We start from the raw sequence: 56,561 nt of genomic DNA on the forward strand, positions 1-56,561 counted from the left end.
AAAGCAGGTATGCCTGAAAGCGTGCGTATTGCCTGAAAACACAACCCGCTACGGGGGAGACTTACCCGAAATCTGATTTATTCAACAAAGCCGATGCGCTGCTGAAGCATATCGCCAGCAGGCTAAAACTTACCGGGGATCTCTGGCCTGCTTACCTTTCCGGCAGGGATACCACCCGGCGCGAGCATTTAACCGAACTGTACCGCTATCTTGGCGTAAAAGCGTTCACCGGCAAAATACAGCAGGACTGTATTACACACCTGCTGCCGATGGCGACGCGCACCGATAAAGGTATTCTCCTGGCCGAAGAACTGCTGGTCTGGCTCCGGAAGAACAACGTGATAATCCCCGCGATTGATGTCGTGGAGCGTACCTGTGCGGAGGCCATGGCTGGCGGCGATAAAATCGTATTTCAGACCCTGAATGCCCCGTTAACTCCGGCTCACAGGGATGCCCTTGATCGTTTACTTGAGTCCTCAGATAATCAGTTTTCCAGACTGACATGGCTTCTGCAACCGCCAGGTAAAATCAATGGTAAGAACGTGCTACAACACCTTGATCGGCTCAGTAGCATTGAATCGCTGGCGTTACCGGAAGGTATAGATCGTACCATTCACCAGAACCGGTTGCTGAAACTGGCGCGGGAAGGCCGGAAGATGAGTAGCCGGGATTTGACCCGATTTTCAGCAGCCCGGCGTCATGCGATCTTGGTGTGCGTGCTGGAAGAAGCCCGAGCCACACTGACAGATGAAGTGATTGAGCTGCATGAACGCATGCTGAACAGCCTGTTCAGCAAAGCCAAAAGAACACAGGCTGAGCGCCTTCAGCAGACCGGAAAGCTGATCCAGTCAAAACTGAGGCAGTACATCGATGTCGGCCAGGCACTGTCTGAAGCCCGTGATTCCGGTGGCGATCCATGGCTCGCAATAGAAAACATACTGCCATGGCCTGAATTTGTCGCCAGTCTGGAGGAAACACGCCATCTCGCCAGGAAAAATAATTTTGATCCGCTGCATATTATTACTGAGAAATACAGCACATTACGGAAATATGCCCCGCGCATGTTATCCGCTTTACAGTTAGTCGCCACCCCGGCAGCGCAACCTCTGGCTGATGCGCTGGTTGTGATCAAGGATATGTACCGGAAGCAGTCACGTAAAGTTCCGGCGACAGCGCCGCTTGAGTTTGTCCCTGAAAGCTGGCGCAAGGTGGTGATTACACCTGCGGGTGTTGACCGGCAGTACTATGAATTTTGTGCGCTCAGCGAGCTTAAGGGGGCATTGCGCTCCGGGGACATCTGGGTTAAAGGCTCACGCCGCTACAAAAACTTTGATGATTACCTCATTCCCGAAAAGGACTTTGACAAACTCACACCGGCGCTACCCCTGCCCGTATCTGCTGATTATCATGAGTACATTACCAGCCGTATGACCCTGCTTCAGTCCAGACTTGAAGAGGTCAATGCCATGGCTGCCCTTGGTGAGCTGCCCGATGTGGAAATATCTGACAGGGGAGTAAAAGTATCTCCGCTGGATAATTGCGTCCCGGTGCAGGTTTCACCGCTGGCAGAGCTGGTTTACAGCATGCTACCGCGTCCTAAAATCACGGAAATTCTCGATGAGGTAAACAGCTGGACGACGTTTACCCGACATTTTTCGCATATAAAAAATGACATTACCCGTCCCGATACCCGCCTGCTCCTCACCACCATCCTTGCGGATGGCATCAATCTTGGTCTGACCAAAATGGCGGAAGCCTGCCCCGGAAGCACCAAATCATCACTGGAAGATATCCAGGCATGGTAGGGGTCTGACGCTCAGTGGAACGAAAACTCACGTTAAGGGATTTTGGTCATGAGATTATCAAAAAGGATCTTCACCTAGATCCTTTTAAATTAAAAATGAAGTTTTAAATCAATCTAAAGTATATATGAGTAAACTTGGTCTGACAGTTACCAATGCTTAATCAGTGAGGCACCTATCTCAGCGATCTGTCTATTTCGTTCATCCATAGTTGCCTGACTCCCCGTCGTGTAGATAACTACGATACGGGAGGGCTTACCATCTGGCCCCAGTGCTGCAATGATACCGCGAGACCCACGCTCACCGGCTCCAGATTTATCAGCAATAAACCAGCCAGCCGGAAGGGCCGAGCGCAGAAGTGGTCCTGCAACTTTATCCGCCTCCATCCAGTCTATTAATTGTTGCCGGGAAGCTAGAGTAAGTAGTTCGCCAGTTAATAGTTTGCGCAACGTTGTTGCCATTGCTGCAGGCATCGTGGTGTCACGCTCGTCGTTTGGTATGGCTTCATTCAGCTCCGGTTCCCAACGATCAAGGCGAGTTACATGATCCCCCATGTTGTGCAAAAAAGCGGTTAGCTCCTTCGGTCCTCCGATCGTTGTCAGAAGTAAGTTGGCAGCAGTGTTATCACTCATGGTTATGGCAGCACTGCATAATTCTCTTACTGTCATGCCATCCGTAAGATGCTTTTCTGTGACTGGTGAGTACTCAACCAAGTCATTCTGAGAATAGTGTATGCGGCGACCGAGTTGCTCTTGCCCGGCGTCAACACGGGATAATACCGCACCACATAGCAGAACTTTAAAAGTGCTCATCATTGGAAAACGTTCTTCGGGGCGAAAACTCTCAAGGATCTTACCGCTGTTGAGATCCAGTTCGATGTAACCCACTCGTGCACCCAACTGATCTTCAGCATCTTTTACTTTCACCAGCGTTTCTGGGTGAGCAAAAACAGGAAGGCAAAATGCCGCAAAAAAGGGAATAAGGGCGACACGAAAATGTTGAATACTCATACTCTTCCTTTTTCAATATTATTGAAGCATTTACCAGGGTTATTGTATCATGAGCGGATACATATTTGAATGTATTTAGAAAAATAAACAAATAGGGGTTCCGCGCACATTTCCCCGAAAAGTGCCACCTGACGTCTAAGAAACCATTATTATCATGACATTAACCTATAAAAATAGGCGTATCACGAGGCCCTTTCGTCTTCAAGAATTTTATAAACCGTGGAGCGGGCAATACTGAGCTGATGAGCAATTTCCGTTGCACCAGTGCCCTTCTGATGAAGCGTCAGCACGACGTTCCTGTCCACGGTACGCCTGCGGCCAAATTTGATTCCTTTCAGCTTTGCTTCCTGTCGGCCCTCATTCGTGCGTTCTAGGATCCTCCGGCGTTCAGCCTGTGCCACAGCCGACAGGATGGTGACCACCATTTGCCCCATATCACCGTCGGTACTGATCCCGTCATCAATGAACCGGACTGCCACGCCCTGAGCGTCAAATTCCTTTATCAGTTGGATCATATCGGCAGTGTCGCGGCCAAGACGGTCGAGCTTCTTAACCAGAATGACATCACCTTCCTCCACCTTCATCCTCAGCAAATCCAGCCCTTCCCGGTCTGTTGAACTGCCGGATGCCTTATCGGTAAATATACGGTTTGCTTTCACACCTGCGTCTTTGAGTGCTCTGACCTGAAGATCAAGAGACTGCTGACTGGTTGAGACCCGAGCGTAACCAAAAAGTCGCATAAAAATGTACCTTAAATCGAATATCGGACAACTCATGTCTATTATTACAAATTTACGATTTAATAGACATATTAATGTAACAGTTTTACGATGTCCGATAATTTATAACATTTCGTACGGTTGGAAAAATGTTACTAAATGCCCGTCAGGCAGGGAGGCCGATATGCCCGTTGACTTTCTGACCACTGAGCAGACTGAAAGCTATGGCAGATTCACCGGTGAACCGGATGAGCTTCAGCTGGCACGATATTTTCACCTTGATGAAGCAGACAAGGAATTTATCGGAAAAAGCAGAGGTGATCACAACCGTCTGGGCATTGCCCTGCAAATTGGATGTGTCCGTTTTCTGGGCACCTTCCTCACCGATATGAATCATATTCCTTCCGGCGTCCGGCATTTTACCGCCAGACAGCTCGGGATTCGTGATATCACCGTTCTTGCAGAATACGGTCAGAGGGAAAATACCCGCCGTGAGCATGCAGCGCTGATACGTCAGCACTATCAGTATCGTGAATTTGCCTGGCCCTGGACATTTCGCCTTACCCGTCTTTTATATACCCGGAGCTGGATAAGCAACGAACGTCCTGGCCTGCTTTTCGATCTGGCGACAGGGTGGCTTATGCAACATCGTATTATTCTCCCCGGAGCCACTACGCTGACCCGGTTGATTTCAGAGGTAAGGGAAAAGGCGACGTTGCGCCTGTGGAACAAACTGGCACTGATACCGTCAGCCGAACAGCGTTCACAGCTGGAGATGCTGCTGGGGCCAACTGATTGCAGCCGCCTGTCTTTACTGGAATCACTGAAAAAGGGCCCTGTGACCATCAGTGGTCCGGCGTTTAATGAAGCAATTGAACGCTGGAAAACTCTGAACGATTTTGGCCTGCATGCTGAAAACCTGAGTACACTCCCGGCTGTGCGCCTGAAAAATCTCGCACGTTATGCTGGTATGACTTCGGTGTTCAATATTGCCAGGATGTCACCGCAGAAAAGGATGGCGGTTCTGGTTGCCTTTGTCCTTGCATGGGAAACGCTGGCGCTGGATGATGCATTGGACGTTCTGGACGCCATGCTGGCCGTTATCATCCGTGACGCCAGAAAGATTGGGCAGAAAAAACGGCTCCGCTCGCTGAAGGATCTGGATAAATCTGCATTGGCGCTCGCCAGCGCATGTTCGTACCTGCTGAAAGAAGAAACACCGGACGAATCGATTCGTGCTGAGGTGTTCAGCTACATCCCAAGGCAAAAGCTGGCTGAAATCATCACGCTTGTCCGTGAAATTGCCCGGCCCTCAGACGATAATTTTCATGAAGAAATGGTGGAGCAGTACGGGCGCGTTCGTCGTTTCCTGCCCCATCTGCTGAATACCGTTAAATTTTCATCCGCACCTGCCGGGGTTACCACTCTGAATGCCTGTGACTACCTCAGCCGGGAGTTCAGCTCACGGCGGCAGTTTTTTGACGACGCACCAACGGAAATTATCAGTCGGTCATGGAAACGGCTGGTGATTAACAAGGAAAAACATATCACCCGCAGGGGATACACGCTCTGCTTTCTCAGTAAACTGCAGGATAGTCTGAGGCGGAGGGATGTCTACGTTACCGGCAGTAACCGGTGGGGAGATCCTCGTGCAAGATTACTACAGGGTGCTGACTGGCAGGCAAACCGGATTAAGGTTTATCGTTCTTTGGGGCACCCGACAGACCCGCAGGAAGCAATAAAATCTCTGGGTCATCAGCTTGATAGTCGTTACAGACAGGTTGCTGCACGTCTTTGCGAAAATGAGGCTGTCGAACTCGATGTTTCTGGCCCGAAGCCCCGGTTGACAATTTCTCCCCTCGCCAGTCTTGATGAGCCGGACAGTCTGAAACGACTGAGCAAAATGATCAGTGATCTACTCCCTCCGGTGGATTTAACGGAGTTGCTGCTCGAAATTAACGCCCATACCGGATTTGCTGATGAGTTTTTCCATGCTAGTGAAGCCAGTGCCAGAGTTGATGATCTGCCCGTCAGCATCAGCGCCGTGCTGATGGCTGAAGCCTGCAATATCGGTCTGGAACCACTGATCAGATCAAATGTTCCTGCACTGACCCGACACCGGCTGAACTGGACAAAAGCGAACTATCTGCGGGCTGAAACTATCACCAGCGCTAATGCCAGACTGGTTGATTTTCAGGCAACGCTGCCACTGGCACAGATATGGGGTGGAGGAGAAGTGGCATCTGCAGATGGAATGCGCTTTGTTACGCCAGTCAGAACAATCAATGCCGGACCGAACCGCAAATACTTTGGTAATAACAGAGGGATCACCTGGTACAACTTTGTGTCCGATCAGTATTCCGGCTTTCATGGCATCGTTATACCGGGGACGCTGAGGGACTCTATCTTTGTGCTGGAAGGTCTTCTGGAACAGGAGACCGGGCTGAATCCAACCGAAATTATGACCGATACAGCAGGTGCCAGCGAACTTGTCTTTGGCCTTTTCTGGCTGCTGGGATACCAGTTTTCTCCACGCCTGGCTGATGCCGGTGCTTCGGTTTTCTGGCGAATGGACCATGATGCCGACTATGGCGTGCTGAATGATATTGCCAGAGGGCAATCAGATCCCCGAAAAATAGTCCTTCAGTGGGACGAAATGATCCGGACCGCTGGCTCCCTGAAGCTGGGCAAAGTACAGGTTTCAGTGCTGGTCCGTTCATTGCTGAAAAGTGAACGTCCTTCCGGACTGACTCAGGCAATCATTGAAGTGGGGCGCATCAACAAAACGCTGTATCTGCTTAATTATATTGATGATGAAGATTACCGCCGGCGCATTCTGACCCAGCTTAATCGGGGAGAAAGTCGCCATGCCGTTGCCAGAGCCATCTGTCACGGTCAAAAAGGTGAGATAAGAAAACGATATACCGACGGTCAGGAAGATCAACTGGGCACACTGGGGCTGGTCACTAACGCCGTCGTGTTATGGAACACTATTTATATGCAGGCAGCCCTGGATCATCTCCGGGCGCAGGGTGAAACACTGAATGATGAAGATATCGCACGCCTCTCCCCGCTTTGCCACGGACATATCAATATGCTCGGCCATTATTCCTTCACGCTGGCAGAACTGGTGACCAAAGGACATCTGAGACCATTAAAAGAGGCGTCAGAGGCAGAAAACGTTGCTTAACGTGAGTTTTCGTTCCACTGAGCGTCAGACCCCTGGTACATCCGCGACGAAACCTATTCAGCCGCCCTTGCAGAGCTGGTAAACGCGCAGGGGAAAAGACCACTTGCGGCATTCTGGGGAGACGGGACAACGTCATCATCAGACGGACAAAATTTCAGAACAGGCAGCTCAGGCCGCTACGCAGGGCAGGTTAACCCGAAATACGGGCAGGAGCCCGGACGTCAGTTTTATACCCATATTTCGGATCAATACAGCCCGTTTTATACCTGCATAATCAGTCGAGTCAGGGATTCAACCCATGTTCTCGATGGCTTGCTGTACCACGAAAGCGACCTGGAAATCAGGGAGCATTACACCGATACAGCGGGTTTCACCGATCATGTCTTTGCCCTGATGCATCTGCTGGGATTTGCGTTCTGTCCGCGAATCAGGGATCTCCACGACAAGAAGCTGTTTATCCAAGGGAAAGCAGACCGGTACCCGGCGCTTCAGTCACTGATATCAACGACCAGCCTGAATCTGAAAGAGATCGAAATTCACTGGCGTGAAGTGCTGCGTCTGGCGACCTCGATAAAGCAGGGAACCGTGACAGCATCTCTGATGCTGAAAAAGCTGGCCAGCTACCCCAAGCAAAACGGACTTGCCAAAGCACTGAGAGAAATTGGCCGCATTGAGCGAACGCTGTTTATGCTCGACTGGTTCCGCGATCCTACACTGCGTCGGCGAGTACAGGCGGGGCTGAATAAAGGAGAAGCCCGTAACGCGCTGGCGCGGGCGGTATTCCTGCACCGGCTGGGTGAAATCAGGGACCGAAAACCGGAAAATCAGAGTTATCGCGCCAGTGGGCTTACGCTGCTGACGGCTGCTATCTCACTGTGGAATACCGTCTATATGGAAAGGGCGATCGATGCCCTGAAGCGTAAAGGGGTGAAGATCAACGAGCAACTGCTGTCACATTTGTCGCCGTTAGGCTGGGAGCACATTAATCTGACAGGGGATTATATCTGGAAAAGCAACAGGATACCGGCTTCCGGTAAGTTTCGTCGGTTGAGACCCGCTAAAGTCGAAAGGTCAAAAAATAGCCTTAACGAATGGAAGGGACTTCCCCTGGATATGCGCCTGATTAACTCTTGTGCAATCATGGGGTAAACATAGCCCCGGAGGGATTCGTTATGACCATCACGACTGTCGGTATCGATCTTGCTAAAAATGTGTTCGCTGTTCACTGCGTTGACCAACACGGTAAAACTGTTCTGGTTAAACCCAAAGTATCGCGTGCTGCCCTTCCTGAGCTGATTGCCAGTTTACCTCCCTGTGTTATCGGGATGGAGGCATGCTCCGGGGCTCACTACTGGGCAAGGTTGTTTCGGCAATATGGTCATGAACCACGGCTGATGGCTGCTAAATTTGTATCTCCTTACCGCATGGCCGGTAAATCAGGCAAAAATGATGCAGCTGATGCTCAGGCTATCTGTGAAGCAGTTCGTCGCCCGCATATGCGGTTTGTACCAGTGAAGGATGAGAGCCAGCAGGCGATGCAATGCCTACACCGTATCAGACAGGGTTTTATCGAAGAGAAAACAGCAACATATAACCGATTGAGAGGTTTGATATCGGAATTCGGTGTCATCGCCCCACAAAGTACAGATGCCCTGCGTCACATGGTTTCTGAGCAGAAGAGTTCTTTGCCACTTCAGGTTCAACAATGTGTTAATGACCTGCTGGAACACATTGATCGTATTGAAGATAATATTACTGAATATGACCGGATTTTGTCCCGCATGGCAAAAACAGATCACCGCAGCCAGCGATTGATGGAACTGAAAGGGATTGGTCCCACAACGGCCTGTGCGCTGGTCGCCAGTATCGGTAATGCACACGATTTTAAAAATGGGCGACAACTGGCAGCCTGGCTGGGACTAACGCCATCGCAGTACAGCAGTGGTGGGAAATCAAAGCTTGGCAGGATAACTAAAGCTGGCGATTCGTATCTGCGAACGCTACTGGTTCAGGGGGCTCGTTCGGTTCTGATTGGTGCCGAGAAAAGGACTGATTTATTCAGTCGTTGGGTCTGTTCACTGGTCGATCGCAGAGGATACTGGCGTGCCGTTGTAGCCATCGCCGCCAAAAACGCAAGGCTGTGCTGGGCATCATTGCATTACGGTGATGATTTCAGGCTGTACTCAGCCAGCTAAAGCACGAAACAAAATAACCATCTGACCTGCAATTCGTTGATGATAAAGGGTTAGACCCCGTGAGGCCTATCTGGCTATTGTACAGGATATACGTATCCGCTTAACGAACAAGAACCTCACGCGCGTCTTTCATCAGGGTCCGAATCGATGACGATTCATCATGGCCGTTTATAGTACCGCAGTCTCTCCCCTTTATTTTTACTGAAGAGCAGACAGAAACCATAAACACCGGCGTTGACACGCCGGGGAAGCCCTTATAGTACAATAATTTTCGATATCCAAACTGACCCCTGACTGGTATTAAACATAGTTCCAAGACTACCTCTTATTTTAAGAGAGTCGAAGTGTCTGGTGATCTATGGGGCCAGTCTAGCCCTCTTCCAAGTGTAGGGAGATATAGTCAAAGTTTGCTTCTCCGCCGATGAGTCCGCCCTGCGTCGGATAGTCCGATTTTTTACCGGCGAAGCACGGCTCTCCTAACCCTATCTAAAGCGAATAACTTTTTTCAACAGGGCCGCGTGCCAATGCAAGAGCGATAGGCGCTCTACGCGCCAATTTGACCACTTAAAACAGGTAAATTGAGGGGTTGTAATGTGTTGATGTAACAGGCTTTTATTTTAATGTCTTGGCATATGTATAATGGTAGTCTAGCCCTCCTTTCAACAAGGAGTACTCATGGAAACCTACAATCATACATATCGGCACCACAACTTTTCACATAAAGACTTAAGTGATCTCACCTTCACCGCTTGCACATTCATTCGCAGCGACTTTCGACGTGCTAACTTGCGTGATACGACATTCGTCAACTGCAAGTTCATTGAACAGGGTGATATCGAAGGCTGCCACTTTGATGTCGCAGATCTTCGTGATGCAAGTTTCCAACAATGCCAACTTGCGATGGCAAACTTCAGTAATGCCAATTGCTACGGTATAGAGTTCCGTGCGTGTGATTTAAAAGGTGCCAACTTTTCCCGAACAAACTTTGCCCATCAAGTGAGTAATCGTATGTACTTTTGCTCAGCATTTATTTCTGGATGTAATCTTTCCTATGCCAATATGGAGAGGGTTTGTTTAGAAAAATGTGAGTTGTTTGAAAATCGCTGGATAGGAACGAACCTAGCGGGTGCATCACTGAAAGAGTCAGACTTAAGTCGAGGTGTTTTTTCCGAAGATGTCTGGGGGCAATTTAGCCTACAGGGTGCCAATTTATGCCACGCCGAACTCGACGGTTTAGATCCCCGCAAAGTCGATACATCAGGTATCAAAATTGCAGCCTGGCAGCAAGAACTGATTCTCGAAGCACTGGGTATTGTTGTTTATCCTGACTAATTGCTTTGATGTGTGATTTTAAACGCTCAAATTTATAAAACGAATAATATTGTCAACCTTGCAATAATAGACATAGGGACAACCATGTATAAATTTTTACCCTCAGGCGTCTTCACAATAGAGCCATATAGCAGTGGGTCACTTAGTGGGCTTAATTTTTCCATTAAAGATAATATTAATATTGCTCAGTATAAAACATCATATGGTAGCCCATCTTGGCAAGTAAACATAAGGCTGCCATTTATAAGGCACTGTTGCAAAAATGTGGAGGTGATAGGGGTACTACGCCGGAACCCCAGATTTTTCCGTCCGTTCAAATTATCCACGGTTGAGCAGCTTGATCCCGTCCGCCCGCAGTTGACCAACAGGGGAAATATGCCTGTACAAAGTTTGCCGGGTTATCCCAAGTTCCTGGCATAGCGTACTGACCTTTGTTTCTGATTGTCCCATTGATGCCATTGCCAGTCGCAGTTTGACTGGCGTCATTTTATAAGGTCGGCCGCCGTTCCGCCCACGGGCTCTTGCTGATGCCAGACCTGCAGTCGTTCTTTCAGCAATCAGTTCGCGCTCAAACTCCGCCAGTGCGGCAAAGATACCGAAGACAAGCTTGCCAGCGGCCGTTGTTGTGTCGATAGTCGCCCCGTGACCGGTCAGCACTTTCAGACCGGTCCCCCTCGCGGTCAGGTCGTGCACTGTATTAATGAGATGACGAAGATCACGACCGAGGCGGTCCAGCTTCCATACGACCGAGAGCATAAAAAATATTGGGGCAGCGTGAGCTATGCTGCCATCGCTGGTCCCTTCCCGTCACTTTGAAAACCCGGATACCAGCAGACAAATTTATCCTGCAGTTCGTTATTCAAAACGGCGGTCCGGATCTGTAACAAATAATGAGCCCCTTTTCTGCTCCACTGCATCTGCTGCTTTTTGGCCATTCGTCTGGCGATCACTTCATTGATCGTGGATTCCACAAACGCGGTTGATACCGGCTCTCCGTACCGACGCATTTCGCCGTAGTTTGGGATCATCATCTTATTATTCCGGATGTAGGTATACATTTCATCCAGATGTTTTTGCAGGGATTTCAGGCTAGGATAGCTGAGTTCAGGGTCATCGCAATACATAACGCAATTATCAATATGTTCCAGCGCAGCGACAACATTGCCATGCCAGAGATATCGTTTAATGCTTTCCAGCAGTGCCAGAACTTTACTCCCCGCCTCTGGATCTGATACCAGCAGTCCCCGGGCATATTGCATGAGCACCTTCAGCCTCATGGTGATATGAAACCAGTCCAGCACATGCGTTGACTCAGGGTACATACCGAACTGGAGGTCCCTGAGATTATCCGCGCCGTCGGACAGAAAAAATATCTGCTGGTTGGCCTGCATTCCCTGCGCTGAAAGGTGGGTCATGAGCCTGCGTTCCGGATGACAGTCATCCTTCTGAACAAAACCGAAGCGGCGGGTGTCAGCAGGCGCACCAACGGAAAAAGACTTCCCGGCAATAATTTCAAAATTACGCTTTTTGTCATCCCGATCGCGAACATAACCACCATCTATACCCACCACAAGCGGTTTTCCTGGCCTGGGCAGGTTCCCCCAGTCGCGGGGGCAGCCGGAAAGAAAACCTGAATGAGCTTCAGCCTCAGCGTCAAGACGCTGCGCCACCTGGCATAAATGATTCCTCACCGTTGAGGCATTCAGGCTGTGGCCCACCGGCAGAATATCTTTCAGCAGACGAGTCGTCATTTCATAGGAGATCATCGAGGCCCAGCGGGTTTCAATATATTTCAGTGCCGGGTGAGAATAATCGCCGGCCCAGTCGCTGAGCAAACTGACTGTCTTTGTATCACTCTCTTCACAACGGCACCGGTACACCCGAAGCCCGGATACCGGAATAACGCCAAACAGCGTCCGGTACCGTATTTTCTGTTTGCCTTTGATTCTGCGCGCAGCAAGGCAGTGAGGGCACCGGATATGGTGTTGAGTATATTCGTCTGCCTGCAGCTGGACCACCGACTGCTGGACCGTATTCAGCAACAGCTTGGATTCTGACACCGATAATCCGATGTCGTTCCGGGTCTCCCCTGATTTCTGGATTGTCATCAGTTCCTCCGTTCGACTGGAGCCTGATTCATCGGTGATGACTATCTGGAGCGTCAGTTGCATCATTGCCTCCTGCTGTGGTGGATGACTATCTCCCGGCTACTGGTTGTTCATCTGGTGACGAAGCTTATAATATGTGGAAACGCCAAGGCCCGCATGGTCGCAGGCGATCCTGAGCCTGACCCCTCTGCTTCTGAGTGCGTCAATTTCCTGGATCTTTTTGATATCGGCGCCGGGGCGCCCTGTTTTTTCACCCCGTGCTTTTTTCGCGGCGATGCCGTCGGCCTGCCTTTCCTTCAGTAAGGCTCGTTCAAACTGGCTGAATGCCGACATCATGTGCAGCTGCAGTTCCTGCATCGGATTGTTTGTGCCGGCGCTGAACGTCAGCTGCTCTTTCAGAAAAATAAGGGTAACGCCCTGGTCACGAAGCCGGGTGGTGACAGCGCACATATCCGACATATTCCGGCAAAGGCGATCGATGGAATGAACCAGAAGCGTATCACCAGGGCGTAATTGCCCCAGGAGTTCCTGTAACCCCGGGCGGTTTGTGTCCTTCGCGCTGGCATGCTCAACACAAATTTTATCAGGCTGAAAACCCGCCTTTGACAATGCCTCTTCCTGACGGGCCGTATTCTGATCGGCCGAGCTTACCCTGATGTAGGCATATTGCACGCAAAACCTCCGGAAGGTCTTTAAACATCATAGAGATTTAAAGAATAATCCATAAACACTGATTTAGGGAGGTTTATAGACATTTTTTCGGGGATCTGAGAGGCATGCTGAAAACGTATACCTTTATAGACATCAGTCAGCGACGACGGCCCAGCCAGATAACTTCAGGCTCCAGTACCGGAGATGCAAGGTCGAGCCTGCTCAGTTGCCGGTTGATTTTGTGGCGGTTGAACCTGACAGCATCCAGGTCGTCAGCAAAAGGGCGGATCTCGCCGACCGTTGTTTCATCATCCGCATTAACGATAGCTTCAAGAAACGCCAGGGTTTTATCGAACTCATCCGCAGCTGTGGCTCCGGGCATACCATGGCCGCTTATACAAAACGGCGCTTTCAGCGTAGAGTTTTCATAAATGGCCTCAACACGAATGTCATGAAGCCAGTGCTCAAAGAAATTGTATTCATAGGTAAAGCGATCGCCAGCATCAAAAGCAAAATCATCAATCACGACCCGGAACGGATTATCGACAAAACCGATGCCTCCTTCGTAGGAGATACCGTAATCTTTGCCATAAATGTGAAATTGATGGAGATGGTCGTCCCCCCAGCCCTGCACTATCTGGAAAATGAAGTGAAGCGCGGCCAGTGACGTGTCGGCAGCAATTCTCAGCCGACGCCAGACCATCGGACTGACTCCATGAACTGCTATTTTGATGACGTAGATCTTCATAGTCAGCAGGTATTGTTATGAAATGATGGTGGTTATTTTAACCCCTGTAGATGGCATCATTCGATGGCTGCCCCGAGGTTTTTCATGCTCTCCCTGTACCGCGTTTTCCTGTTGAGACAACACCTACCCGGCGAAAACTAAAACCGGGTAGGATGTCATCAGTACAGGGCAATGACAGGTTTTTTGATGCCGCAGGCGTGAGCGTAGCGGGTCAGAGTGTCGATGCTGGCTTTGGTGATGTTGTTTTCCAGGCGGGAAATAACCGGAGGTGTAACCCCCATGCGTTCAGCAACCTGCGCTTTTGTCAGGTTGTCATGTTTACGCCATTCCGCAAGTAGCTCTCTGAGCTTCTCCTTGCGTTCTTCTTCCTGCCATGCAGCGCGATATTCGTCGTCCTGCATCCACTCGTTATGCAGTTCTTTATGGCTTACCAGTTTCATTAAGTACCTCCGCTAACCGCTTTTTGGCGAGATCGATTTCTTTCGCTGGCGTTTTCTGTGACTTCTTGATGAAAACCCGGAGCATGATGATGGTATTGCCTTTGTGGTATACCCAGATGCCCCTGGCTATGTCCGTCCCCATCGTGCGGATCTCAAAAAGTCCATCGCCCAGGGGCTTCGTGTCCGGCTCCCGCAGTAATCGGGCATCATACTCCAGTTTGCCGATGAGACGGTCAAACTTCACCCTGATTTTTACGGGTAATGCTGTGGCTTCTTCCCTGGCTTCCGGGTGATAAACAACGCTAAACATGTGACCTCCCATTTCCATTAATATTAACCTATAGGCTAATGTTAGGCAAGGTGAAAATTAACCTGTAAGCTAATTTTTAGGGAGGGGTATGCGACCAGCTATGACACGGACCCAGCATTGACAAAAGGCTCTAAAATTGTATTTTTTAACTTTTACGTTCCTTTTTACATCAGTGCCTTAACATTTTTTCTATGTACTGAACGAAGGGATAATTTTGAGACAAGGATACAATTATATGAAAGTGAATTATCTGGCACCGTTATTATGTATTGGCGTGTTGGCGCTGACCGGTTGTAACGATCCAAAGAAACCCTCCGAAAGTAATTTCAAAGAAGCCGCACAGCAGTATCTGGATACTGTATACCCGGCATGTTATATCAAAGCTAATTTCCCTTACAAAACAGATGGTTTCAACATTAACAACATGCCAGAAATATTGCATGCAATGGCAGAAAAAGGGTTGTTAACTGAAACAGAATTATCGCGTAAACATATTGATGCCACATGGGGGATTAAAGAACGAGATATAGTCGTTAACAGTTATGACCTGACGGAAGAAGGGAAAAAATACTACAAGCAAGATGCGGCTAAAAATATGCGAGGTGAGAATCTTGGTGGATTCTGCTTTGGAAAAGCAACAGTAACAGACGTCAGTAATTTCACTGAACCATCTGATGCAATGGGGCAGAAAATTTCCCGAGTGACTTTTACATATAAAGTTAGTGATATACCTGACTGGGCAAAATCACCTGAGATTCTGAATGCCGACCGTCAGATAAAAAAAGACGTAAACTCAGAACATGATGGTGTGAAAGTGACCAATGTTTTCCTCCTGACTAATAACGGATGGATACATCAAAAGTTATTTGGTAAATGATTAACCCTAAGTGATAGGGCGTGTTTTGAGATAGTTAGCGAAGATGAGGCACTTGCGGTTATCTGGCCGTGAGTGCCTGGACGGTACGTTCACCTCTGAAAAAACAGGCCTGCCGCTCTGACGAGGCCTGTTTTAATTCTCAGATATAAACTGTCCAGAAAATGGCGATGGCAGTAAAGAAAATCGCCATTTTAAACGATGCTCTGGTTTTCCTTTCCTCCGCAGAAATCATCGCGTGGAGTGCTTCTTTTTTATCATGTATGGTTAAACTGCCAGGCAGTTCAGGCCACCTTTTCTGTAACTGCATGGTTTCCAGTTTCTTCAGTGAGGACTGATTATAAACCCCGTACGCCCACAGCAGTAATGCCAGTCCCGGCGGCGTGAGCTTAATGAATAAATTAAAAATATCAGTTTCTTGGGTCATCTGATTTCCTTTGTCTTCGTCAGGCAGTACAGGACTCTATAATAGAGGGATTCTGACGACGGACAACCATCCTACCGTGGTGCATAACCCTCTTCCGCCAGTGCTTTCATGAGCTGATTGATACCATCCATCATCAGGTATGCCTCAATATCAGACGTTGCCAGCCGGCGGCAGTCACTGAATCCCTGCCGCTTGACCAGCTGTGCGAGCGCCTGTGCTTCCCTGTGCGTCAGCTGCAGATTCACCTCAACGGGTTTTTCATGGCGTATTTCATCATTCATCGTCAGACTCCTGTTCTGTCGTACCGGTGTGGGTGGCGAGCCTGTAACGGGAACGTTGTTCGTCCATCCCGAAAGAGTAGCGCGTCAGCATCTCCAGGTCGTCCTTATCCATCAGACGTTGCTTCTCCTTCAGGTGCGCCATGACCCTATTGATAATCTCCCGATCGTCCGGCCAGAAATACCCGCCGTTGCGTTCCGGATTGCGCTTACCCAGCATTTCTTCGTGCCAGATATCCTCCCACCAGATGTTTTCCCGGCCGCAGCGTTTTGTGATCAGCAGCGGGTGACAGTCGTTCTCTTCAAATTCATACTTCAGCCGTCCCCGGGCGATATCGTAACTTTTCACGAACACATCGTTAATGGTATAGAAAATATACAGCTGCTCGAGCATGGCGAAAAAATCGCACAGATCGTGAAAACCGGTATTGCCGACGTGTTCGCTCAGGTGGAGGTTAGTCCAGAAGATCTCCGCCTGCAGGCTGTTGCGGAACTCACGCAGGATGAGAATACTCCCCTCCGGGGAGTCTTCGCGGATGAGGCTGATCTTATAGACCGGATTGCCGGCGGCGTCTGGCGTCAGCAGGGCGCGCGCATCGTCATACGCGCTGCCGTGGCCGTTAAGGCGTCGCTGCGAACCGAACGCGAACGGGCGTCCCTCGCCGAATTTCAGCCAGCGTGCGGAACAGCCCAGGTAAGTGGCCAGACGGTCGGCCTGCTCAAAATCCGGGACGTCGTGGCCGGAAAACCAGTTCATCACCGCCAGTGGGTTGGCCTCACCGAGGCGCTCCGCCAGGGCGGCCGCGTCCATCGGCGGCTGGTAATTGGGGCCGGGGCGGGAGGCCGCTTCGTTGACCAGGGGTAACAGGTGCCTGAGGCGGGCGCTCAGCTCCCGGCGGTAACGATCGGCGCCGGTAAGAGCTGCTTCACGCTGCACGGACTGTGCGATCACAAAACGGGCGTGCGCCTCGGTGCTGCGCTCCTGGCGGGCGGCTTCCTGCTCAAACTGCCTGTAGATTTCATCTGGGATGTTGCGGACGTTCAGACGCTGCATGGCGTTCTCCTGGCTGACTGATTTTCAGTCACTATGCCTGTCAGAATGCAATGAGTCAATATGTGATCGTTTGGTGTTTTTTGGTGTCTTCATATGGTGATCATTTTGATGTCATCTTTATCAGGGAGTGTCGTTTTGCGGTCCGTTGCGGTTTAGCGGTATTCTCCGCAGCGCCGCCACTTATCCACCGTTTCTGTGGATAACGCTATATGTAGTGGCTCCGTCAGCTGAGAACGGCACAAGATATGGTGTCCGCGCCGGCAGCCGCGCGGCCGCTCCCCTGCCTTCCTTCCCCTGTTGATTTCGCTTTTCACGGTATTTACGTTTTTTCCGCAATTGTGGCACCGGCCAAAAGGTATTTTCCGGTGGTTGCGGGCGTAAAAGTCACAGGGTGAAAAAATAAGGGGGCAAATTATCAGCCGGCCTGATGTGTGAAGCCCGGCAGGGTTATACAGGGCAGGTGAAAAGGGACAGGGAGAAGCATCATGAAGACGCCAGGCATGCTGTTTGTGCTGCAGCTGTGCGCCGGGTTCCTGACGGGCCGTGATATCAGACAGGAAGTGCGCGTGAAAAAGACGACGAGTCCATTTTGCCCTTCAGTGCCTGTTTAACCGCCTCAAATGCTTCCTGATGTTTGATATCCATCGCGTCTCCTGTTGTGTTTACGGCGGATTTAGTGTTTTAATATGCATTAAAATGTTCAAATATGAACATTTTCAGACTGTAAACACAGGCGGAATATAACAAACTAATCCACCCGTACAGAGCATGGGAGTGCGGCGAATTGACCGGATTTGACTTGATCCTTTGGCGACGGGGCCTGAACTGGACCCAGGAACGCGCCGCGGCAGAGCTCGGCATCAGCCGTACCAGCCTGGTAAAATATGAGGACGGTGAGGCTGTGCCCCGGACGATACAACTTGCCACCGCTGCACTCACGCTGAAAGCGGAATGGCCAACAATGAAGACCATGAGCAAAGACAGGCTGCTGCGGCAGCTGAAGAACGAAGTGCTGAGGCTCAGTAATGAATGAGTCCATCCCTGTTATCGGCTCTTTTATCCCGTATCCGGGATCCCGGCTGCCGGCAGAAATGGTTCATCCTCAACAGGAGATTATATGAAACTAAAAGGATACGTCACCGCTCTGCCGGTGCTGCTGCTGACAGGGTGCGCTGTGCTACCCGGACAACCCACCGATTATGGGCGCTTCTGTAACGTATCAGGCATCGCCAGCCACGGTGAAACCTACCGTGTCAGTGACAGCCAGGATTTCTGGTTAACCCCGAACGGCCGCTATCTCAGCCAGGCTGAGTACAGCAGCCCGGCAGATACGCTTCAGAAACTGACGGGTGTGGTCAGTGGTGAAGATCCTGACCAGGCGCGGAAGAAGGCTGTCAGGGTACGGGTGTTCCGAGTCGAAAGTGAGAGCGCGAGTAAAGGTGCGTGCCTGCCCGTGCGTTATGACGACAACAACGCACGGCGGAAAATGGATTCGCTGACTAACGGCCGGCGTATGAAGGTGTACAGTGAAGATGCTGGTCAGTCCGGCCAGCAGATTTACGATAACAGTCGCGGTGCCGGCTTCAGTTACAGGTTACTATGAGCCGGTTTCGGCAAAAAACACTTTAAAATTCAGCCTCCTGCCGGCTGATTACCGGATTTTAAAAAATTGAACACTTTTCCCCTGCAAATTCCTCAGAATTCACGTAGCGACGCCATCGAGACCGGGCGCGTGGCATACGTCTACTTCGATTATGCCGATGCACTGGCGCTGCGGGAGATGGCCAGCCAGGCTGATTTACCCAAATACCTGCTGGCCCCGGAGGTGTCGTTATTTCTGCGATATGTGCCTGACCTGCGCCAGCAGGTCCTTTTCGACACCCTCTGGAACACGGGCGCACGCATTAATGAGGCGCTGGCGCTGACCGGCGCCAGCTTTCAGCTTGACGGTTCCCGGCCGTTTGTCCGGCTGAAGACGCTTAAACAGCGTCAGCGCGGGCGTGGGAGACCCGGGAAGGATGAGGCGGTGTTCCGTATTGTTCCTCTGACCGATCCTCAATATGTCAGAAAGGTGCGTGAGTTTCTGACCACCCTGCGTATTGGCAAACAGCAGCTGCTCTGGCCGGTGCAGAGTGATAACACGCCGCGTAACTGGATCAGGAAAGCGCTGGACCTCGCAAAACGTGACTCTGTCACTTTTAGTATCCCCGTCACCTGCCACACGTTCCGGCACAGCTTCTGTATGCACCTGATCCAGCATGGGGTTCCTCTGAAAGTTGTGCAGGCCTACGCCGGGCATTCCCGGCTGGAAACCACTGAAACCTACACGCGCGTGTTTGCGCTCGATGTCGGGCGTCAGTATGGCGTCCGATTCAGCCTTCCTGACAGTCATTTAACACTTCCGGAATAATCCTCATTCCATCCTTATATTTCCATATAAATCTAAATTAATCCTTAATGTTTCTTTATCAGGCCGTTTGCAGGACGGTCTGGCCCTCGTTTGTTGGTTTTTGTTCGTTATTTTTCTGTATTTTTCTACATTAGTGCGTCTTTTTGTCTTTACACGCAAACCCGGATACGTAATAATCCATTTGAATGTTGTATTTTTCCTGATGGATACGGTTTTTTTCTAAATAATGTGAGGTTTGAAATGCGTATTTTTGTTGACGACGGTTCCACCAATATCAAACTGGCATGGGTGGCAGACGGTGAAGTGAAAACGTTGATCAGTCCGAACAGCTTTAAACCAGAATGGTCCATGACGCTGCTGACTGATTCAACGGGGCCGGCTTCCGCCAACTATGAAATTGACGGGGAAAAGTACAGCTTTGACCAGCTGAGCCCTGATGCCGTGCGCACCACGGAAACCCGCTATCAGTACAGTGATGTGAATGTAGTCGCTATCCACCACGCGCTGATGCAGTCCGGCATTGAACCGCAACCGGTTGACATTGTTGTGACGCTGCCGCTGGGCGAGTATCTGGATGAGAACGATCAGCCTGATATGGCCAAAATCGAGCGGAAAAAAGCGAACGTGAAACGCGCGGTGACCGTTCAGGGGCATGAGAGCTTTACCGTGCGTAAAGTCAGTGTGCTGCCAGAGTCGGTCCCTGCAGGCTTCAGTGTGCTGAAGGATCTGGACGATCTGGACTCCCTGCTGATTGTCGATATCGGTGGAACGACGCTGGATATCGCGCACGTTCGCAGCAAAATGTCCGGGTTCACCAAGACGCATTGCGATCCTAAAACCGGCGTATCCATCATCACCGAGGCCGTAAAACACGCACTGGATACCAGCGTGAGTACCCGTACCAGTTCATATTTTGCCGACCGTCTGATCCAGGCGCGAAATGACGATAGTTTTCTTTCCCGTTATCTTCAGAACGCTGACCAGCGGGCCCAGGTAATGAAGGTGCTGCACGAGCGTGAAAAAGCCCTGACGCACCGCGTCACCGATTCAGTTGGCCGCTTTGCCGGCTTCACACACGTCATGGTTGTCGGGGGCGGCGCCAGCCTGGTCGCCAGCGCAGTGAAGCAGGCCACGGGGGTGAGTGACGATCGCTTCTTCGTCAGCGATAACCCGCAGTTCGATCTGGTATTGGGCATGGTGGCAATGAAGGGCTGAGTATGACTGATAACCGTAAGTGCTCGTTTTATATCTATCCGGATCGCAATGCGGCGGACCGGGTAGCCGACGGATTTCTTGAGAAACTGCCTCAGAAAGAGCGCGGCCGCGCGATGCGCGCCATGATGCTCTGTGGTGCCGCGCTGATGAAACAGGACGAACGCCTACCGTTCCTGATCGCTGAATTTCTGACGGAAGGCACCTCGATGCAGGATATTCAGCGGATCATCAGCAGTACGCTGCCGCAGCAGGATACAGGAGAGATGGCGCGTCTGTTTGAGGCGTTTCTGCAGGCCACCGGCGGCGCCAGTAATACGTTACCGCCGACAGGCGGATCAAGGCCGGAAAACAGCCCTGCCGTGACTCCCGAACCGGCGGCACCGGAGGATAAGAATCTGGAAGAAACCCGTAAGAACGTCCAGCATCTGTTCCCGGATGATGACTAAGGTGAACTTCCGCGCCATCGCTGACAGCTCTAATGTGGAAAATGTGGTGCTGATCAGCGGTGTGCCTGCAGCAGCGGCAGACACTCTGCCGCCGGCAATTTAACTTGATTATATGGCTCATTCGCCGTATTGTTAAGGCTCATTTTTCGGTAGCGCCCCGCCTGGCGAAGGAGTAAAACCATGCAATCATTCCCCCTGTTCGTTTCCCGTGCTGTACCGGTGATCATCAGTGACCATTGCCTGCGGCAGCAGCGCAGCTCCCTGCACCACACGTCATGCCAGATTAACCTGAGTTCAGGAAGTCACCTGCGCTCATGGCCTTTCTGCACGCTATCCAGGCGGGAAATAAGCGACCGGCAACCGGCTAAGCCCCGCGGTTACTGGTTCAGTCACTGTGGCCGGGATGTCATGTTTACGGGGCATATCGATGAGGCAGATCCTATGAAACAGGTCTACTACAACGAAGGCTGGAGCGGTTCGAGCAAGTATACGTTTGAAGTTTATCAGCTGGAGAACGGGAGTTACCGGGCGCTGGTCCGCAAATGGAATGGCAAAATCAATAAGGTGCAGCAGGAAACACAGTACCTGTCTGACACGCGAGAGGGACTGAAACTCCAGGACTATCCCCGCACGCGCCAGGTGAAAATATTTCTGAATTCTGACTTCTGGGAGAAGGGTGATGATTAAGATGGTTAGCGTCGTTCCGCAGCCGGAAACGGTGAAGATGCTCCGGGGAAAAATGGGCATGACTGAAACCGCATTAGGGGCCGTCATGGGGTATGAACTGCGCGCCTGGCAGCGTAAGGAAGCCATCAGCGACGACCTCAGTCAGTACAACAAGACCAGTCTTCGGCCGGGCGAATATAACATGCTGATGCTGATCGCCGGCGTGCATCCTGATTACCGCCTGAACAGGACATTCAGCCCGGATGATATGGTTAAAGAGCCTGCCACGGCCGAAGACGTTCGCCGCCTGCGTCTGGCGCTGGGGCTGAAACACGCAGAAATTGCAGCGCTGTTTGGCTATAAGCCGGCGTCATGGCAGACCAAAGAGAAGGCCGCACAGCGTGGCGTGAAGCTCAAGACCGGGGAATTCAACTTCCTGTTACTGCTGGCCGGTGAGCATCCGTCACTGCAGCTGGTTGAAAAAGTGAAACAAGATCAGCTGCCGACCTGATAAAAGCCCGTTAATTCTGGTTTTTTTATAAAATACTGTATTTACATATAGGACAAAATGTCCTAATATATATTTGTGGCCGGGCAAGGTGCTCAGGTCCCCTACCGAGGGAAATATATGAAATTTTCAGCAGAAGAACTCAACATTATCCGCCAGGCGGATGCCATTATTGCCAGCAAAATTACCACCACGGATTTTATTACCGGTGCAGACGCCGCGCGTTCCTTGCTGCGGTTTCGTCTTGCTGCAGAACCACGCGAATCATTCTGCGCGTTCTTTCTCAACAGTCAGAATGGCGTGATCGCCTTTGAAGAACTGTTTCAGGGAACTATCAACAGTGTCACCGTTCATCCGCGTATCGTCCTGCAACGCGCCCTGCATCATAATGCCGCCGCCGTGGTACTGGCGCATAACCATCCTTCCGCTTTCACTGAACCCAGTCAGGCTGACAAGCTGATCACCGAGCGTCTGGCGCAGGTGCTGGGGATGGTTGACGTCAAAGTCCTCGATCACCTGATTGTGGGCGGCTGCGATATTTTCTCTTTTGCTGAACATGGTCTGATTTGACAACCGCGGCCGCACAGTGGTGCGGCCGGCTCTGGAGGCTTGCTATGGGCAATAAATATACCGTGCCACTGAACGTGGGCGCAATCCGCGAAAGCTGTTTCCGTCCCGCTGACAAATGGACCCCGCCGACGGGGGATGAACTCCGCTATTTGCTGGAAAATGTGCTCAACCTGAGTCAGGAGGGGCTTGCGCGACATGTTGGCGTTAACGGCAGAACGGTGCGCCGCTGGGTGAACGGAGAAAGCGACATCGCGTATTCCGTCTGGTGCATCCTTTGCATCGATGCCGGCTTACCGCCGATCTGGAAATAGCAGCGCAAAACACCGGCGCGAAAATGTGCTTCCTGAAGAGAAGCTGAAGGGCTTGTGCAACTGCGAACCGCAGTACCGAACATCGGTACTGGAATCCAGTGAGGGGCTGAGCCGCTATCTGGCCGGGGCTGAAAACTGAGAAGGTGGCCGCCTCCTGCAGGGGCTGTACGGGCATTAAACCTGTATTGCTCTGAAACGCGCTGTACGCCTCTCTGAGTGCTTCTTTAAAAAAGCTGCAACCTTCTCGCATTAATCGCTTTGACGTGTCCAGGCGCGCATTCAGCCCCATTCTGATTTGATTTCGGCCTGGTATTTGCCAGTGAGCCTACTTTAGATATCCGCAGAGCGTTTCCTTCCTGTTCATTTCAGGTCAGTTGCCGTCATTCCCTGGTGGCTCCACCGTTCCCTCAGCGGGTTCAGGCTATCGCGGGTGTCTGATGCCTGGACCTCTGCACCATGCCGGCAAAGTGCCGCCATCTGGATCTAAAAGCAATATTTACAGGGACAGGCGTCAAGGGAAAAACAAAGAAAAGTAATCATATAATGCTTGCTTTATATGGCTCATTAGACGTATAATAATCACATCGAAAGGCAATGAGGCTTTTCGCGGTAGCGCCCCGACTGGCGCAGGAGTAAAAAATTATGAGTAAAGCACTGACCCCTTCCCAGCTTAAAGCTGAACTGGACACGCAGAAAGATGCGCTGCTGAAGGCGTGCCTGTATGCCCTCAACGAAATCCCTAACCGCCGTTTAAGTGGTCCATATTCATCCACGTATGCGCTGGCCGCGCAGGTCAGTAAACTGCTCCAGAGCTGCAAATAATCATTGAAGGGCTGGCATTACCAGCCCTGTTCAACCCTTACGGTAGCGCCCCGCATGGCGCAGGAGTCTGAAATGTCATCTAAAAATACTCTCCCGTCAGTCGATCTGATGTACTGCCAGCATGGCGGTGAAGTGATCCCGTCCATTGCTATTGAGCGCATCATCTCGTTGCGGGATGAAGGTATCCGCGTCTATCTCGACGGCATAGACAAGCTGCGAAAAGCGCGCGATCTGATGCAGCAGGCCGGAGGCTGCCAGTACCTCTATGACTACGACAAAGCCGTAGAGAGCGCCATCAAATGGAGCGACACCACGCCAGATCAGGCCGAAACGGCTATTTCCCGCGTTATCGACGGAAAAATCTGGGATCGGCTGATGACGGAAACCGGTATGTATACGCTGATGAGCAACAAGCAACGTCAGGAATGGGATCGGCAGGTGGCAGGCAAAGAAATGCCGCCGATAACGCTGGATAACGTTATGAGTACGTTCCGGCACCTGAACGCAAGCAAGGCTGATACCTTCACGCAAGGGCTGATTGATATCTTTAAATCCCTGTCGTGGGATTATAAAACCAATAACCCCTGCATGTTTGGCAAGCGTATCATCATCGCGCCGTTGCTCGATGTCTGGCGCAGTGGCTGGGTGCGCTTCAGCTCAGACGGGCACACCAAAATTGACGATCTGGCGCGGCCGTTCTACGTGCTGGACGGGCGTAACGTGCCTGATTACCGCGTTTCTGACGGTGCCAGACTGGATGCCTTTTTCAGTGAAAACCAGTTCAACGGTAAGGTGTTCGAGTGTGATTACTTCAGCGTGCGATATTACAAAAAGGGCAGCGCCCACATTACGTTTAAACGCCCGGAGCTGGTTGAGAAGATCAATAATCTGGTTGCCAGTCACTATCCCGGAATGTTACCCCCTCGCGTGTAATGCAGACGGCAGGCCGCATTTGCGGCCTGAAATATAAACAGGGAAAGGAAGTATTCCCCGGCCTGAGAAAATCATGCCGGGCATGTATTTATTGCTTGAATAATATGGCTCATTAGACGTATAATGATCACATCGAAAGGCAATGAGGCTTTTCGCGGTACCGCCCCGACTGGCGCAGGAGTAATAAACATGGCTATTCAATCCCTTCAGTTCCGTAACGGCTCCGTTTCTCTTGGTGATGTTTTTGTTTCCAGCTGGGGTTATGAGCAGACAAATACCTGTTTTTATCAGGTGATCGCCCTGCGCGGTAAGAAAACCGCTGTACTGCGCCGCATCGCTGCGCAGCAGGTGAAAGCAGACAGTGCAATGTCTGGCGAGTTAAAGCCGGTATTGAACGACTTTAAAGGCGAACCCGTGACCCGTCGCATCTGTGAAAACCATGAGCATCCGTCTGTCAGCATTGACGAGTACGAACAGGCTTATAAGACCGATCCTAACGAAAGCCATTTTTACAGCACCTGGGGCTGACCGCCTGCCACGCCCCGCAAGGGGCGTATAGTCGAAGACTTATTCAACCAAAACGTGAATACTATGCGAAATAACAAGGCGCTCAGGACGCAGATACATGGCGGAAACAGTTTATCAGGCGCGGAGGCGTTTTTACCTTCTCCGTTTTCGGCGCAGTCGTAACCCGGACACACTGGAAAAAATGTACGAATCCATGCGGGATCGTGGACAGGTGCCGGAGGAGGACACCGCGGCTTTTGAGGCTGCCGCCGACCATCGCCGCGCAGAGCTGGCATCGGGACGCATCTGGGATAAGATCCCGCCGCATGTCTGGCAGTATGTAAAATAATCACAGCGCCCCCACGAGGGGCGTTTTTTTGCTTGCGCATATGGCTCATTAGACGTACAATGTTTTTACTGATTCAAATCAGTACCTTCCTAAATAGCCTTACAGGTGCATTATGACCTCTTCTGAAATCCTCCATAACCTCCCTCAGATTATCACGGCCGTGGCCGCCCTCATTACTGCCATTACCGGGCTGATTAAAGTCATGAAGGATAAGGGTAAGGACTGAACCGCCGCAGGGGGCGACAGCCCCCTGCATCCCTAACCGGCAGCGCCCCGACTGGCGCAGGAGTAAAAAAAAGTGACAACGCTGCATATTCAAGACATTCCCACTGATGGCGCGCCGCCTGTTTGTGCAGGCCGCTCAATCTCAGATGATGACCTTTGCGCCTCATGCCAGCATCTCGACTATCGCCCTGGGCACCTCAGCGCCTGCCTGCTGTCAGGTTGCGGGCGTGACGACTGGCCTTCAGAACTGGATGCAAACGGCTACAGCGTTGCCTGTAGCGGCTATGAGCGTGAAAAATCGCTTGATTAACATGGCTCATTAGACGTACAATAATTACATCGAAAGGCATCCGGTCTTTCGCGGCAGCGCCCCGTCTGGCGCAGGAGTTTTACAATGCACGGTAACGTAAATGAAATTTGCGCAAGGCTTCTCGACAGTTTTGATCCACAGCAGCGGATCAGCCTGCTGATCTGGACTGCTGAAGATGTCCATGACTGCACCAGTGATATGAACCTCACTGACGATGAGGCCGAAGCCGTTCTGGCAGAAATCGCGGAATGCAGTTCACACAGCCGTTATGGCGTCGGAAAAGATACCGTCTGGAGCCTGGCAAAGCAGGTGCGCGAAGATGCCGCCCGCGATCGAAAAATAGAGGTCAATGCCGAGGCGCTGCAAAAAGTCGTGGCGCTGGCGGCGCAGTTTATCCGGCTGGAAGAAATCCAGTCTGGTGAAGGAGCTGCACGCCGACTTTATCCGCAGGAGTCTGAGGCGCTGGAGTGCATCACGAAGGTGATTAACGGCTAATTCACGCAGTAACGCAGCGAACTTTCACAGTAGCGCCCCGACTGGCGCAGGAGGAAAAAACATGTCCCAGAATGAAGCCTATTACGACACGCTGGCCCTGATTGAAAAGGGGCAATGGTGTTTCGGCAGTATGGACGAAGAAAACGAAGAGCGGGCAATCAAGGCCGCTAAGGCGCTGGCGCTGTTTGCGCGCCTGAATGAGCAGGACTGCGACGGACACCCGGTTTCCGAAATCATCGTTGATTTTATCGCTAACCTGATGCACCTGGGGGAAGCGATAAATTTTCGTGTGCTCGATGAGGAAAGCGCGGTGATCCCGTTGGTCAGGATCGCAGCCGTACACTTTAACGCTGAAACAACGTCATAGTAATCATGTGAATCAGAAGGGGGCAGGCGTGATCCTGCCCCCAAAAATGGACAGGGGAAAGAGTTCTCCCGCCTGAAAATATTCAGGCAGGCGGGAATATTTTGCTTGATTAATATGGCTCATTAGACGTATAATAATCACATCGAAAGGCAATGAGGCTTTTCGCGGTAGCGCCCCGACTGGCGCAGGAGTACAGAAAATGTCTACTGAACTGAATCAACCCGCCATCACTGCACGCATTATCCCCAATAACCGCCGCATGGCCTTTCTGCCACGCCTGTTCGGCGCCTGGTATCTCACAGGTGAGGCCGGTGTCTACAACCACGCACGTTCTCTCTGCGCCGATTATCAAGGCGGTTCCTGGGAATTCGCCGAACTGTCTTGCGGTAGCGGCTTCATGTACCCACTGAGCGCAGAGCGCTTCACGGTATCGGTTAGCGGTAACTGGTTCGAAGGGGAACTGTCCGCAGAAGCTACCGGTATCGTGCTGACCCTGTTCACCCTGAACCACATGATCTGGCACGCACATGATGCCGGCTATGAGCACATCTGCGACATGCTGATCACCCAGCAGGAAAAGCTCAAATTATATGCCGACCAGCACGCCGAAGCCGGTTTGATTTACCGCGCGATTGACTGAAGCGGCGGCCCCCGCGAGGGGGCCAATACTGACAGGGGGAAAAATGTTAACACTAACTGATATTCGCGCCAGCAATACGGTGCTGGTTACGGAATTTGACGGCGTGCGTGCTGTGCATTTCTGTCTGCATGAAAAATTAAGCGGTAGCGACAACGATCTGTGGTTTCCGCTTGCCAATGGGGCCGACCTGTTCGAGGCACTGGAAAGCATTATGTGCATCAATTTTGCCGCTGCTAACGTTGTCTCGCTGGAGTTCCTGCGGCAGAACGGGAAGTGCAAAGACTACCGGATCACCTACAACAAGGCCAAATTCAAGCCATTATGTTAGATATCTGACATCATTAAATGTTCATATTTGAACAAAATTAAATTAAAAAATACGTCTGATAAGTTGATAAAATGGCTCATTAGACGTATAATTATTACATCGAAAGGCAGTTGAGCCTTTCGCGGTAGCGCCCCGACTGGCGACGAGGTAAAAAAAATGGAACTCAATGATACTGCAAAATTACCTGACTCTGATGCACGGAAAATTAACGCCGTAGCGTCTCAGGCATACCCTCTTGGCCTCCTGCCTAATCTGAAAATTAACTTCTACTCTATTGACGCCATTCAACTTGAACTGCGTGACAACAGTGGTGATCTTATCTGGCGAGATTTCACGTTCTCCCGCGATTTTATCAACGGTTTTATGCCTTATATCAGACCAATAAATTAGCACTGAATATCGACGGGAGCGGGGGAGAAACTCCCCCGGAAGGAGATTAAGAAATGGTATTAACCGGTATTGAAACAGTAAAGGTAGCGGTGATCTGTACAGGCCACGTCAGCCATCAAGATTCAGAGATTATCCCTGAGTTTCTCTGGAACAACTGGAAAGAATCCGGAGAGTTCTGGATAAGCAGTACTGCTCACGGTTGGTTATTTCGGTTGTGTGCTCTGCCCGATGAATGGGAGGAGCGTCTGAAAAATTTTGGAGTAAGTGATGGCTGCATATCAAATCTTAGAGTGCTGGAATGTGAAGGATATGACTGGGTTCATTTCCAGGCTGATGCACCCATCGTGGAGGAGCTTCAGCACTGGGACTGGTAAAAATCTGGAACACTAAAGGGGGTTTAAAAAGCAGAGAAAAAAAGGGAGCCGGATTGCGAGAACAATCCGGCAGGTTGACAAAAGAAAATGTGAGGTTTGCTTATGTCATTATCCATTCTACAGCTTGCCGAGGATCTTGCAAAGGGTAAGCGAATGAGAGTACCACCGATGAACGGACCGGAGTGGCGACACTTCTGTTTCTGGCTTGAATATTACATGGGATACAGTATGTAAAGTAACGAACGGCGCTCATGGAAGCGCCGTTTTTTTTAACTTTCAGCAGGGGGAATTTCACGCCTGGACTGGCGTTTTATCATCAGTAGATGAAGAGACCCGCTTTCTCTGACGTGTTCTTTTTCCTTCAGTAATCTCTTTTAAATCTTTAAGCGTCACGTCATGAAAACCAAAGTTTTTAAGGTGCTCAAGGATTTCGCTGAGTGTGTATCCCTTGTTTTTAATCAGCGTCTCAATATCACTTTTCAGGGAATCAAGTACATCTCGTTTCTGTAATCTTTCTTGCGTCACATCTGGGAGTTCAGCCAGCTGACCTCGAATAGATTCGATGTCTGTTGTGCTGTACAGCTTCGATTTTTTGGCAACCATTCTGGAATCCTCCACCGGAAAATTTTTCATTGTATCTACCGAAAAAATCATTACAAGCAGAGCAGAATTTTCTGCGTAAAAATTTGGATAACCAGCTCCGGAAATCATAATCCCTTAGCGTTAGAGGAAGCGTAGCCTATCCCGTTCTCTGTGAAACACAGGCGATGATGTGCCTTGCATGAATATCAATATACCTGAACTAGCGCAGCGTACTCCCTTTGTCATCTGGCATACAGGTTGCAAATTTGCTAAACTCATTCGCGAAGTTCAAAAGCGGGACAGGATATGTTTTGTATTACCGCCACCACGGTGGCAGCAATCCAAAACTCCTGGTCAGGGCGAAGCCCCGACACCCCAGACTGTGCTAACTGTTGGACTGAAAGGAAGATTTAGCGTCATGAGTAAGAGTGAGCGACGTAACAGAACAGCCACTCTTCCGCCGGTAAGGTGCCTTCCGGAAGAGCGGGATGAGATACGTCAAAAGGCGGAGGATGCGGGTCTCAGCATAGGTGCATTTATGCTTAGGGCTGCGTTAGGAAGGAAGATTGCTCCGCAGACAGATCACAAGCTCATTAACGAACTCTCACGTCTTGGCGGTTTACAGAAGCATCTCTTTAAAGAAGGGAACGGGGTCGGCAGTAAGGAGTACGCAGAGATACTGCAGGCCATCAAGGCAGCCATTTTCAGGATAGAGCAAAAGAACGACTAAATATGAACGCCATCATTCCACCCAAACGTCGCGACAGAAAGTCCAGCTTTGTTCAGCTGGTCGCGTATGTTTCCGTGCGTGATGATGTTCCGTTAAAAGACGAGCTGAAAGAAGACGAGCGTTTCCAGCGTCCGTCGCGTTCCCGCCAGGCCATTTTTGATCGCCTTGTTGACTACATGAACCGTAGTGAAGGAACGATCATTGAACAGATTTCTGATATGACTCCTGAAGGTGATATACGCTGTTCTGTTGACGGTGTTATCTGCCAGCATAACCTGATGTCAGTTGAAACAGCTGCAATGGAGATGAACAGCATTGCCATGCAGAACACGCATGTTAAGGACGCGGTTTATCACTATATCCTGAGCTGGCAGGAAGATGAAAATCCATCTGACGATCAGGTTTTTGACAGTGTTAAACACTCACTCAAACGCCTGGGTATGGAAGAGCACCAGTACGTAGCGGCGATTCACCGTGACACGGATAATCTGCATGTTCATATTGCTGCTAACCGCGTTCACCCGGTTTCTTATCGCGCGGCTAATGTCTGGAATGACGCGGATAAACTTCAGCGTACCTGCCGGGAACTGGAACTGAAGCACGGATTTAAAGTGGATAACGGAAGCTGGGTTCGTGATGCTGACAACAACATTGTGCGGGCCAGAAAAGGGTATCGCAATGCACCACGTTCAGCGCGACAGCTTGAACACTTCTCTGATAAAGAGTCCCTTCATCATTTTGCAGTCCAGCATGTTCGTAAGCCTGTTAATGCCATGTTCCGTGAGAAGAACGCGTCATGGGAAAAACTGCATCAGGTCATGAATGATGCTGGTTTAATGTTAGAGACTTCCGGCAAAGGGCTGATCGTGCGTGATGTGTGTGGCGACGAGAAACTGGCCGTTAAATCATCGCGGGTTCACCCTGGTATGACGCTTTCCCGTCTTGAGCCTGCGCTGGGAACCTTTGTTCCCTCACCACGTTCTGCGGAAATGGTTAAGCAAAGTGTTCAGACGTCTTACAGTGACAAACTGCATGTCCGCGATCGTGGTGCCCGTGCGGAGCGCCGGCAGGCACGCGCTGACGCCCGTATCGATTTGCGCGAACGCTACGAGAAGTACCGCAACGCCTGGAAAAAACCTGACCTTCATGCCGCTGAACGATTCCGGGCTGTGTCCGCTGCATTTAAAGAACAGAAGACCCATATCCGGGATAACGAGAAAGACGCGCATATGCGTAAGCTCATGTACCACATCGTGGAGTTTGAACGTGAGAAGTCGATGGCAGCGCTGCGTATTGCACTGAAGGCAGAACGCCAGAAGTTGTATGACGAGGGCATGATGCGGCCGCTGACCTACCGTGCCTGGACCGAACAACAGGCGCTTCACGGCGATCAGGCTGCGCTCAGTCAGTTGCGTGGCTGGTCTTACCGACAGAATCGTAAAAACCGGACACCGCAGGCCTCTGACAATATTATTTACTGTGCACCTGCAGATGACACCTCGTTGCTCAAAGCAGATGGTTACGAGGCCCGCCTGCATCGTGACGGCGCGGTTGTCTATTCCCGCCAGGGGCAGGATGCCATCATTGATCGGGGAGACCGCGTTGAAGTCATTAATCCGTATGATGACGGTGACCTCAACACGCGCATTGCCGTTGACATGGTGGCCTGGAAATCAGGCGAGCGTGTCGAATTCAGCCGGGATGGCAGTTTCGCTTATGCTGCCGGCGATGCGGTGGCTGCACACAACCTGCATCATCGTGACAGTATCATCGTGCCGAGTGACCGGGAACAATACGACTATACGCGGGAGAAGTTTAACCAGCTGAAAGGCCGGTATACGGACAGTGAACGGGAAGCACTTCGTCAGCAATATGACGATCGTTATTACGACGATGTTCGCCACAATGACGACAGTAGTTATAAGCCATAAAAACCGCTTCGGTGCAGCATTAAAACGACAGAGCATCTGAGGGGATGTCAGGGTATTTGACTTTGCTGTCGCAGGCGGATCTGAAGGGAATTTCCCCCTGTCCCCACAAGCGTACGCTGATGGCCAGACAGGGAGTGCCAGGAAAAGTTATAATTGTCGCTGAAAGTAATGACCATCCGCCATTCTTTATGGGGGCGGGTAGGATCGTTGCCTTACACTAAACTGCCCCCCCAGGAAAATCATTTACGGATACAATGCTGGCCTTGATTTTGTGTCCGAACTATTTATCTGAATATATTTTCTCGATACTTTTTCGTATATCATTAAGCCTGACTGGTTTTGTAAGAAGCTCAACCCCATCAACTGGACTCTCGCTGGAGTAAGCGCTGATGAAAATAAATGGCGTTTGTGTGTTGGGACCTGAGCCTGTTTTTACTGCCATATAAAGCTCGTCGCCATTCATGATTGGCATTTGCAGGTCACTAAGCACAAGATCGTATGGTTTACGTCGCAACTTCTCCAGCGCCCTTTCCGGAGATGAGGTATATTCTACTTGAAATATACCCTGTAAAATTGATGCGAGCGACTCACAAACCAACTCATCATCATCAATTATCAATATGCTGAGGTCGTTAGCCGTAAAACCTTCATTTCGAATAACATCGGAAATAGCCAATTCTTCTTTAGTCGATTTTTTTACAGGCAGCGTTATTCTGAATAGACTTCCAAGCCCTAACTCACTTTTGACACTTATACGTCCATTCATTGTTTTGACAACCCCCATAACAATGGCAAGCCCCATACCAAATCCGGGGACTTTTACTCCATCAGCTACTCGTATGAAAGGGAGGAATATCGATTTTAGTTTATCCTTTGGGATGCCTCTTCCTGTATCTTCAACCTCTATGACAAGTGTTCTATCACCTTCTAAAAAAGCATTTATAGTTATGTGACCTTTGTCGGTGTACTTTATGGCATTAGTTACTAAGTTTTCTGTGATCTGTGCAATCCTGAAAGGGTCGCTTATTATATGACTATCGCTAATATTGCCTATTCTAATATCAATAGAATGTTTATTGGAAATTGATTCACATTCGCTAACTGTATCTTTTATAAGTTTGGCAAGATTGAATGATATGTTGTTTACCACTATATTTCCATTGTCAACCTTAGCGAACTCTGCCAGGTCTTTCATCTGGTTTTCCATCCTCTTCGCGGCATTCTCCAGTCTTTCAATATGTTTTGAATCCAATTCTGAGTTTTTTAAGGATATTATTTCAATTGAAGATGTGATTGCCTGTAGAGACGTTTTTAATTCATGGCCTAATGCACCCAAAAAAGCATTTTTATTATTAAATGCAGCTTTTTCAGCTTCTAATAATTTATTGGTTTTATATAGCTGAAAAGCTACTATGATAAACATAGCAAAGATTAAAACTGTTACGATTGCCAGCAAAATAATAAGGCTTTGCCTTTTTTCTTTAAAATCCTCAAGGGCTTTTGTTCTTTGATTGACCTCCGCATGGTCTGCTATATTGTTCAATGATTTTGAGTCTGGCTCGATTTTATTGACTAACTCAATAACTTTTTCAATGTTTGGGTTAGGGGTGTTTATATACGAGTCTACCGCTTTTATTTTGTAATAAATAGAATCAATAATCTGCTTGTACCCCTCTTGATTATATAAAGGCTCTGTCGACTCACTCCTTGCTCTAATAACATGAATGCGGGAATAAAGGATATCTAGCTTTAATCGGATTTTATCCATATCTTTGTCTTCGCTCTTAACAAGAGAGTAAAACTCAGACAATTGGATTGAAAACTTTGCAATAGCCCATGCATAGTTTTCCTGAGTGCCGCTTATGGCATAAAAAGACTTGTCAGACAACATAGAATCGTATCTAACTATTGTCGATACAACAAAAGTTAATGTAACTGCCATTCCAGACAAAAGAATAAGGAATTTCTTTTTCATTTTAGCACCGTAATTTTGTTAACCTGCCAAATGAATCTTGATAAATACAATGGGTTGTTTATCTCACTAGCGTGCTCATCGAGTGGGTATATAACGAAGTAAGGACCAAAATTTCTTACTTTAAGTTTTTTACCATTCATTTTGTAAGCAAAAATGATGTTGTAATTTTCAACATCTGAGACAGGGATATCTATTGAGTAATCATTTAGTGCGATCATTCTTAATGTTCTCCCTTGAGCACCGACTAACTTTAATATGTCTTTAACTCTAACACCCTCAAAATCTACTTTAGTTTTTGGTTTCGTCCACGGTGTCGTTGTCTTTATGTGTGCCATTGGCATTTTAATAAAGTCATTGAATGTGAGTGTGTATCCAATGTCATTGTTTTTATGGCTAATCATTCCGTCAATATTTATATCTTCAGTCGCAGCCATTGTTTGAGAGGTCACAAACAAAATCGTGGCGAAAAATGAAAGTTGAAACTTATGCATAAAATTCCTCAAATTCTTTATTTAATACTTCCAGCATATAATCATCTTCGCTGCAATGAACACCTGCGGTATGGTTATTTCCGATATAAATTGATTCACATTTAGTATAGTAAAGACTACGCAACTCAGGTTTGACGGTGGTAAATATACACCTTGTGGGTATATTAAAGCCTGCTCCTAAATGAAGCGCAGAAGAATCGCAGGTATACAAAAAACATGCATGTTTTATGATTCCTGCGAAAGATAACGTATCACTGGATATGTTGCTTATATTAAAGAAATTAGGGTGATCTACGTCATTGAAACCTAATACTTTAACGCCGAACTCGTGGCTCAATTCTTCAACAATTTCAACATGAAATCGTGAGGGGATGCTTCTTATCTTTGTACTCGCGTTAGGACAAAACAGTATATACTCCCCCAGATCAAAATCTGGTACATCTGTGTTTAAAAGCCAGGAGTTATTTTTGATGTTATCATTAATGCTTTTGGGGTTGATTCCAAGATTAGTTAGAAAAAAATCATGCATCTCGATGCTATCAAAATCTTCCCAATAAAGCTGATTTCCCATATCTATATTAACGTCTGTATGGTTGATTTTAGAGATGTCGAAAGGTAAGTATAATAACTTATCAATAATGCCTGATGCCATGTGATAAATTTGTTCGACATAGTCCTGGCAATGCTCCGGCCTAATCAATGTTATATGAATATCCGGATTTATAGATTTAATTGCATGTAGAGCAGAGATTCCAATGATTGAATCTCCAAGGGTTACCCCTAATCCATTAATTATGGTGACTTTTTTTATTTTTTTATAATCAACCTTAACCTTGTTTAATGCATTGTTATATACTGTTTTATATGCCAATGGTGCAAGATCACCAACAGGCTTTTTTTTATTCACTCCATAGGGAGACACGATGTATCTCCCATTCAACAGAAGACTACCTGTATATTCTAATAAGCATCTGTTCATGGCTATTTGTTTGGAAAAAACTTATCTACATTTGATTTTATAACGAAAGATTTTATAGGCTTTTCATAGGGGCCAATAATATCAAGTTCGTTAATAGCTCTTGAGATCTCGCTATCAACTGCCCCGGATAACTGTCCTGTTAAAACCATAACCATCGCATGCTTATTTCCTGATGATCTGATTTTTTTAATTGTATTGAAAACGGTTTTATTATCTACAATCCAATCTAATATGTATGCATCGAACGGGGTTTGTTCGATAGCATCATCTAATTCATCTATACTATAGAATTCCTTTATTGTGTATCTATCCCCTTCAAGAAGAGATGATAGGCTCTGAACGATATTTTTATCGTCATCAAGCACAGCAATTCTATGCTTTTCTTTGTCTATTTTTTTGGGAATAATTTCGATTAAATCAATATTCATTTTTGATTCAAATAGCACATCATCACGGATACTGCTTGTTTTAACAACATGCCACACATCATTTATTTTTAATGCAGAGTAATTTGTCGGTTCCGATGGGTTTTCAGAAATATAGATCTTACAGGGCTCATTCAATTCCCCATCGCTCCAAACTGCCTCATGAACTTCAACATCCTTATTAGATTGTTCCTGATAGTAAAGTCGAAAAAAATCATCCAGCCTCATACCAACGGAATGCACAACTTCAAGCAGCTGCTGAACTCGCCATTCACTTCCTCCTGCCAATTTTTTAGTGGCCGCAGTAGAAGACATCTCAAGGACATGCCCCACATGCATTGAATGTTTCTTCTCCGGTACGCCACCACTCGTTAGAACTTTTGCAACCAGATCTCCGACCCAGTTTGTGTTGTTATTCATCACTTTTCACCTCTTGTTTGGAGCGTCACGCATAAAGTAACTACAGGTATAAGGCAGAGGCATTTTATCAGTAAAAACAATCTTTTCCGATAACTTTACTCCTAAAGGTTTTAACCTGAGGTTGTGAATTAGCTGTTTATCTCAACCACAGGTTGACATGTACAGATAGTTCTATAACATATGCGTTAGAGTTACACATATGCACAACCTGGGGTTGGTTTGTTGCTGTGGCTATAAAACAGCGCCTGGGAAGGGGTGAGCTCGAAGTTCAAAAAGGGATGTAAGTCAGTAGCTATTACGCCGTGGCTTGCCCATCACTTTTTTGTATACGCAACAATGTTGGTTTTTTTAAATTGCTCTTTAACAATGTGTAAAATCGAATTGATACAGAGTTCCTATTTAGACCCCTACGCAAAAATGCGACGTATCAAGCGGGACGATCTGTCGCTTGAGAAGGTTACCTCTGCGAAAGCAGACGTGGAACGGGCAACACTGATACGGTAAACGAAGTATCTAGCGTAATTATAAAGTATTGATTAAAGCCCACTGAAGAGTGGGCTTTGCTTAATCACTTTTATATGCCTTCCGGCAAAAGCAAGAGGAGAAATAATGGCAATTAATGCGCCGCCTGAAAAAAGAAAAAACCGTACATCAGATAATGTCATTTACATTGGTGCTGAACGTAAAGATAGAATAGATCAAATGACTATTGAGATTTCTTACAGTACCAAGAAGAAAGTCTCTACAGCTCGTTTTTTCCAATTTTTAATTGATCATTATGGAGAAAATGCAAAGAATGAATTTATTGAAGCGATAATAAAGTCGGATGATTCCTGACCTTATCTAAGTTTCCGTCTAGCACCTTTCCTGACGTATCTATGTATATTACTTTGTTTTCTATCAAGTTAAGTGTTTCTGTCTAATACCCCCGTTTCATCGGAGCCATCATTATGAAACATCTACTTCCAGGGCTGCTTATCCCCGCAGTTCTGGCTGGCTGTGTCTCACACTCAGCCAGCACTGACGCCCCTGCCAGCATATACATCGATGGTCTAATCGCAGACAGCGCTCAGACTATCAGCCAGGCCCAGACAGGCCTTCACCAGACAGGACCGAATCCGGCCCGACCGGTATCCCCTACTGCACTGATTAAACCGTTACCACCTTCAACGCCTGTCAGACCAGGAGTGATCGAACCTTACCGAAGCCCGTCCCTTCCGGTATCGCAAAACGTTCAGCTGCCGGCACTGAGCCATGTTTCCTACAACGGGCGCCCGGGACCTTTATCATTCCCGCAACGCGCTGGTTACGCCCGGAACATTACCGTTCAGGATGCCGCACAACGCATCATTCCTGTCGGCTGGTCAGTCAACTGGTCCCCGGGTCTGGAAAAAGTGCGCCGGCAACGGGTGAACCTGTCTCTTAACGATCAGTGGCCGCGCGTACTCAATAATCTGGTCTCGGCGAAGTCGCTCTACGCGACGGTTGAATGGGGACAGTCACGAATCACGATAACCTCATACAGCCCCCGACCTCGTCTCTTCAGCCATCAGTAACGGGAGGGGTCCATGAAACTGCCGGCAATTTTTCTTTGCTCCCTGCTTTTTCTGCCCCAGGCGCAGGCCTACTGTTTTAACTATGCCGCATCGAAGTACAACCAGAACCCGCTCGTCGTTGAATCCATCGCAATCTGGGAAAGCAGCCTCCGCCCTGACGCTGTCGGCCGTAACTACGATAAAGCCGGCAGGCTGCTCAGCTCTGATTATTGCCTCATGCAAATCAATACGGCGAACGTCCGGGCGCTGGTATCGATGGGTGTCATTTCTTCTGCTGACGATCTGTTAAAAGACCCGTGCTTATGTGTTCAGGCCGGCGCCTGGGTGCTTGCAAAACACCTGAAAAAATGTGGTAACACCTGGCGTTGTCTCGGCTCCTATAACGCCGGTTTCTCAGATGACCCGAAACAGGAAATAAAACGTCAGAACTACGCCGCAGAAATCCGCTCCATCTACGAACGCCTGTACGCCAGGCAGCACCGTGCCAGTTAAACCGCACAGACTGAGGTTCCCCATGATAGAAAAGCTTCTGGCCACGGTAGTGGCTTCGTTCATGCTGGCCGGCTGCCAGCAACCGAAATCCGTCATTACGGCGCCGTACGTTCCGCCGGAAAAAACGTCGCAGAACGTCTCGGTAGTGCGAGCTCAGCAATACCAGCTCTGGGACGAGAAGGTCATCAATATCCGCACACCGCTACCGGCAGACACGATATACGCTAACAGCACGCGCCTCTCACTCGACTGGGACGGCGATGCGATCGAACTGCTGGCCCAGTTGGCCAGACAGCGCGGTCTTCAGTTTAACTACAGCGGCGTCCACCTGCCGTTACCGCTGAACATTCATGTCCGCGATATGACGTTCCAGAATCTGCTGCGCCTTGTCGAATCGCAAATCAGCTGGCGTGCCACGCTGCACCAGTATCCGGGCCTGCTGCAGGTCGAGTTTATGCCGGTGAAAGCAACGCCGGGGGGCCGCCGATGAAACATACCGCTATCGTGCTGCTCTGTCTGTGTGTCGCCGGATATGCGATGGCAGACGACAGCGAGCCGTCAATCCCACAGGGTATGGAACACTACCTGGACATCAGCAATGACAGTGAGAGTGACATCACTGACGCCCGGGCCGCCATCATCCGATCAGCAGGTCACACCATCGGATTCCGGGGCGGGAAAGCGCAACGTGCATTTGAGCTGGTTAACGCGCTGAAGGCCCGGGAAAGCGCGCTGAATGCCCTGTATGACTTCAGAACGCTCGTCAGTCAGGAAGGCTGGTTACCGCCTGTCATCGACGAAGCGCAGGATGTGGCGCATATCACCGACGATCAGATCCGCACCGCAAGCCGCGTGTACCAAATCATTCTGCCGGAACGCTTTGTCAGTAACCCGCCGTCCTGGCGCCGCTGGTTACTGGCAGGGTTGAGCACGACATCCCCCTCTGGCCAGGAAGGTGGCGTCATCCCCAAAAACAGTGATGAACAGAAAATCTGGCAGGAAGCGGTGGAGAAAGGCTGGCAGGACGGACGTGACGGTGCCGATCACACGCTGGAGGCCAACTTTAACCGCCTGACCCGGGATTACCGGGGCATGTTGCTCTACTCACGCCTGTTGCGGGAAGGCTATATCTCTCGCCCGGAAATTACCGAGCAACAACAGAGCGTCAGCGGCGGCCATAAAAAACTGGTCACAGGCGATCGCGTCCGCAATCTGCGCAGGCATGCCGAGTTCAATCCAAATAAAGGTCACTGGAAACCGGTCATCAACACGGAGTCACACCATGAATCCCACCAAACCTTCTGATCCCTCCACCCCCGATCTTGAAATGTTTGATTTCGGTGGTGCGGTTAATGTGCAAAGTTACAAAGCCTTTCTGGTATGGGCAGCCAAAAATGCCGTCAGCGACATTCACGTTCAGGGCAGCAACCCCATCGTCATCGAACGCTATGGCCGGATGGTACCGGTGACGCCCTTCTCGTTACCGGACAATATCCTCTCGGACATTATTGACGGATTATTTGACCCGGAACTTCGCGCTAAGGTCCGGGGAGGAACCCCCCAGGACCGGGCCATACAGCTCGATGGCGATCAGAATAAACGCTATGGCCTCGATCGCGGTGAACGCCTGCGCTTTCGCTGCAATGTTGTGCAGGCAACCGCAGCCAACATGCTGACCACCTGTGCCATGACACAGCGCGTTATCCCGACAGCCATTCCTGAGCTGGAAGCGATGGGGATCGAGCCGGACCTGTTTGAAGCACTGCTGCCCCATAAAGGCCTTGGTCTGGTCTGCGGTGAAACCGGGTCAGGGAAAAGCACCCTGCTGGCCGCCATTTACCGTTACTGTGCGAACCTCTTCCCTGACCGCAAAATCACCACCGCTGAGGATCCGGTGGAGTACATTATCGGCCGTAAAGGCGATGTGCTGCCGGCGACACAGCTGGAGCTCGGCCGGGATGTTGCCACCTTTGCTGAAGCCATCAGGGCGGCGCTTCGCCGGGCACCGTCCATTATCGGCGTCGGGGAAATGCGCGACACCGAGACCATTCTGGCCGCCGTGCTGAGCGCACTGTTAGGTCACCTGTGCCTGAGCACCCTCCACACGGATTCCGTTGGCGAAACGATCCCCCGTCTGTTAGCCGGTATCCCGATTGAAATCCGGGAGGCGACGGCACGCGATGTGATGGGCACGATGCAGTACATCATCGTCCAGCGTCTGCTCAGAACCACAGACGGCAAACGTCAGGCGGTACGCGAATACCTGGTATTCGACCAGCCTCTGCGAAACGAAATGGCTCAGGTGCCTTATACCGAATGGGGCCACCTGCTGAACCGGAAAGTGCGGGAGAAGAAAGGCCGCATCGCTGATAAAGCCTTCACGCTGCTCCGGGAGGGCATCATTGACCGCGATGAAATGCTCTCCGTTGTATCGCCTGCAGAACTTCGGGAAATGGAGGCCTGCGTATGAGAAGCGTGGAAAACCGCTGGCGTGAATCCAGCCGGCCGCTGACCGTTTACGGTGTCCCGGTCGGGATGTTCCTGATCTATCTCGTCTGGTGCAAGTTCCCGACCTTCATGACGTTGTGGATCTGCACGGGCGTACTGACGTTCTTCGGCGTTATCGCGCATTTCGGCTGGTCGTGGCCGGTGTTGCTGCAACGTCTTCTACACATGGTGCGGGGAAGCCGGAAGGCCGGTCGTCCCTGGTGGTATCGCCGCTTCTATGAATAATTCAGCAGGTATCGTGTATGGCTCAGCATGCTCAGGTCGCAGACCGACGTTTGTGGCTCGCAGTACCCCATGAAGAAAAAGACGAAGCCGTCGCCGCAGGCGGCCTCGCCAGTGACGGCAGACCCAATATCAGCTGGTCACCGGACGATAAGCTCTGGTATGCACGGGAAGGCACCGCCTTAGCCGGCATCCGGTTATGGCTCCCTGATACTTCCGCGCGGGCAACGGGCGACGCCGACCCCCGGGTGGAGTTTGCTGACAGGTTAAAGGAAGCCGGTTTCATCCTGGAAGGCCTCCCCGTCATGGACGGGAAATGGCACCGGGCCAGAGTCGAAGAGGATAAAAAGGGTAAATCTCACCGAGAAGGGGGCGGTGCCTATAAAGGGTTCACTGACGGCCACCCCGCCGGCATCTTTGTGAATTACCACCGCTCGTCGGAAAAAGAAGTTTCCCGGTGGCGGGCTCAGGGGGGAGAAACGGACCCGCTGACACGGCTGCACATTCGCGCTGCAACTCGCCAGGCGCAGGACGATAGCGAACGTGCCCGGCAGCAGGCCTATGCGGAAAAAGCCCGTGCGGCCAGCCAGCTTTATGACCAGCTGGCCCCGGCGACAGACTCACATCCTTATCTGATGCGTAAAGGCGTTTCCGCCGATCCGGCATTACGTGTCACCCGCAACAACCGACTGGTAGTACCGTTTTATAACCAGGACGGTGAATTTCAGTCCCTGCAGTACATCGCCGAAGACGGGGAAAAGAAACTCTATTCTGAAGCGCCCAAAGCCGGCAATTTTTTTATCACCGGCGGCATGCCGGTGAATGGCCAGCCCATTTTGTATGCCGAAGGGTATGCGACTGCCAGAAGCCTCACTGCAGCGACAGGCTTCCCGGTCGTGATGGCCATCGATGCCGGCAATATGAGAACGATAGCGGAAGGATTCGGACAGCGGTTCCCCGACAGCCCGCACTTCTTCATGGCCGATATGGACCTGAAGAAAAACGATAACAAAGACGATCTTTACCTTGCCATTCAGTCCTCCCGTTTTGTCCCCAGCGATCCGGGTTTCTATATGGATGAAGAAAAACTGAAGGAAATGAAGGGATTGTTTATGGCGTTACAGGCCGCCGATCGTGTGCCTGACGGACATGTTGTGATACCGCCATTTACTGAGCAGGAAATGAAAGCAGGGCTGTCTGATTTCAACGATCTCCATTCAGCTCGCGGGCTAGATTCACTGAAAACCGTACTGGCGGAGACACCCGGCCTTGCTGCACATCTGTATCACCCGGAGACGCAAACAATGACAGTTCCAGTTGAAAAGCAGGCACCTGCGCAGCCCTTCCCTGAGCCGGTCCCCGCGTATGACAACGTATCACAGGAAGGGCCTGACAATACCAGCGCAGATATGGAGAGTTATGAAGCCATGATGGCTGTGGAAGCAGCAGCGGCGCCGGAAGCAACAACGGCGCCGGAAGCAGCAGCGGCGCCGGAAGCAACAACGGCGCCGGAAGCAGCAGCGGCACCGGAAGCAACAGCGGCACCGGAAGCAACAGCGGCACCGGAAGCAACAGCGGCACCGGAAGCAGCAGCGGCGCCGGAAGCAACAACGGCGCCGGAAGCAGCAGCGGCACCGGAAGCAACAGCGGCACCGGAAGCAGCATCGGCGCCGGAAGCAGCAGCGGCGCCCACCTTCGCCAGCCTTCTGAAAGTGACCTCAGCGCCTGCGGAACCAGAGGTATCTGCAGATCCGGCGGCAGATGACAATCTGGCACCGGTAAAAGCAAAAACCACGGCAGAAAACGCGACGACCGCTGCGAATGAGCCGGATGAAACTGAAAATGCCATCGTATGGGGGCCCCGCGCGCCGGGCGAAGGTAACTTCACCCCGGAGACAGCGCCCGCATCAACCTTAATTGATACCAATGCCCTGCTTCAGCGCATCACGCATGAAATGCAGAACAACACGGTGCTGTACAAGCTCGATGGCCAGCCGGCATTTCGCGATCATGGCAACCGGATGACAATGGAAACCCCGGATGCCAGTAAGCAGGATGACATGGTGATGGCCGCACTGCTCACGGCAATGCAGCATTATGGTCGCAGGATCCAGATCACCGGCAGCGAGACCTTTCAGACGAAAGTTATCGGGCTGATTGCATCACACGGGCTGGATGTTCAGATGCGCGATCCGGTACAGCAGGCCATGTTAAACGAGGCCCTGAAACAACAGGCCGCTGACAGGCCGGATGTCCGCGACAGTATCAATGCCACGCCCGTGATGCCTGCGGATGCGTCCGTTCAGACCAGTCCCGGCAAAAACGCGCCCGGTCCAGCACCGGCAGGAGAACAACCCTCCCCGGTCCCGCCCGGTGGTACGGCCGAACCGCCGGTTAAGGCCTCTGAACCGGCGGGGCAACCACCTTTAGCGACGAAAGCCGAGGACTTTAAAGACGGCGTGAAGGGGCGCCTGCTGGAGCATGGCCGGGCGCATTACCAGTTCAATGAACGGAACAGCATGAACTATTACGTTCATCTCGAAACCCGCGAGGGAGTCCGGGAGGTCTGGGGAAAAGAGCTGGAACAGGCCATCAATCAGAGTCGCGTCAGTGAAGGTCAGGTCGTCAGTCTGAAGTTTGAAGGGAATAAACCTGTCACCGTCAATCAGCCCGTCATGAAGGACGGAAAAATCCAGGGATACGAACAGATCACGGCGCACAGAAATTCATGGAGCATGACGCCGCTGGTTAATCCCCGCGTTCGCCCGCCGGCGACACCCACTACCGGGGAAACCCTCTCCGCGTATGACCTCCATGAGTACAGCAAAATACAGGCCCGTCTGTTGCGCACCGTGCAGGCAGAGAACGTGCCACCGATCGCCGGGCAGAAAAATAACCTGCTGTGGATACGGCCCGACGGGCGGGGAACGGGCGATGCCGGCGACCCGGCCACGGTAAAACTTCCGGCTAAAGATGGCCAGTCCACGACCCCGGTCGTCAGCGCCTGGCGGGATGACGGACAGCTGGCACTGCACCTGGTCAAAGGGCATGGCCCTTACCTGCAGGGCATTGCGCAGATTAACGGACAGTACCAGCACGTCCTGGCTTCCATGACGGGAAATCAGAGCAATGCCAGTCTGATTATCAACGCGATAACCCCTGATGGCCTCAAAACCGTGGGATACGGACAGGCCTTAAACAAGGTGGAAGGTAAGCCCGTTGCGCGGGATGCCATGGCCTTTCGTTTCGCGGGGGAGACCGACACGGACAAAAAGCTGATTGGTAAGCTGGAAAATCCGGAAACCTTACCCCGGACTATCCACGCCAGACTCGGATTTGATGAACCTTTCCGTCCCGACACCGACTACCCAAAGTCGCAGCCCCGGGCAGAACATCATCACAAGGCCGCACCGGGAGCCGGACGCCCGGGGTAACACGCAGCACCCGACCCTCATGAGGAATCCATTATGCCAGTACAAAAAACACTGGGCGCCCTGGTTGTCTGCGCCCTCTTCCTGACGCCCCTCTCGCTGCAGGCCGCCACCTGCCGGGCTGCCACCGCGGCCGAGACAGGCAGTGACACGGGATACCAGACAGCAAAAAAAGCGGCCGAAGCCTGGTATGAACGGGAATCAGATGTCTCTGACTCCCTGCAGAGTTGCCTGGATAAAATCAGGACCCTGTCCATTACCATGCCGAATTTCAGCAGCTTATCTTCCATTCTGAACGGTTACGCGGATGAAATTTGCAGCTCAGTGGTCAGTGAAGTGAATAGTCACATCCCGTCCAGTATTGACCCCTGGGATGAGTTAACCAACTAATCCCCGACCGTCCCCTTTTCTTACGGAAAAACGCCATGAATACACCCGCGACAGGGGGCACAGACTCGTCTGTGCCTCAGACAACGCGTTCCCTTTCAGCGCAGGAACAACAGGTCTACGACGAAGCCATTCGCCTGCAGAATGAGCAGGCGCTGGGGGCGACCTTCGCCCGTAAGCTGCTGACATCAAACCTCATTCTGGGCACCGCGTTCCTGCTCATCACTTCCCTCAGCGGTGTGACGCTGTGGAAAGTGTATCACCCGGATAATCACTACTTCGCCACGGAAAGCGGCCGTGTCACACCGATTTATCCGCTGAACAAACCGGCCTGGTCGATGGAAGACATTGCTGGCTTCGGCGCCGACACCATCCAGCGGGCTTTCACGATGGACTTCGTTCACTACCGTCAGCAGATGACATCGGTGATGACGCGCTTTACCAATCAGGGATACGCCGATTATTACAAGGCGCTGACGAGCTCGAACGTGCTGAAGATGGTGCGCGATCAACGCATGAACCTGTCCACCACCGTCTCGCCGGGGGTCGTACACAGCCAGGGCATTATTAACGGGATCTATACCGTCAGGGTTCAGTATCCCGTCTCCCTGAAGCTCGATGGCCAGGAGCGCAGCCTGCCTGCAGCGAATTACATCATCGAGCTGACTATCCAGCAAACCGATCCACGGGAAAAGCCCCTCGGCCTGGAGGTCAGGCAGACCATCATGACTTCCAGTCATTAACGGAGAACGCATGAAACCGTATTTTGCACTCTCTTTACTCGCCGTGATGTGCTGCAACGTCGGGGCGGTGGAGACTCAACAGACCGTGGTACCTCACTCTGCCGATCCGATACTGGTCACTGACGGCCCCCAACAGGATGCCGCGCTGATGAATAAAGCCGGATTACCGCCGCAGCCCGCTGAACAGCCACCGGCGCCGCCGGTGCAAGCGCCAGAAACCACTCAGGCCGCACCGCCATCTGCATCAACAGTCGCCGCGCCACAGGCCAGTTCGCAGACGGACCCGGCACCGGCGGCGACGCCAGGCAGTGACGAACTCCCGCCGCCTTCGCCGCTGTACAGTGCCGCGCAGAAGCAGGTTGCGCCCCTGACACCGGATGAAGTCCGACAACTGCGGGGGCAGAAAGAGAATATCAACCGGGCGCTGGCTTCCCCGGCGATGACGGTGGTACCCCGCATCAGTGCGCAGACGGTGAATCTGTCACCGGGTTCCAGTCTGCCTCTGGTCCGCACAGCGGTAAACCATCCCAGCAACCTGAGTTTTACCGATGCTACGGGCGCCCCCTGGCCTGTGGCAGGCAAGCCGACGAACCCGATGACGAAGGACTTTGATGTGTATTACATCCCGGACTCACCCATCGTCACCATTGTGGCCAAACGGCCCTATGCGAGCGGCAGCATTACCGTCCTGCTGAAAGGCCTGTCCGTACCGATTTCGGTGGAAGTCACCAGCGGTGACACCGACAGCCAGTCCCGGGTGTGGACCGTCGATAACCGTCTGGATCTGCGCATTCCGCAGCGGGGACCGTCCGCCCGCCCGATGGCCGCGCCGGAATCGAAAATCGGCCTTTACGACAACACGCTTCAGGCCTTCCTGGATGGTACGCCCCCGAGGGAGGCACACCGCCTGAAAGCGACCGGGCAGGTGCCTGATACCACCGTCTGGCAGCTGGGCGACGACCTCTTTATCCGGACGCGCGCTGAGATAGTCGATGAGTTTGATCAGACGCTGTCCTCCGCTGACGGGATGCACCTCTTTAAGCTCCCGGTCACGCCCTATGTGACGTTCTCCGTGATGGGGCGTTCTCAGGCACTGAACATTACTCTGGAGTGAAGCATGGCCAACGAAAATGACGCAAGTCGCGATAAGACATTACTGGTCGGGCTGGCTGCCCTCGTCTGTGCCGGCGTTGCCGGAGGGGGCTACCTGCTCTGGAACCACTTTTTTGCCCCGCCGCCGACACCTTCCCGTATCAATGTGACCAACGTTGCCAGTGCCGGGAAACACCAGAGTGCAGAAACTGAGCAGTACCGTCAGCTCCTGCACGAATACAACCGGGAGGGCGCCAGTGCCGCACGGGCGGATAATTCCAGTTTCATCGCCAGTATCCCGGTAGGCGGGAGCACCCCGGTGCATACCGTGGAAGCCCCCCCGAAAGAGAAAAAGCGGAAGCCCGCTCACGAGGAAAAACAGCAGGAGAAGAAAAAGGACGAGGGCCTCAGTAAGTCAGACCAGGCAGCCCTGAATAAACTCCTCGCATCAATGGACACGTCGGCACAGTCGCCGGATCTGCAGCAGGTCTCTCTGGCCGTGGCAACCGAGCCGGGCGCTGCCGCCGAAGGCAGTCAGGCCAAATCGGCTTACGCTGACTGGACATCGTCCATCATGCCCCGGACAACCGGTGGGGGATTATCCGGCGGGGGGGAAAGCACGGCCCCGGTCATCGAGCTGATCCCGGCTTATACACGTGTGCCCGGCTCAGTGGATTTTGGTATTGATTCCGACAACAACCATTCGCCGGCGGTCGTCAGGCTCTATACCGGCCCCTATGAGGGTGCGGTGTTGAAAGCCTCTCAGGCACAACTCGGCGGGGACGGCGTGGTGATCCACATGACAACCATGTACTGGAACCGCAAAAACTACCGTGTTGACGCCTATGCGCTGAAAGACGACACGCTCATGGCCAATGTGGCCACTGACGTGAATCACCACTATATGTCCCGCATCCTGTTGCCGTCGATTGCTGCCGGTATCGGTAAAGCCGGTGACCTCTATGCGGATGCCAATACCGAGATCCTGACCAACGGCTACAGCACGGTGACCAGCCATGCCGGGATGCCGGATGGCGAGGCGGTGGCCGGCGTGGTAGCCGGTGGAGCCGCATCCAATGCTGCTGACGTACTGAAGTCGGACGCTGCCAAAATTTCACCGACTCAGGTCACGGTGGATGCCGGCCAGGCCGTTTATGTCGAGTTTATGGCTGCTGTCACCACGGCTGATGAAATCAAGCCTCGCGGTCAGAACACCACCGGCAATACGGCCACCCCGCTGGCAAACCCGCAGGACAGCCATACCGGCAACGCACTTTCGCCGGTCAGCCCTACGCTCGCACAGCTACGGGAACAAACGCAGTCACGCATCCGGACCCAGTCACAGCCTGAAAAAACGTCGGAGTAAAACAACATGAATGAATTTAATCATCCCGCCACAGACAAGGATGATCAGCCAGATATATCGGCCATCGTGCAGCATGAGAAACCGAGTCTGAAATATCTTCTTCTGGAGAAACAGTATGTTCTGGGACTGAACGGTCCCTGGCTTATCGGCATTCTCATCGCCGCCACCCTGGCCATCTGGTATCTCTTTGGCACCACCACCCCGTCATCACAGGATGAGCTGAATGCGGCGGCCGGCTTTGAAAACGTTCCTCCGGCTGCCTCACAACCAGACAACCGGTCATTGTCCTCAACACTGTCACCGCCGGCCAGCGATAACGTGAAAGAGGAAGTGGCCACGATGGTGAACGGCGTCAAAACCTACGCGGAAGCCAACCGTACAGCCATCCAGCGGCTGTCCGACACCGTGAAAACCTTGCAGCAGCAGGCGGCCACCACGCAGCAGCTGCAGAGCCAGTATCGGGAGGAGATCAACATCCTGAAGTCACGGGTGGCGACACTGGAGGTGGAGAAGGTCAACACCGCAACGTCCGCCCCCCATCGCCAGCGCCTGCTGACGTCAGGCATGAAGGTCAGTTCAGTCCAGGACGGTGCGGCGTGGATTTTCTGGAAAAACAAAACCTGGGCCGTCCGTGAGGGCGATACCCTCGCTGACGGTAAAGTCAGCATCATCCGGATCGATTCGGCAAACCGCCAGGTATTCACGACTGAAGGCGTGATCCGTTAAGGGGGATACATGGTTGATGCCCTGACGGCACTGGTCAACCTGGCCAGTGCGATCCACACCAGTGGTAACCGGTTCATCTTCGCCCTGGCTGTTGTGCTTGGCATTTATGGGGTGATGTTCGCACTGACCAAAGAGGCCCGACTGGCCCGCCAAGTGCCGGGCCACAACGGTACGGGAAAAATCATCGGCGTCGTCATTCTCGGCGGCATGCTGGTAGGGCTGTCCCAGATAATCAATGCCGGGGCCGCCCAGCTCGGCTGGTCTGATGTCACCTTTGATGAGGTCTCGTATGTTTCCACCGACACCTTTGGTCAGGGTGCCGATGCGGCCAATGCCCTGTTGACGCTTCTCCAGACGCTGGGTATAGCCTATGCACTGTCCGGCACACAGCGCATTAAACGTTCACTGAAAGACGGCCACACCGGTCTGTCAGCCGGTGAAGATGTGGGAACCGGCGCCGTGAAATTCATTACCGGGGTGTTTCTTATCTGCGCCCCGACACTGCTCGATGCTATCCAGACCAGCCTCGGTCTGTCTCTCTAGTCTGTCCTCCGCTCTCGCGGAACATTTAAACCAAAACTACCTGTAAGGAGACGTTATGTCTGCAATCTTCGATCGTGTCTTAAAAGCTTCCATCACTGCACATGAGCTGCGCCATTCCATGAAACGTAAATTCACTGCCGGTATGGCAAGCCTGGTGGCGTTAACCCCGCTCAGCGCGCTGGCTGACGGTACCCTGACCGACATGGTTGATGAGGGTGCGAGCGGGATGAGCGATGTGGAAAAAGACGCGCTGGTTTTCGCCGAAGGGGTCGGTGTACTGATCGTGTTTGCGACCATCATTGCCATGAAGAACAAGGAGAAAAGTCCGCACATCACCACCAAAGGCATCATTATCGGCTGGGTTGTCGGGATCTTCCTCATCGGGCTGGGTGAAATCGTTCGCCGTTCGCAGAGCCAGGTGGGCCTGACCGAAGTCACCGTCGGTTCCGGTAGCTAATCATCACAACGGGCAGCCTTCGTGCTGCCCTCCGGAGGTCTCAGTGACACAAAAAGGTGTTGATGATGTCGCCTGGCTGGATGTCAGCGGTGATGACACGCCGCCCTCACCGGTTCAGGTAAATGCTGAATGTTGCTCACGGTGCCGGTGGCCCGCCCGGCGGCTTTTCCGGCTCCGTGAAGCAGAGAACGACGCGGTTTGTGCAGTCTGCTGGATAAGCCACAACCTGGACACGGCCTCAGCACACCAGGGCGACCTGTGCTGGTTACCGGGGCTTCATGCCGCCGACGTCGTGAACCTGCAACGGATCGCCTGTATCGCGACCATCGCCGGCAACAGTCACGCGAAAAAACAGGGGCAGCGGGTACTTCTATGGATGCGCCGCCACAAACGGGAAACCGAACGCGCCTGGGATACGTCCCGCCCGGCTGAATTTGCGGCAGTGATGTCACGCTTACACCCGGACGACCGGCGGGCATTCCGTCAGCGACTGGCAGGCTGTCATCTGGTCCTGCCGGCCACCGTGTTCAGCGATCTCACATTGCTGCTGCCTGCCGGCATGGACGCGGACACCCTGCTGAACACTCTCACACTCCCCAGGCTGTAGGAGCTATACATGTCATTAATGAATGCGGTTGAAGATTTCATCACCTCGGTCAGCCGGCACACGGTTTCGAATGCCATGCCGGACTACTGCGACCTGCGGACCATCGTCAATCTGACGGAGTCAGATCGCAACTTCTATCCGGATATGCAGGTCCCCTTTATCGCCGTTACCGACGCCGGCCATTATGCCTCTACCTTTGAGGTACAGGGTGGCTTCTGTGAAATGGACGAGGACGCCCCCGCCAGTCAGAAATTCAGTTTTGACGGGTTTATCAATAAAGTGGCTACGGCAATGGCCACGGATTTTAAATCGACGGGCCACAAAATCTCGATGGTGATGGAGAATGACCCCAACCAGGGCAAGGCGGAACTGAAGCGCCTGCTGGCACACCAGTACCGCTCCATTGCCCGCACCGGTGTGGGCATGGCGGACATTCTGGATGAAAAGATCGCCAAAATTTCCCCGTGGGTCAGCCGTGAACGCGTCTGGCTGACCTGCTGGACGGGGCGAGAAACCCTTTCGCCTCAGGAGCTGAAAGGCGACATGCGTCGGATCAGCGGACTCGTCAGTAAAGCGCCCGGCACGCAGTTTGGCCAGGTCCCCGCGTTCTCCGAACTGACAGGGCTGAAAATTCGCCATGACGCCTTTCTCAACACGATAAAAACCGCCCTTTTTGACGGGGGGGATGGTCAGCTTATCGACCTGATGGATGTCCATCAGCTCGGTCGGGAAATTCGCCGCCAGGTGGACAGAAAGGGCACCGATGAAACTTACCGGCCGGTACTGGCGTCCGATCGCGTCAGGCCTCACGGAAAACGTAACCGGGAAGACGCTTCACCGCTCTTCGCCCCCTGGCTGAACTACCAGCTCATGGGCGTGGATGCCGACGCCGAAAACAACTTCATTAACATTAACGGCATGTGGCACGCCACGCTCTCCGTGTCGATGGGCCCGCAGCAGCTATTAACCTTCGCCCAGCTGAAAGCCCGCATCCCCCGCTCCGTGCCGTACCGTATTCGCATGGACGTCATGCCGGGAGGACTGAAGAGTCTGTCGTGGAAAGGCACCCTGCTCACGTATACCGCTTATATCCCGCCACTGCGCCCCATCTGGGAAGCGGTGGAAGAACTGAAGAAGCGCGACAGTCACGATCCGGTCTGTGTGATGACGATAGTGGCTTCAACCTGGGGAGAAACGAAGGAAGAGGCAACGCTGAACCTCACCCTGCTGACCAAAGCGTTTCAGGGCTGGGGCGTCTGTGAGGTGACCAGTACGTTTGGTAATCCCTACCGTGCCTGGGCGTCAACGTTACTGGCGGCCCGGACCGGTGGTGGTCCACACAACCTGTATCCACCGCTGAAAGATGCGCTCAGCCTGCTGCCGTTAAGCCGGCCCGCGTCAGCCTGGTCCGATGATGCCTCGATTGTTTTCCCGACCCCTGACGGCAAAATCATTCCGGTGGGGCTGGCGTCAGCTAAGCAGAATAAGCACACCGAGGTGATTGTCGGTGAACCCGGTTCGGGTAAGTCGCTCATCATGAACATGCTCAGCAATGCTATTGTGTGCAACGCCCAGCAAAAACTGCCCTTTATCGCGGTTGTCGATAAGGGCTACAGCGCCCAGGGACAAATCCAGCTTATCCGGGACAGCCTGCCCCCGGAACGCAAGGATGAAGCCATCGGCTGGGCACTGCGCAATCACAGCGATCACTGCCGCAATATGTTTGACATCCAGCTGGGTGCCCGTTACCCCATCGCCCCGGAACTAACCTGGATGAAAAGCATGCTGACCGCGATGTGTATTGACTCCAACACCGGTCTGCCGCCTAACTCCCGCGATATCGACGTCCTGCTGGAGCGGGTGATTACGATGGCCTATCGCGATAAGGATGAAACCAGCCCCAATAAGTTTTCAGACGGCGCATCGCCGGAGATCACCCGGGCGTTAAAAGCGTCCGGCCTCTGGACCCGGTATGACGAGGAATGGTGGGACGACTGTCCCTGGTATGACGTCCGCGACATGCTGTTCAGCGCCGGCTACGTGAAAGAGGCCCAGCTGGCACAGTTCCTCGCCGTACCGGAACTCTCCGACATGAGCGAGTACATCAACAGCCCGGAGATCAAAGCGAGCTTCGGCAACGTCTGTCGTGATAACTCCCAGGAGCTGCTGACAGAGTATGTCGCCCGCGTGATCGGCCAGGCTTGTAACACTTATAAAATGCTGGCCGGCCGGACCCGGTTCATTATTAACCCGGCCACCCGCATTATTGCCATCGACCTGAATAATGTCGTCGGGGATAAAAGTGCCGAAGGGCAGTTGCGTACTGGCATCATGTACCTCTTCGCCGGCCAGGTGAGCGGCGGAGACTTCATCCTGCCGCAGTACCGTAAAGAGCTGATGGCCGCGGTACCGGAGATGTACCGGCCGATGCACATGGAAAAACTGGATCAGCTTGACCAGGAAGTGAAGTCGAAATACTACGACGAACTCCACAACGCTTCGGACGTGCCGTTCATCTTCCCGATGCTGGAAACGCAGGACCGTGAACAGCGTAAATTTGGTATCCGTACCGTGTTGTGCTCACAGTACCTGACCGACTTCCCTGACACGATCCTGAAATCGGCCAACTCGGTGTATCTCATGCACTGCCGCCCCGAAGATGAGCGGGCGCTTGTCGATCACTTCCAGGTACCGGAAGTCACCATCCGGAAGTTCATGCAAATACCGAAAGGCCCGGCCGCTGATGGCAGCGGGACGAGCTTTCTTGCCGTATTCCGCACGAAAGCCGGTCGCATCGCCCACATTCTGAAAAACACCGCGGGCCCGAAAGAACTCTGGGCGCTGAGTTCATCGCCGGGCGACACCGCCCTTCGGGATTATCTGTATGAGGAACTGGATGGCGCCACCGCGCGCGACATTCTGGCGGAAAACTTTGAGCACGGTTCGGCTCAGCGTGTCATTGAATTCCGTCGCAAGAAGGCCGGCGAACAGGACGCCGGGAACGTCACCCGCCATCTCGCCCGGGAAATTATCGAAAAACGCGGTTACCGCCTCTGAGGTGAATCCATGAAACGAAAACTTTTAGCCGCCGCATTGTCCATCGCATGCGGACAGGCTCTTGCTGCCTACCCGGTTAGCGTTGTTTCCAGTGTGCCGATCACAAGCCAGGTTGTGCCCCATCTGACAACGATGCAAACCACGCTGGCAGAAATCCTGACCACCAACACGGAAATCGGCAGCGCCATTACCCAGGCGAGCGATAAAAACACGGCGACCCTGACAGAAGGCTTCCAGGCACAACGTCAGGCGGACAATTTCGGCCGTGAAACCGAACGTCTGGAAAAGGCACGCGCCAGCTTTAGCGTGCCGGACAGCATCTGCAGCGAATCGGCGTCCGGCGTGGCGCATCAGGTTCATAATACTGCCCGGGCCACCGCGTCCTCTCTGGCGTCAGGAAGCGGGATCAGCAACTCGGCCATTCAGAAAGCCGTGGCTTCCGCGCCGGTTCTCCCCGCGCAGGATGATTACCGCAGCGCCGCCATTCACGCGAATTACTGCACCAGTGCCGAATACGCGGTGTATGGCGGCACCGCGCTGTGCCAGTCGGTGTCCTCCGACATGCCTGGCGGTGACATCCAGGTCCAGTCGCTCTATGACGGTGCCGGCGCCGCGGGTAAAGAGCCGGAACTCACCTTCAGTGATGACCAGATCGATGCCGGGATGGCGTACATGCGGAACAGCGCGAAACACAGTCCCGGGCGCACGCTCGGCAAGGGAGAAATCAAGAATGAAACCGGCTGGCAGTACCAGGGCCTGCTGACGCAGTACAAGGCGATTCAGAGTGCCGCCCAGCAACCGCAGTTATCGATGATTGCGGACAGTAAACCCAACAGCAGCACGACCACCGCGCTGAAAGAAGCGCTGGAAAATGCATCCGCCAGGTCGTATTTCGATGACACCGCGTCAGATCTGGCCAAAAGTAACTACCAGATGTCAGCCCGCGAGTTTGAAAGTTTCGAAGTCGGCCGCCGGTATGCCAATACCGATTACCAGGAAGACCTGCAGGCAATGGATGGCGATAACCTGATGCGCGAACTGATCCGGGTACAGTCACTGTCAAATTATCTGCAGCTCGGCATTAAGAACCAGCTCAGGGAAAGCAACATTATCGCCGGCCAGCAACTCGCCCTGGCGGCTGACCGGGAATATCGCCCGCAGCTGCAGGCACTGATGCAGGAAATCAGCGGAGGCGTCGCCAAATGACACACAATGCCCATGATGACCAGACCGAAGCGGCCGGACAGGCGCCGCGTTCAACGGCAGTAAAAAGGGCCCGCAAGGCCCTTTCCTTGTCGGTCTCGATTTTTACGCCCATTAACGACATGCGCCGTATGGGGTCGGACGTCAGCCAGTCCGTGAAGACCAGTATCTCCCGGCTGAAGGCCTTCCGGCGTCAGGCGCGCGAGGAAAAACGCGAGAAGCTGACATTTGAACAGGCTGTCCAGGCCAGTGGCTACAGTCTGCCGCAGCTGCTGTGGAAGTATCGTTTTCTCAAGCGACTGTGGTGGGTGGTCGCCGGACTGTTCCTGGTCCTGACGCCCGTACTGATGAGTATGATATTGCTGACGGCGTCCACCCTGCCCCCGATGACGTTCTGGCGGGCGATTATTTTTGTGGTGATCTTCGCTGCGCTGGCCAGTCTGGCGGCACTGAAAGTGGTGATATGTCAGTACCGCCTCTGGCAGCTGCAGCAACGCCGCGTCAGTGACGAAGAAGGCGGACGCTTCAGCGATTTCCTCCACCACGCACACTGGATCAAAGACGCCCTGAACCCTGTCTGAACGGGTCCCTCTGTTCTTACTCATTTACGCGCAGGCTTTCTATGAAACTATTTAAGCAGCCCCTGCAGGGTCTGTTGCTGCTGCTCATCTCGTTGCCGGCCCTGGCCGATGACGTGACGTACAGCACCATTCGTGACGCTGCTGAAAATTCAAGTGACCTCTCCCGCCAGGCGTTGGTTACCATCTTTGGCGACGTGGTGACGTCGCCCTTTACTTCAACGGATACCACCGTCATCGGTTCCCTGTTCGGCATCCTGAACGGCGTTATCTGTGCCATTGCTCTGTTCTGGTTTCTGACTGTCACCCTCAAAAGCATTGTCAAAGCGGGTAATGCCGGCAAAGTCTTCGGCAGTACGCGCACCGCGATGGCGCCCCTCATGTCCTTTGTCGGGTTCATCACTCTGGTACCGACAACGAGCGGCTGGTCGCTTTCGCAGCTGGTCATGCTCTGGGCGGCCTCCATCATGGGGGTGGGCGGCGCCAACCTGCTGACAAACAAAGCTGTGGATATGATGGATGACGGGTATTCACTGGTCACGCAACCCGTCGCCAGCTCGACGCGGGATGCAGCCCAGCAGATTTTTGAGATGAACCTGTGCAAGTATGCCATCAACGAACAGCTCAGCGGCTTCTACGACGATGCCGGCTCGGCGAGCACGTCAGAGATGAGCACCTCCGGCAGTGACGGCAGTTATGAAACCAGCAACGGCAGCGCCTATTGTGGGACCGCGAAAATCCCCACGACCACGCGCAGCAGCAGCTGGTCGGTCTTGTTTGATTCCGATGTGGATACTGACGCCATCGTCAGCGCACAGAAGTCCGCACTGGATACCATGCAGACGACCCTCGACAGCGCCGCACAGACGTTTGTCAGTACCTATATCAGCAAACGTGATGATGACTCCGGTACGCTGACCGATGCCGAAACCACCATCCAGAATGCAGCAACCGCCTATGAGAACACCATTAACTCCGCGCTCAATCAGATTGACTATGAAGACACCCTGCAGAGCAGTCTGACCAGCAACATGAAAACCTACGGCTGGATCGCCC

The 56,561-nt window shown here is 52.1% G+C and carries 62 protein-coding genes and 3 pseudogenes (1 of these 65 running past the window's edge); 49 read left to right on the forward strand and 16 right to left on the reverse strand.

Features of this window, described 5'->3' with window-relative positions:
* Positions 1–89: 89 nt before the first annotated feature.
* A pseudogene (locus ACOTZF_RS21935) lies at positions 90–1,802 on the forward strand (Tn3 family transposase); the annotation flags it as partial.
* Positions 1,803–1,951: 149 nt separating this feature from the next.
* Here ACOTZF_RS21935 and ACOTZF_RS21940 read toward each other — a convergent pair.
* Entirely contained in the window at positions 1,952–2,812 is an 861-nt protein-coding gene (locus tag ACOTZF_RS21940) for a broad-spectrum class A beta-lactamase TEM-1 (RefSeq protein WP_000027057.1), read from the reverse strand.
* 182 nt (positions 2,813–2,994) lie between these two features.
* On the reverse strand, positions 2,995–3,552 hold the full coding sequence (locus tag ACOTZF_RS21945; RefSeq protein WP_001235713.1) for a recombinase family protein: 558 nt from the start codon (positions 3,550–3,552) through the stop codon (positions 2,995–2,997).
* Positions 3,553–3,715: 163 nt separating this feature from the next.
* Here ACOTZF_RS21945 and ACOTZF_RS21950 point away from each other — a divergent pair, with 163 nt between their 5' ends.
* The 4 genes and pseudogenes from ACOTZF_RS21950 to ACOTZF_RS21965 all read left to right on the forward strand — a co-directional run bounded on the left by ACOTZF_RS21950 (position 3,716) and on the right by ACOTZF_RS21965 (position 10,248).
* Positions 3,716–6,721 (forward strand): Tn3-like element Tn3 family transposase, encoded by a 3,006-nt coding sequence (locus ACOTZF_RS21950; protein WP_001143760.1) that lies wholly within the window; start codon positions 3,716–3,718, stop codon positions 6,719–6,721.
* Between the two features lie 33 nt (positions 6,722–6,754).
* A pseudogene (locus ACOTZF_RS21955) lies at positions 6,755–7,870 on the forward strand (Tn3 family transposase); the annotation flags it as partial.
* A gap of 23 nt (positions 7,871–7,893) precedes the next feature.
* Positions 7,894–8,916, forward strand: a complete 1,023-nt coding sequence (locus tag ACOTZF_RS21960) for an IS110 family transposase (protein WP_001572362.1) — start codon at positions 7,894–7,896, stop codon at positions 8,914–8,916.
* 675 nt (positions 8,917–9,591) lie between these two features.
* Complete coding sequence (locus ACOTZF_RS21965) at positions 9,592–10,248, forward strand: quinolone resistance pentapeptide repeat protein QnrS1 (RefSeq protein ID WP_001516695.1); 657 nt, start codon at positions 9,592–9,594, stop codon at positions 10,246–10,248.
* A 318-nt stretch (positions 10,249–10,566) separates the two neighbouring features.
* Here ACOTZF_RS21965 and ACOTZF_RS21970 read toward each other — a convergent pair.
* The 6 genes and pseudogenes from ACOTZF_RS21970 to ACOTZF_RS21995 form a co-directional block, all read right to left on the reverse strand.
* Positions 10,567–10,995, reverse strand: a pseudogene (locus ACOTZF_RS21970) (recombinase family protein); the annotation flags it as partial.
* Between the two features lie 32 nt (positions 10,996–11,027).
* Positions 11,028–12,419, reverse strand: a complete 1,392-nt coding sequence (locus ACOTZF_RS21975) for an ISKra4-like element ISKpn19 family transposase (protein ID WP_421636202.1) — start codon at positions 12,417–12,419, stop codon at positions 11,028–11,030.
* Positions 12,420–12,455: 36 nt separating this feature from the next.
* A complete protein-coding gene (locus ACOTZF_RS21980) occupies positions 12,456–13,028 on the reverse strand; it encodes a recombinase family protein (RefSeq protein ID WP_001493762.1) in 573 nt (190 codons plus the stop codon).
* 136 nt (positions 13,029–13,164) lie between these two features.
* Positions 13,165–13,755, reverse strand: a complete 591-nt coding sequence (locus tag ACOTZF_RS21985) for a plasmid pRiA4b ORF-3 family protein (protein ID WP_012477564.1) — start codon at positions 13,753–13,755, stop codon at positions 13,165–13,167.
* Positions 13,756–13,913: 158 nt separating this feature from the next.
* Entirely contained in the window at positions 13,914–14,195 is a 282-nt protein-coding gene (locus ACOTZF_RS21990; protein WP_000780222.1) for a helix-turn-helix domain-containing protein, read from the reverse strand.
* Positions 14,176–14,505 carry a type II toxin-antitoxin system RelE/ParE family toxin gene (locus ACOTZF_RS21995; protein ID WP_000493286.1) on the reverse strand — a complete coding sequence of 110 codons (330 nt, stop codon included), beginning with the start codon at positions 14,503–14,505 and terminating at the stop codon, positions 14,176–14,178. Before ACOTZF_RS21995 ends, ACOTZF_RS21990 begins: the two co-directional genes overlap by 20 nt.
* 235 nt (positions 14,506–14,740) lie before the next feature.
* Here ACOTZF_RS21995 and ACOTZF_RS22000 point away from each other — a divergent pair, with 235 nt between their 5' ends.
* Positions 14,741–15,382, forward strand: a complete 642-nt coding sequence (locus ACOTZF_RS22000; RefSeq protein WP_032440552.1) for a hypothetical protein — start codon at positions 14,741–14,743, stop codon at positions 15,380–15,382.
* A gap of 139 nt (positions 15,383–15,521) precedes the next feature.
* On the opposite strand, the gene ACOTZF_RS22005 is transcribed toward ACOTZF_RS22000, so the two are convergent.
* From ACOTZF_RS22005 to ACOTZF_RS22015, 3 genes are all read right to left on the reverse strand, one after another.
* Positions 15,522–15,806: a hypothetical protein gene (locus tag ACOTZF_RS22005; protein ID WP_015344981.1), complete on the reverse strand. Its 285-nt coding sequence runs from the start codon at positions 15,804–15,806 to the stop codon at positions 15,522–15,524.
* 71 nt (positions 15,807–15,877) lie between these two features.
* Positions 15,878–16,087 (reverse strand): DUF7706 family protein, encoded by a 210-nt coding sequence (locus tag ACOTZF_RS22010; RefSeq protein ID WP_032440553.1) that lies wholly within the window; start codon positions 16,085–16,087, stop codon positions 15,878–15,880.
* On the reverse strand, positions 16,080–17,138 hold the full coding sequence (locus ACOTZF_RS22015; RefSeq protein WP_032440554.1) for a FitA-like ribbon-helix-helix domain-containing protein: 1,059 nt from the start codon (positions 17,136–17,138) through the stop codon (positions 16,080–16,082). The genes ACOTZF_RS22010 and ACOTZF_RS22015 overlap by 8 nt, the downstream gene beginning before the upstream one ends.
* A gap of 485 nt (positions 17,139–17,623) precedes the next feature.
* On the opposite strand from ACOTZF_RS22015, the gene ACOTZF_RS22020 reads away from it, so the two are divergent.
* The 21 genes from ACOTZF_RS22020 to ACOTZF_RS22120 all read left to right on the forward strand — a co-directional run bounded on the left by ACOTZF_RS22020 (position 17,624) and on the right by ACOTZF_RS22120 (position 29,004).
* Positions 17,624–17,749, forward strand: a complete 126-nt coding sequence (locus ACOTZF_RS22020) for a hypothetical protein (protein WP_264757017.1) — start codon at positions 17,624–17,626, stop codon at positions 17,747–17,749.
* Positions 17,750–17,937: 188 nt separating this feature from the next.
* On the forward strand, positions 17,938–18,171 hold the full coding sequence (locus ACOTZF_RS22025; protein WP_159330271.1) for a helix-turn-helix domain-containing protein: 234 nt from the start codon (positions 17,938–17,940) through the stop codon (positions 18,169–18,171).
* 84 nt (positions 18,172–18,255) lie between these two features.
* Positions 18,256–18,741 (forward strand): hypothetical protein, encoded by a 486-nt coding sequence (locus ACOTZF_RS22030; protein ID WP_032440556.1) that lies wholly within the window; start codon positions 18,256–18,258, stop codon positions 18,739–18,741.
* Between the two features lie 66 nt (positions 18,742–18,807).
* Positions 18,808–19,548 carry a tyrosine-type recombinase/integrase gene (locus ACOTZF_RS22035; RefSeq protein ID WP_032440557.1) on the forward strand — a complete coding sequence of 247 codons (741 nt, stop codon included), beginning with the start codon at positions 18,808–18,810 and terminating at the stop codon, positions 19,546–19,548.
* A 240-nt stretch (positions 19,549–19,788) separates the two neighbouring features.
* The gene (locus tag ACOTZF_RS22040; protein ID WP_032440558.1) at positions 19,789–20,763 is read left to right on the forward strand and encodes a plasmid segregation protein ParM; all 975 of its coding nucleotides are present in this window, start codon (positions 19,789–19,791) and stop codon (positions 20,761–20,763) included.
* Positions 20,764–20,765: 2 nt separating this feature from the next.
* Positions 20,766–21,209, forward strand: coding sequence for a plasmid partitioning/stability family protein (locus tag ACOTZF_RS22045; RefSeq protein ID WP_032440559.1), 444 nt, complete (start codon positions 20,766–20,768; stop codon positions 21,207–21,209).
* A 180-nt stretch (positions 21,210–21,389) separates the two neighbouring features.
* A complete protein-coding gene (locus tag ACOTZF_RS22050) occupies positions 21,390–21,896 on the forward strand; it encodes a hypothetical protein (RefSeq protein WP_223174614.1) in 507 nt (168 codons plus the stop codon).
* Entirely contained in the window at positions 21,889–22,386 is a 498-nt protein-coding gene (locus tag ACOTZF_RS22055; RefSeq protein ID WP_032440560.1) for a hypothetical protein, read from the forward strand. The genes ACOTZF_RS22050 and ACOTZF_RS22055 overlap by 8 nt, the downstream gene beginning before the upstream one ends.
* 117 nt (positions 22,387–22,503) lie before the next feature.
* On the forward strand, positions 22,504–22,953 hold the full coding sequence (locus ACOTZF_RS22060) for a JAB domain-containing protein (protein WP_032440561.1): 450 nt from the start codon (positions 22,504–22,506) through the stop codon (positions 22,951–22,953).
* Between the two features lie 44 nt (positions 22,954–22,997).
* Complete coding sequence (locus ACOTZF_RS22065) at positions 22,998–23,264, forward strand: helix-turn-helix domain-containing protein (RefSeq protein WP_023285835.1); 267 nt, start codon at positions 22,998–23,000, stop codon at positions 23,262–23,264.
* Between the two features lie 642 nt (positions 23,265–23,906).
* On the forward strand, positions 23,907–24,086 hold the full coding sequence (locus tag ACOTZF_RS22070) for a hypothetical protein (RefSeq protein ID WP_023285836.1): 180 nt from the start codon (positions 23,907–23,909) through the stop codon (positions 24,084–24,086).
* Between the two features lie 72 nt (positions 24,087–24,158).
* The gene (locus ACOTZF_RS22075; protein WP_032440562.1) at positions 24,159–25,019 is read left to right on the forward strand and encodes a DUF4942 domain-containing protein; all 861 of its coding nucleotides are present in this window, start codon (positions 24,159–24,161) and stop codon (positions 25,017–25,019) included.
* A gap of 189 nt (positions 25,020–25,208) precedes the next feature.
* The gene (locus ACOTZF_RS22080) at positions 25,209–25,547 is read left to right on the forward strand and encodes a hypothetical protein (protein WP_004187354.1); all 339 of its coding nucleotides are present in this window, start codon (positions 25,209–25,211) and stop codon (positions 25,545–25,547) included.
* A gap of 97 nt (positions 25,548–25,644) precedes the next feature.
* Complete coding sequence (locus tag ACOTZF_RS22085; protein WP_032440563.1) at positions 25,645–25,875, forward strand: Hha/YmoA family nucleoid-associated regulatory protein; 231 nt, start codon at positions 25,645–25,647, stop codon at positions 25,873–25,875.
* 298 nt (positions 25,876–26,173) lie between these two features.
* Positions 26,174–26,410: a hypothetical protein gene (locus tag ACOTZF_RS22090; protein WP_086556679.1), complete on the forward strand. Its 237-nt coding sequence runs from the start codon at positions 26,174–26,176 to the stop codon at positions 26,408–26,410.
* 84 nt (positions 26,411–26,494) lie between these two features.
* A complete protein-coding gene (locus ACOTZF_RS22095; protein WP_004187342.1) occupies positions 26,495–26,905 on the forward strand; it encodes a DUF1380 family protein in 411 nt (136 codons plus the stop codon).
* Between the two features lie 61 nt (positions 26,906–26,966).
* Positions 26,967–27,272 (forward strand): hypothetical protein, encoded by a 306-nt coding sequence (locus ACOTZF_RS22100; protein ID WP_023285840.1) that lies wholly within the window; start codon positions 26,967–26,969, stop codon positions 27,270–27,272.
* Positions 27,273–27,471: 199 nt separating this feature from the next.
* On the forward strand, positions 27,472–27,912 hold the full coding sequence (locus ACOTZF_RS22105) for an antirestriction protein (RefSeq protein ID WP_032440565.1): 441 nt from the start codon (positions 27,472–27,474) through the stop codon (positions 27,910–27,912).
* A gap of 43 nt (positions 27,913–27,955) precedes the next feature.
* A complete protein-coding gene (locus tag ACOTZF_RS22110; protein WP_032440566.1) occupies positions 27,956–28,240 on the forward strand; it encodes a hypothetical protein in 285 nt (94 codons plus the stop codon).
* 156 nt (positions 28,241–28,396) lie between these two features.
* Positions 28,397–28,630, forward strand: coding sequence for a hypothetical protein (locus ACOTZF_RS22115; protein ID WP_032440567.1), 234 nt, complete (start codon positions 28,397–28,399; stop codon positions 28,628–28,630).
* 53 nt (positions 28,631–28,683) lie between these two features.
* On the forward strand, positions 28,684–29,004 hold the full coding sequence (locus ACOTZF_RS22120) for a hypothetical protein (RefSeq protein WP_032440568.1): 321 nt from the start codon (positions 28,684–28,686) through the stop codon (positions 29,002–29,004).
* Between the two features lie 291 nt (positions 29,005–29,295).
* Here ACOTZF_RS22120 and ACOTZF_RS22125 read toward each other — a convergent pair whose 3' ends face one another.
* Complete coding sequence (locus ACOTZF_RS22125) at positions 29,296–29,715, reverse strand: hypothetical protein (protein WP_058674280.1); 420 nt, start codon at positions 29,713–29,715, stop codon at positions 29,296–29,298.
* A gap of 289 nt (positions 29,716–30,004) precedes the next feature.
* On the opposite strand from ACOTZF_RS22125, the gene mobA reads away from it, so the two are divergent.
* Both mobA and traI read left to right on the forward strand, forming a co-directional pair.
* Positions 30,005–30,316, forward strand: a complete 312-nt coding sequence (gene mobA, locus ACOTZF_RS22130; protein WP_016162079.1) for a plasmid mobilization protein MobA — start codon at positions 30,005–30,007, stop codon at positions 30,314–30,316.
* Positions 30,317–30,318: 2 nt separating this feature from the next.
* Positions 30,319–32,247, forward strand: a complete 1,929-nt coding sequence (gene traI, locus ACOTZF_RS22135) for a TraI/MobA(P) family conjugative relaxase (protein ID WP_032440569.1) — start codon at positions 30,319–30,321, stop codon at positions 32,245–32,247.
* Between the two features lie 280 nt (positions 32,248–32,527).
* On the opposite strand, the gene ACOTZF_RS22140 is transcribed toward traI, so the two are convergent.
* The 4 genes from ACOTZF_RS22140 to ACOTZF_RS22155 are packed head-to-tail and all read right to left on the reverse strand — an operon-like array spanning position 32,528 to position 36,537.
* Positions 32,528–34,222, reverse strand: coding sequence for a hybrid sensor histidine kinase/response regulator (locus ACOTZF_RS22140; protein WP_032440570.1), 1,695 nt, complete (start codon positions 34,220–34,222; stop codon positions 32,528–32,530).
* Positions 34,219–34,713 carry a molybdopterin-dependent oxidoreductase gene (locus ACOTZF_RS22145; protein ID WP_032440571.1) on the reverse strand — a complete coding sequence of 165 codons (495 nt, stop codon included), beginning with the start codon at positions 34,711–34,713 and terminating at the stop codon, positions 34,219–34,221. The genes ACOTZF_RS22140 and ACOTZF_RS22145 overlap by 4 nt, the downstream gene beginning before the upstream one ends.
* Complete coding sequence (locus tag ACOTZF_RS22150) at positions 34,706–35,635, reverse strand: glycosyltransferase family 9 protein (protein WP_032440581.1); 930 nt, start codon at positions 35,633–35,635, stop codon at positions 34,706–34,708. Before ACOTZF_RS22150 ends, ACOTZF_RS22145 begins: the two co-directional genes overlap by 8 nt.
* A gap of 59 nt (positions 35,636–35,694) precedes the next feature.
* Positions 35,695–36,537, reverse strand: coding sequence for a helix-turn-helix domain-containing protein (locus ACOTZF_RS22155; RefSeq protein WP_032440572.1), 843 nt, complete (start codon positions 36,535–36,537; stop codon positions 35,695–35,697).
* Positions 36,538–37,146: 609 nt separating this feature from the next.
* On the opposite strand from ACOTZF_RS22155, the gene ACOTZF_RS22160 reads away from it, so the two are divergent.
* From ACOTZF_RS22160 to ACOTZF_RS22255, 20 genes are all read left to right on the forward strand, one after another.
* Complete coding sequence (locus ACOTZF_RS22160; RefSeq protein ID WP_032440573.1) at positions 37,147–37,374, forward strand: hypothetical protein; 228 nt, start codon at positions 37,147–37,149, stop codon at positions 37,372–37,374.
* Between the two features lie 350 nt (positions 37,375–37,724).
* Positions 37,725–38,093 (forward strand): hypothetical protein, encoded by a 369-nt coding sequence (locus tag ACOTZF_RS22165; protein WP_126523558.1) that lies wholly within the window; start codon positions 37,725–37,727, stop codon positions 38,091–38,093.
* Between the two features lie 12 nt (positions 38,094–38,105).
* Positions 38,106–38,585: a lytic transglycosylase domain-containing protein gene (locus ACOTZF_RS22170; RefSeq protein WP_032440574.1), complete on the forward strand. Its 480-nt coding sequence runs from the start codon at positions 38,106–38,108 to the stop codon at positions 38,583–38,585.
* 22 nt (positions 38,586–38,607) lie between these two features.
* Positions 38,608–39,075: a DotD/TraH family lipoprotein gene (locus ACOTZF_RS22175; RefSeq protein WP_032440575.1), complete on the forward strand. Its 468-nt coding sequence runs from the start codon at positions 38,608–38,610 to the stop codon at positions 39,073–39,075.
* A complete protein-coding gene (locus ACOTZF_RS22180) occupies positions 39,072–39,890 on the forward strand; it encodes a type IV secretory system conjugative DNA transfer family protein (RefSeq protein ID WP_032440576.1) in 819 nt (272 codons plus the stop codon). Before ACOTZF_RS22175 ends, ACOTZF_RS22180 begins: the two co-directional genes overlap by 4 nt.
* Entirely contained in the window at positions 39,868–41,055 is a 1,188-nt protein-coding gene (gene traJ / locus ACOTZF_RS22185; RefSeq protein WP_077255878.1) for a plasmid transfer ATPase TraJ, read from the forward strand. Before ACOTZF_RS22180 ends, traJ begins: the two co-directional genes overlap by 23 nt.
* Positions 41,052–41,318 carry an IcmT/TraK family protein gene (gene icmT / locus ACOTZF_RS22190; protein ID WP_032440577.1) on the forward strand — a complete coding sequence of 89 codons (267 nt, stop codon included), beginning with the start codon at positions 41,052–41,054 and terminating at the stop codon, positions 41,316–41,318. Before traJ ends, icmT begins: the two co-directional genes overlap by 4 nt.
* A 17-nt stretch (positions 41,319–41,335) precedes the next feature.
* Positions 41,336–44,749: an LPD7 domain-containing protein gene (locus ACOTZF_RS22195; RefSeq protein WP_052145516.1), complete on the forward strand. Its 3,414-nt coding sequence runs from the start codon at positions 41,336–41,338 to the stop codon at positions 44,747–44,749.
* Positions 44,750–44,782: 33 nt separating this feature from the next.
* A complete protein-coding gene (locus ACOTZF_RS22200) occupies positions 44,783–45,136 on the forward strand; it encodes a hypothetical protein (protein WP_032440584.1) in 354 nt (117 codons plus the stop codon).
* Positions 45,137–45,207: 71 nt separating this feature from the next.
* Positions 45,208–45,876 (forward strand): DotI/IcmL/TraM family protein, encoded by a 669-nt coding sequence (locus ACOTZF_RS22205; protein ID WP_032440585.1) that lies wholly within the window; start codon positions 45,208–45,210, stop codon positions 45,874–45,876.
* A 10-nt stretch (positions 45,877–45,886) separates the two neighbouring features.
* Positions 45,887–46,990, forward strand: a complete 1,104-nt coding sequence (locus ACOTZF_RS22210) for a DotH/IcmK family type IV secretion protein (protein ID WP_077264204.1) — start codon at positions 45,887–45,889, stop codon at positions 46,988–46,990.
* A 3-nt stretch (positions 46,991–46,993) separates the two neighbouring features.
* Complete coding sequence (gene traO / locus ACOTZF_RS22215; protein WP_032440586.1) at positions 46,994–48,334, forward strand: conjugal transfer protein TraO; 1,341 nt, start codon at positions 46,994–46,996, stop codon at positions 48,332–48,334.
* 6 nt (positions 48,335–48,340) lie between these two features.
* Positions 48,341–49,060: a conjugal transfer protein TraP gene (traP, locus tag ACOTZF_RS22220; RefSeq protein WP_050597333.1), complete on the forward strand. Its 720-nt coding sequence runs from the start codon at positions 48,341–48,343 to the stop codon at positions 49,058–49,060.
* A 9-nt stretch (positions 49,061–49,069) separates the two neighbouring features.
* Positions 49,070–49,603 (forward strand): conjugal transfer protein TraQ, encoded by a 534-nt coding sequence (gene traQ / locus ACOTZF_RS22225; protein WP_032440587.1) that lies wholly within the window; start codon positions 49,070–49,072, stop codon positions 49,601–49,603.
* A gap of 55 nt (positions 49,604–49,658) precedes the next feature.
* Complete coding sequence (locus ACOTZF_RS22230) at positions 49,659–50,060, forward strand: DUF6750 family protein (RefSeq protein WP_032440588.1); 402 nt, start codon at positions 49,659–49,661, stop codon at positions 50,058–50,060.
* A 43-nt stretch (positions 50,061–50,103) separates the two neighbouring features.
* Complete coding sequence (locus ACOTZF_RS22235) at positions 50,104–50,667, forward strand: hypothetical protein (protein WP_045325070.1); 564 nt, start codon at positions 50,104–50,106, stop codon at positions 50,665–50,667.
* A 9-nt stretch (positions 50,668–50,676) separates the two neighbouring features.
* Positions 50,677–53,724 (forward strand): conjugal transfer protein, encoded by a 3,048-nt coding sequence (locus ACOTZF_RS22240; protein ID WP_032440589.1) that lies wholly within the window; start codon positions 50,677–50,679, stop codon positions 53,722–53,724.
* Positions 53,725–53,733: 9 nt separating this feature from the next.
* Entirely contained in the window at positions 53,734–54,930 is a 1,197-nt protein-coding gene (traW, locus tag ACOTZF_RS22245) for a conjugal transfer protein TraW (RefSeq protein WP_032440590.1), read from the forward strand.
* The gene (gene traX / locus ACOTZF_RS22250; RefSeq protein ID WP_050597335.1) at positions 54,927–55,508 is read left to right on the forward strand and encodes a conjugal transfer protein TraX; all 582 of its coding nucleotides are present in this window, start codon (positions 54,927–54,929) and stop codon (positions 55,506–55,508) included. Before traW ends, traX begins: the two co-directional genes overlap by 4 nt.
* Positions 55,509–55,549: 41 nt before the next feature.
* Positions 55,550–56,561: the 5' end (the start) of a DotA/TraY family protein gene (locus ACOTZF_RS22255; RefSeq protein WP_032440591.1), read on the forward strand. It continues 1,133 nt past the right edge of the window; the window shows 1,012 of its 2,145 coding nt (coding positions 1–1,012); its start codon is at positions 55,550–55,552; its stop codon lies off the right edge, out of view.

It is taken from the genome of Enterobacter cloacae complex sp. SHL021, assembly GCF_049237765.1.
GTDB classification, from domain to species: Bacteria; Pseudomonadota; Gammaproteobacteria; order Enterobacterales; family Enterobacteriaceae; genus Enterobacter; species Enterobacter cloacae.

Coding starts and splice junctions, on each gene's coding strand:
- ACOTZF_RS21940 (WP_000027057.1), bottom strand. CDS start 2,812: ATGAGTATTCAACATTTTCGTGTCGCCCTTATTCCCTTTTTTGCGGCA.
- ACOTZF_RS21945 (WP_001235713.1), bottom strand. CDS start 3,552: ATGCGACTTTTTGGTTACGCTCGGGTCTCAACCAGTCAGCAGTCTCTT.
- ACOTZF_RS21950 (WP_001143760.1), top strand. CDS start 3,716: ATGCCCGTTGACTTTCTGACCACTGAGCAGACTGAAAGCTATGGCAGA.
- ACOTZF_RS21960 (WP_001572362.1), top strand. CDS start 7,894: ATGACCATCACGACTGTCGGTATCGATCTTGCTAAAAATGTGTTCGCT.
- ACOTZF_RS21965 (WP_001516695.1), top strand. CDS start 9,592: ATGGAAACCTACAATCATACATATCGGCACCACAACTTTTCACATAAA.
- ACOTZF_RS21975 (WP_421636202.1), bottom strand. CDS start 12,419: ATGCAACTGACGCTCCAGATAGTCATCACCGATGAATCAGGCTCCAGT.
- ACOTZF_RS21985 (WP_012477564.1), bottom strand. CDS start 13,755: ATGAAGATCTACGTCATCAAAATAGCAGTTCATGGAGTCAGTCCGATG.
- ACOTZF_RS21990 (WP_000780222.1), bottom strand. CDS start 14,195: ATGAAACTGGTAAGCCATAAAGAACTGCATAACGAGTGGATGCAGGAC.
- ACOTZF_RS21995 (WP_000493286.1), bottom strand. CDS start 14,505: ATGTTTAGCGTTGTTTATCACCCGGAAGCCAGGGAAGAAGCCACAGCA.
- ACOTZF_RS22000 (WP_032440552.1), top strand. CDS start 14,741: ATGAAAGTGAATTATCTGGCACCGTTATTATGTATTGGCGTGTTGGCG.
- ACOTZF_RS22005 (WP_015344981.1), bottom strand. CDS start 15,806: ATGACCCAAGAAACTGATATTTTTAATTTATTCATTAAGCTCACGCCG.
- ACOTZF_RS22010 (WP_032440553.1), bottom strand. CDS start 16,087: ATGAATGATGAAATACGCCATGAAAAACCCGTTGAGGTGAATCTGCAG.
- ACOTZF_RS22015 (WP_032440554.1), bottom strand. CDS start 17,138: ATGCAGCGTCTGAACGTCCGCAACATCCCAGATGAAATCTACAGGCAG.
- ACOTZF_RS22020 (WP_264757017.1), top strand. CDS start 17,624: ATGAAGACGCCAGGCATGCTGTTTGTGCTGCAGCTGTGCGCCGGGTTC.
- ACOTZF_RS22030 (WP_032440556.1), top strand. CDS start 18,256: ATGAAACTAAAAGGATACGTCACCGCTCTGCCGGTGCTGCTGCTGACA.
- ACOTZF_RS22040 (WP_032440558.1), top strand. CDS start 19,789: ATGCGTATTTTTGTTGACGACGGTTCCACCAATATCAAACTGGCATGG.
- ACOTZF_RS22045 (WP_032440559.1), top strand. CDS start 20,766: ATGACTGATAACCGTAAGTGCTCGTTTTATATCTATCCGGATCGCAAT.
- ACOTZF_RS22050 (WP_223174614.1), top strand. CDS start 21,390: ATGCAATCATTCCCCCTGTTCGTTTCCCGTGCTGTACCGGTGATCATC.
- ACOTZF_RS22055 (WP_032440560.1), top strand. CDS start 21,889: ATGATTAAGATGGTTAGCGTCGTTCCGCAGCCGGAAACGGTGAAGATG.
- ACOTZF_RS22060 (WP_032440561.1), top strand. CDS start 22,504: ATGAAATTTTCAGCAGAAGAACTCAACATTATCCGCCAGGCGGATGCC.
- ACOTZF_RS22065 (WP_023285835.1), top strand. CDS start 22,998: ATGGGCAATAAATATACCGTGCCACTGAACGTGGGCGCAATCCGCGAA.
- ACOTZF_RS22070 (WP_023285836.1), top strand. CDS start 23,907: ATGAGTAAAGCACTGACCCCTTCCCAGCTTAAAGCTGAACTGGACACG.
- ACOTZF_RS22075 (WP_032440562.1), top strand. CDS start 24,159: ATGTCATCTAAAAATACTCTCCCGTCAGTCGATCTGATGTACTGCCAG.
- ACOTZF_RS22080 (WP_004187354.1), top strand. CDS start 25,209: ATGGCTATTCAATCCCTTCAGTTCCGTAACGGCTCCGTTTCTCTTGGT.
- ACOTZF_RS22085 (WP_032440563.1), top strand. CDS start 25,645: ATGGCGGAAACAGTTTATCAGGCGCGGAGGCGTTTTTACCTTCTCCGT.
- ACOTZF_RS22095 (WP_004187342.1), top strand. CDS start 26,495: ATGCACGGTAACGTAAATGAAATTTGCGCAAGGCTTCTCGACAGTTTT.
- ACOTZF_RS22100 (WP_023285840.1), top strand. CDS start 26,967: ATGTCCCAGAATGAAGCCTATTACGACACGCTGGCCCTGATTGAAAAG.
- ACOTZF_RS22105 (WP_032440565.1), top strand. CDS start 27,472: ATGTCTACTGAACTGAATCAACCCGCCATCACTGCACGCATTATCCCC.
- ACOTZF_RS22110 (WP_032440566.1), top strand. CDS start 27,956: ATGTTAACACTAACTGATATTCGCGCCAGCAATACGGTGCTGGTTACG.
- ACOTZF_RS22115 (WP_032440567.1), top strand. CDS start 28,397: ATGGAACTCAATGATACTGCAAAATTACCTGACTCTGATGCACGGAAA.
- ACOTZF_RS22120 (WP_032440568.1), top strand. CDS start 28,684: ATGGTATTAACCGGTATTGAAACAGTAAAGGTAGCGGTGATCTGTACA.
- ACOTZF_RS22125 (WP_058674280.1), bottom strand. CDS start 29,715: ATGATTTCCGGAGCTGGTTATCCAAATTTTTACGCAGAAAATTCTGCT.
- mobA (WP_016162079.1), top strand. CDS start 30,005: ATGAGTAAGAGTGAGCGACGTAACAGAACAGCCACTCTTCCGCCGGTA.
- traI (WP_032440569.1), top strand. CDS start 30,319: ATGAACGCCATCATTCCACCCAAACGTCGCGACAGAAAGTCCAGCTTT.
- ACOTZF_RS22140 (WP_032440570.1), bottom strand. CDS start 34,222: ATGAAAAAGAAATTCCTTATTCTTTTGTCTGGAATGGCAGTTACATTA.
- ACOTZF_RS22145 (WP_032440571.1), bottom strand. CDS start 34,713: ATGCATAAGTTTCAACTTTCATTTTTCGCCACGATTTTGTTTGTGACC.
- ACOTZF_RS22155 (WP_032440572.1), bottom strand. CDS start 36,537: ATGAATAACAACACAAACTGGGTCGGAGATCTGGTTGCAAAAGTTCTA.
- ACOTZF_RS22160 (WP_032440573.1), top strand. CDS start 37,147: ATGGCAATTAATGCGCCGCCTGAAAAAAGAAAAAACCGTACATCAGAT.
- ACOTZF_RS22170 (WP_032440574.1), top strand. CDS start 38,106: ATGAAACTGCCGGCAATTTTTCTTTGCTCCCTGCTTTTTCTGCCCCAG.
- ACOTZF_RS22175 (WP_032440575.1), top strand. CDS start 38,608: ATGATAGAAAAGCTTCTGGCCACGGTAGTGGCTTCGTTCATGCTGGCC.
- ACOTZF_RS22180 (WP_032440576.1), top strand. CDS start 39,072: ATGAAACATACCGCTATCGTGCTGCTCTGTCTGTGTGTCGCCGGATAT.
- traJ (WP_077255878.1), top strand. CDS start 39,868: ATGAATCCCACCAAACCTTCTGATCCCTCCACCCCCGATCTTGAAATG.
- icmT (WP_032440577.1), top strand. CDS start 41,052: ATGAGAAGCGTGGAAAACCGCTGGCGTGAATCCAGCCGGCCGCTGACC.
- ACOTZF_RS22195 (WP_052145516.1), top strand. CDS start 41,336: ATGGCTCAGCATGCTCAGGTCGCAGACCGACGTTTGTGGCTCGCAGTA.
- ACOTZF_RS22200 (WP_032440584.1), top strand. CDS start 44,783: ATGCCAGTACAAAAAACACTGGGCGCCCTGGTTGTCTGCGCCCTCTTC.
- ACOTZF_RS22210 (WP_077264204.1), top strand. CDS start 45,887: ATGAAACCGTATTTTGCACTCTCTTTACTCGCCGTGATGTGCTGCAAC.
- traO (WP_032440586.1), top strand. CDS start 46,994: ATGGCCAACGAAAATGACGCAAGTCGCGATAAGACATTACTGGTCGGG.
- traP (WP_050597333.1), top strand. CDS start 48,341: ATGAATGAATTTAATCATCCCGCCACAGACAAGGATGATCAGCCAGAT.
- traQ (WP_032440587.1), top strand. CDS start 49,070: ATGGTTGATGCCCTGACGGCACTGGTCAACCTGGCCAGTGCGATCCAC.
- ACOTZF_RS22230 (WP_032440588.1), top strand. CDS start 49,659: ATGTCTGCAATCTTCGATCGTGTCTTAAAAGCTTCCATCACTGCACAT.
- ACOTZF_RS22240 (WP_032440589.1), top strand. CDS start 50,677: ATGTCATTAATGAATGCGGTTGAAGATTTCATCACCTCGGTCAGCCGG.
- traW (WP_032440590.1), top strand. CDS start 53,734: ATGAAACGAAAACTTTTAGCCGCCGCATTGTCCATCGCATGCGGACAG.
- traX (WP_050597335.1), top strand. CDS start 54,927: ATGACACACAATGCCCATGATGACCAGACCGAAGCGGCCGGACAGGCG.